This is a genomic window from Pseudomonas sp. ABFPK, assembly GCF_001586765.1.
GTDB classification, from domain to species: domain Bacteria; phylum Pseudomonadota; class Gammaproteobacteria; order Pseudomonadales; family Pseudomonadaceae; genus Aquipseudomonas; species Aquipseudomonas asiatica.
Window position 1 is genome coordinate 57672 of the sequence record NZ_LQXW01000067.1, and the last position, 57671, is coordinate 115342.

The 57671-nt window shown below is 62.5% G+C and carries 55 protein-coding genes and 1 other RNA gene (2 of these 56 cut by a window edge); 19 read left to right on the plus strand and 37 right to left on the minus strand.

All coding sequences use genetic code 11. The features are described 5' to 3' along the window. The 14 genes from WM94_RS25845 to rsmI all read right to left on the minus strand — a co-directional run. Positions 1-310, minus strand: partial view of a D-alanine--D-alanine ligase gene (locus WM94_RS25845; protein WP_015271707.1) — the 5' portion only. It extends 647 nt beyond the left edge of the window; the window shows 310 of its 957 coding nt (coding positions 1-310); the start codon lies at positions 308-310; its stop codon lies beyond the left edge, outside the window. Continuing rightward, positions 307-1755 (minus strand): UDP-N-acetylmuramate--L-alanine ligase, encoded by a 1449-nt coding sequence (murC, locus tag WM94_RS25850; RefSeq protein WP_003260781.1) that lies wholly within the window; start codon positions 1753-1755, stop codon positions 307-309. Before murC ends, WM94_RS25845 begins: the two co-directional genes overlap by 4 nt. Continuing rightward, positions 1748-2827, minus strand: a complete 1080-nt coding sequence (gene murG / locus WM94_RS25855; protein ID WP_061552442.1) for an undecaprenyldiphospho-muramoylpentapeptide beta-N-acetylglucosaminyltransferase — start codon at positions 2825-2827, stop codon at positions 1748-1750. The genes murC and murG overlap by 8 nt, the downstream gene beginning before the upstream one ends. Further along, positions 2817-4031 carry a putative lipid II flippase FtsW gene (gene ftsW / locus WM94_RS25860; protein ID WP_061552443.1) on the minus strand — a complete coding sequence of 405 codons (1215 nt, stop codon included), beginning with the start codon at positions 4029-4031 and terminating at the stop codon, positions 2817-2819. Before ftsW ends, murG begins: the two co-directional genes overlap by 11 nt. Beyond that, positions 4028-5374: a UDP-N-acetylmuramoyl-L-alanine--D-glutamate ligase gene (gene murD / locus WM94_RS25865; protein ID WP_061552506.1), complete on the minus strand. Its 1347-nt coding sequence runs from the start codon at positions 5372-5374 to the stop codon at positions 4028-4030. The genes ftsW and murD overlap by 4 nt, the downstream gene beginning before the upstream one ends. A gap of 6 nt (positions 5375-5380) precedes the next feature. Then, complete coding sequence (gene mraY / locus WM94_RS25870) at positions 5381-6463, minus strand: phospho-N-acetylmuramoyl-pentapeptide-transferase (RefSeq protein ID WP_023661969.1); 1083 nt, start codon at positions 6461-6463, stop codon at positions 5381-5383. After that, positions 6463-7830 (minus strand): UDP-N-acetylmuramoyl-tripeptide--D-alanyl-D-alanine ligase, encoded by a 1368-nt coding sequence (murF, locus tag WM94_RS25875; RefSeq protein WP_061552444.1) that lies wholly within the window; start codon positions 7828-7830, stop codon positions 6463-6465. The genes mraY and murF overlap by 1 nt, the downstream gene beginning before the upstream one ends. Then, entirely contained in the window at positions 7823-9313 is a 1491-nt protein-coding gene (locus tag WM94_RS25880; protein ID WP_371264049.1) for a UDP-N-acetylmuramoyl-L-alanyl-D-glutamate--2,6-diaminopimelate ligase, read from the minus strand. The genes murF and WM94_RS25880 overlap by 8 nt, the downstream gene beginning before the upstream one ends. Next, positions 9310-11052, minus strand: a complete 1743-nt coding sequence (locus tag WM94_RS25885) for a penicillin-binding protein 2 (RefSeq protein WP_161551483.1) — start codon at positions 11050-11052, stop codon at positions 9310-9312. Before WM94_RS25885 ends, WM94_RS25880 begins: the two co-directional genes overlap by 4 nt. Next, positions 11052-11345 carry a cell division protein FtsL gene (ftsL, locus tag WM94_RS25890; protein ID WP_003260787.1) on the minus strand — a complete coding sequence of 98 codons (294 nt, stop codon included), beginning with the start codon at positions 11343-11345 and terminating at the stop codon, positions 11052-11054. The genes WM94_RS25885 and ftsL overlap by 1 nt, the downstream gene beginning before the upstream one ends. Continuing rightward, positions 11342-12289 carry a 16S rRNA (cytosine(1402)-N(4))-methyltransferase RsmH gene (rsmH, locus tag WM94_RS25895; RefSeq protein WP_013974118.1) on the minus strand — a complete coding sequence of 316 codons (948 nt, stop codon included), beginning with the start codon at positions 12287-12289 and terminating at the stop codon, positions 11342-11344. The genes ftsL and rsmH overlap by 4 nt, the downstream gene beginning before the upstream one ends. Further along, a complete protein-coding gene (gene mraZ / locus WM94_RS25900) occupies positions 12286-12741 on the minus strand; it encodes a division/cell wall cluster transcriptional repressor MraZ (protein WP_004575120.1) in 456 nt (151 codons plus the stop codon). Before mraZ ends, rsmH begins: the two co-directional genes overlap by 4 nt. Positions 12742-13049: 308 nt before the next feature. Next, positions 13050-13409: RNase P RNA component class A (gene rnpB, locus WM94_RS25905), an RNA gene on the minus strand. A gap of 67 nt (positions 13410-13476) precedes the next feature. Then, positions 13477-14352: a 16S rRNA (cytidine(1402)-2'-O)-methyltransferase gene (gene rsmI / locus WM94_RS25910; protein WP_043935900.1), complete on the minus strand. Its 876-nt coding sequence runs from the start codon at positions 14350-14352 to the stop codon at positions 13477-13479. Between the two features lie 186 nt (positions 14353-14538). Between rsmI and WM94_RS25915 the strand changes: the two genes are divergently transcribed. From WM94_RS25915 to WM94_RS25935, 5 genes are all read left to right on the plus strand, one after another. After that, entirely contained in the window at positions 14539-16356 is a 1818-nt protein-coding gene (locus WM94_RS25915) for a penicillin-binding protein activator (protein ID WP_061552445.1), read from the plus strand. Next, a complete protein-coding gene (locus WM94_RS25920; protein WP_039613002.1) occupies positions 16356-16727 on the plus strand; it encodes a YraN family protein in 372 nt (123 codons plus the stop codon). Before WM94_RS25915 ends, WM94_RS25920 begins: the two co-directional genes overlap by 1 nt. Before the next feature lie 86 nt (positions 16728-16813). Beyond that, a complete protein-coding gene (locus tag WM94_RS25925) occupies positions 16814-17407 on the plus strand; it encodes a phosphoheptose isomerase (protein WP_012274070.1) in 594 nt (197 codons plus the stop codon). Beyond that, positions 17404-17982, plus strand: a complete 579-nt coding sequence (locus tag WM94_RS25930) for a BON domain-containing protein (protein ID WP_015271720.1) — start codon at positions 17404-17406, stop codon at positions 17980-17982. The genes WM94_RS25925 and WM94_RS25930 overlap by 4 nt, the downstream gene beginning before the upstream one ends. Before the next feature lie 99 nt (positions 17983-18081). After that, positions 18082-18300, plus strand: a complete 219-nt coding sequence (locus WM94_RS25935; RefSeq protein WP_003260792.1) for a YgdI/YgdR family lipoprotein — start codon at positions 18082-18084, stop codon at positions 18298-18300. A 51-nt stretch (positions 18301-18351) separates the two neighbouring features. Here WM94_RS25935 and WM94_RS25940 read toward each other — a convergent pair whose 3' ends face one another. The 7 genes from WM94_RS25940 to rplM form a co-directional block, all read right to left on the minus strand. Further along, entirely contained in the window at positions 18352-18783 is a 432-nt protein-coding gene (locus WM94_RS25940) for a ClpXP protease specificity-enhancing factor (protein WP_061552446.1), read from the minus strand. A gap of 10 nt (positions 18784-18793) precedes the next feature. Next, positions 18794-19417, minus strand: a complete 624-nt coding sequence (locus tag WM94_RS25945; protein WP_015271722.1) for a glutathione S-transferase N-terminal domain-containing protein — start codon at positions 19415-19417, stop codon at positions 18794-18796. A 117-nt stretch (positions 19418-19534) separates the two neighbouring features. Beyond that, positions 19535-20314 (minus strand): cytochrome c1, encoded by a 780-nt coding sequence (locus WM94_RS25950; protein ID WP_013974125.1) that lies wholly within the window; start codon positions 20312-20314, stop codon positions 19535-19537. Beyond that, the gene (locus WM94_RS25955; protein ID WP_061552447.1) at positions 20314-21525 is read right to left on the minus strand and encodes a cytochrome bc complex cytochrome b subunit; all 1212 of its coding nucleotides are present in this window, start codon (positions 21523-21525) and stop codon (positions 20314-20316) included. The genes WM94_RS25950 and WM94_RS25955 overlap by 1 nt, the downstream gene beginning before the upstream one ends. Continuing rightward, complete coding sequence (petA, locus tag WM94_RS25960) at positions 21525-22118, minus strand: ubiquinol-cytochrome c reductase iron-sulfur subunit (protein WP_015271723.1); 594 nt, start codon at positions 22116-22118, stop codon at positions 21525-21527. Before petA ends, WM94_RS25955 begins: the two co-directional genes overlap by 1 nt. A gap of 263 nt (positions 22119-22381) precedes the next feature. Then, positions 22382-22774 (minus strand): 30S ribosomal protein S9, encoded by a 393-nt coding sequence (gene rpsI, locus WM94_RS25965; RefSeq protein ID WP_003260797.1) that lies wholly within the window; start codon positions 22772-22774, stop codon positions 22382-22384. Between the two features lie 14 nt (positions 22775-22788). After that, complete coding sequence (gene rplM / locus WM94_RS25970) at positions 22789-23217, minus strand: 50S ribosomal protein L13 (RefSeq protein ID WP_003260798.1); 429 nt, start codon at positions 23215-23217, stop codon at positions 22789-22791. Positions 23218-23474: 257 nt separating this feature from the next. Between rplM and WM94_RS25975 the strand changes: the two genes are divergently transcribed. After that, positions 23475-24515, plus strand: coding sequence for an NADP(H)-dependent aldo-keto reductase (locus WM94_RS25975; protein WP_061552448.1), 1041 nt, complete (start codon positions 23475-23477; stop codon positions 24513-24515). 309 nt (positions 24516-24824) lie between these two features. After that, the gene (locus tag WM94_RS25980; RefSeq protein ID WP_169774643.1) at positions 24825-25745 is read left to right on the plus strand and encodes a GlxA family transcriptional regulator; all 921 of its coding nucleotides are present in this window, start codon (positions 24825-24827) and stop codon (positions 25743-25745) included. Between the two features lie 117 nt (positions 25746-25862). Here the strand turns inward: WM94_RS25980 and zapE are convergent, their stop codons facing one another. From zapE to WM94_RS25995, 3 genes are all read right to left on the minus strand, one after another. Then, on the minus strand, positions 25863-26957 hold the full coding sequence (zapE, locus tag WM94_RS25985) for a cell division protein ZapE (RefSeq protein WP_013974130.1): 1095 nt from the start codon (positions 26955-26957) through the stop codon (positions 25863-25865). 164 nt (positions 26958-27121) lie between these two features. Then, positions 27122-28471: a tryptophan--tRNA ligase gene (locus WM94_RS25990; RefSeq protein WP_025340563.1), complete on the minus strand. Its 1350-nt coding sequence runs from the start codon at positions 28469-28471 to the stop codon at positions 27122-27124. Between the two features lie 25 nt (positions 28472-28496). Next, positions 28497-29132 (minus strand): alpha/beta hydrolase, encoded by a 636-nt coding sequence (locus WM94_RS25995; RefSeq protein WP_061552449.1) that lies wholly within the window; start codon positions 29130-29132, stop codon positions 28497-28499. Positions 29133-29267: 135 nt separating this feature from the next. On the opposite strand from WM94_RS25995, the gene WM94_RS26000 reads away from it, so the two are divergent. Then, on the plus strand, positions 29268-29702 hold the full coding sequence (locus WM94_RS26000) for a YhcB family protein (RefSeq protein WP_003257164.1): 435 nt from the start codon (positions 29268-29270) through the stop codon (positions 29700-29702). A 162-nt stretch (positions 29703-29864) separates the two neighbouring features. Here WM94_RS26000 and WM94_RS26005 read toward each other — a convergent pair whose 3' ends face one another. Further along, a complete protein-coding gene (locus tag WM94_RS26005; protein WP_061552450.1) occupies positions 29865-31061 on the minus strand; it encodes a methionine gamma-lyase in 1197 nt (398 codons plus the stop codon). A 127-nt stretch (positions 31062-31188) separates the two neighbouring features. Here WM94_RS26005 and WM94_RS26010 point away from each other — a divergent pair, with 127 nt between their 5' ends. Further along, complete coding sequence (locus tag WM94_RS26010; protein WP_013974134.1) at positions 31189-31668, plus strand: Lrp/AsnC family transcriptional regulator; 480 nt, start codon at positions 31189-31191, stop codon at positions 31666-31668. Positions 31669-31924: 256 nt separating this feature from the next. On the opposite strand, the gene cysN is transcribed toward WM94_RS26010, so the two are convergent. The 3 genes from cysN to WM94_RS26025 all read right to left on the minus strand — a co-directional run bounded on the left by cysN (position 31925) and on the right by WM94_RS26025 (position 35832). Continuing rightward, positions 31925-33826: a sulfate adenylyltransferase subunit CysN gene (cysN, locus tag WM94_RS26015; protein ID WP_054573306.1), complete on the minus strand. Its 1902-nt coding sequence runs from the start codon at positions 33824-33826 to the stop codon at positions 31925-31927. A gap of 16 nt (positions 33827-33842) precedes the next feature. Continuing rightward, a complete protein-coding gene (gene cysD, locus WM94_RS26020; RefSeq protein WP_013974136.1) occupies positions 33843-34760 on the minus strand; it encodes a sulfate adenylyltransferase subunit CysD in 918 nt (305 codons plus the stop codon). 313 nt (positions 34761-35073) lie between these two features. Beyond that, positions 35074-35832, minus strand: coding sequence for a Nif3-like dinuclear metal center hexameric protein (locus WM94_RS26025; protein ID WP_015271733.1), 759 nt, complete (start codon positions 35830-35832; stop codon positions 35074-35076). A 167-nt stretch (positions 35833-35999) separates the two neighbouring features. Between WM94_RS26025 and algW the strand changes: the two genes are divergently transcribed. Beyond that, positions 36000-37160, plus strand: a complete 1161-nt coding sequence (gene algW, locus WM94_RS26030; RefSeq protein ID WP_015271734.1) for a Do family serine endopeptidase AlgW — start codon at positions 36000-36002, stop codon at positions 37158-37160. A gap of 133 nt (positions 37161-37293) precedes the next feature. On the opposite strand, the gene WM94_RS26035 is transcribed toward algW, so the two are convergent. The 4 genes from WM94_RS26035 to WM94_RS26050 all read right to left on the minus strand — a co-directional run bounded on the left by WM94_RS26035 (position 37294) and on the right by WM94_RS26050 (position 41451). Continuing rightward, positions 37294-38058 (minus strand): amino acid ABC transporter ATP-binding protein, encoded by a 765-nt coding sequence (locus WM94_RS26035; RefSeq protein WP_003251792.1) that lies wholly within the window; start codon positions 38056-38058, stop codon positions 37294-37296. 10 nt (positions 38059-38068) lie between these two features. Beyond that, a complete protein-coding gene (locus WM94_RS26040; protein ID WP_013974139.1) occupies positions 38069-39166 on the minus strand; it encodes an amino acid ABC transporter permease in 1098 nt (365 codons plus the stop codon). Between the two features lie 10 nt (positions 39167-39176). Then, on the minus strand, positions 39177-40355 hold the full coding sequence (locus WM94_RS26045; protein WP_015271735.1) for an amino acid ABC transporter permease: 1179 nt from the start codon (positions 40353-40355) through the stop codon (positions 39177-39179). Between the two features lie 67 nt (positions 40356-40422). After that, complete coding sequence (locus tag WM94_RS26050; protein ID WP_015271736.1) at positions 40423-41451, minus strand: amino acid ABC transporter substrate-binding protein; 1029 nt, start codon at positions 41449-41451, stop codon at positions 40423-40425. A gap of 331 nt (positions 41452-41782) precedes the next feature. Between WM94_RS26050 and WM94_RS26055 the strand changes: the two genes are divergently transcribed. Further along, complete coding sequence (locus WM94_RS26055) at positions 41783-42439, plus strand: alpha/beta hydrolase (protein WP_013974142.1); 657 nt, start codon at positions 41783-41785, stop codon at positions 42437-42439. A gap of 101 nt (positions 42440-42540) precedes the next feature. Continuing rightward, the gene (rhlB, locus tag WM94_RS26060; protein ID WP_039613012.1) at positions 42541-44004 is read left to right on the plus strand and encodes an ATP-dependent RNA helicase RhlB; all 1464 of its coding nucleotides are present in this window, start codon (positions 42541-42543) and stop codon (positions 44002-44004) included. A gap of 128 nt (positions 44005-44132) precedes the next feature. On the opposite strand, the gene moaE is transcribed toward rhlB, so the two are convergent. From moaE to WM94_RS26085, 5 genes are all read right to left on the minus strand, one after another. Continuing rightward, entirely contained in the window at positions 44133-44579 is a 447-nt protein-coding gene (moaE, locus tag WM94_RS26065) for a molybdopterin synthase catalytic subunit MoaE (RefSeq protein WP_013974144.1), read from the minus strand. 2 nt (positions 44580-44581) lie between these two features. Beyond that, the gene (gene moaD / locus WM94_RS26070) at positions 44582-44827 is read right to left on the minus strand and encodes a molybdopterin converting factor subunit 1 (protein ID WP_061552451.1); all 246 of its coding nucleotides are present in this window, start codon (positions 44825-44827) and stop codon (positions 44582-44584) included. After that, the gene (gene moaC, locus WM94_RS26075; RefSeq protein ID WP_013974145.1) at positions 44827-45297 is read right to left on the minus strand and encodes a cyclic pyranopterin monophosphate synthase MoaC; all 471 of its coding nucleotides are present in this window, start codon (positions 45295-45297) and stop codon (positions 44827-44829) included. The genes moaD and moaC overlap by 1 nt, the downstream gene beginning before the upstream one ends. A 116-nt stretch (positions 45298-45413) precedes the next feature. Next, complete coding sequence (locus tag WM94_RS26080) at positions 45414-46808, minus strand: PhoH family protein (RefSeq protein WP_013974146.1); 1395 nt, start codon at positions 46806-46808, stop codon at positions 45414-45416. Positions 46809-47173: 365 nt separating this feature from the next. After that, positions 47174-48301 (minus strand): polysaccharide deacetylase family protein, encoded by a 1128-nt coding sequence (locus WM94_RS26085; RefSeq protein ID WP_061552452.1) that lies wholly within the window; start codon positions 48299-48301, stop codon positions 47174-47176. Positions 48302-48438: 137 nt separating this feature from the next. Between WM94_RS26085 and yaaA the strand changes: the two genes are divergently transcribed. The 7 genes from yaaA to algG form a co-directional block, all read left to right on the plus strand. Next, positions 48439-49218, plus strand: coding sequence for a peroxide stress protein YaaA (gene yaaA / locus WM94_RS26090; protein WP_061552453.1), 780 nt, complete (start codon positions 48439-48441; stop codon positions 49216-49218). Between the two features lie 904 nt (positions 49219-50122). Then, positions 50123-51439: a nucleotide sugar dehydrogenase gene (locus tag WM94_RS26095; RefSeq protein ID WP_061552454.1), complete on the plus strand. Its 1317-nt coding sequence runs from the start codon at positions 50123-50125 to the stop codon at positions 51437-51439. A 73-nt stretch (positions 51440-51512) separates the two neighbouring features. Beyond that, positions 51513-52994: a glycosyltransferase family 2 protein gene (locus WM94_RS26100; RefSeq protein WP_031324250.1), complete on the plus strand. Its 1482-nt coding sequence runs from the start codon at positions 51513-51515 to the stop codon at positions 52992-52994. Between the two features lie 36 nt (positions 52995-53030). Next, entirely contained in the window at positions 53031-54197 is a 1167-nt protein-coding gene (locus WM94_RS26105; protein WP_013974151.1) for an alginate biosynthesis protein Alg44, read from the plus strand. Between the two features lie 12 nt (positions 54198-54209). After that, positions 54210-55637, plus strand: a complete 1428-nt coding sequence (gene algK / locus WM94_RS26110) for an alginate biosynthesis TPR repeat lipoprotein AlgK (RefSeq protein ID WP_039613016.1) — start codon at positions 54210-54212, stop codon at positions 55635-55637. Continuing rightward, positions 55634-57112, plus strand: coding sequence for an alginate export family protein (locus WM94_RS26115; protein WP_003257139.1), 1479 nt, complete (start codon positions 55634-55636; stop codon positions 57110-57112). The genes algK and WM94_RS26115 overlap by 4 nt, the downstream gene beginning before the upstream one ends. 15 nt (positions 57113-57127) lie before the next feature. Further along, positions 57128-57671, plus strand: the beginning of a protein-coding gene (gene algG / locus WM94_RS26120; RefSeq protein WP_061552455.1) for a mannuronan 5-epimerase AlgG. The gene runs 1016 nt beyond the window's last position; the window shows 544 of its 1560 coding nt (coding positions 1-544); the start codon lies at positions 57128-57130; its stop codon lies beyond the right edge, outside the window.

A 57671-nucleotide genomic window follows, 5' to 3' on the forward strand; every position in this document is an offset into this window, starting at 1 on the left:
GGATGCCACTGCCGGTATAGGGAATGCCCAGGCACTCGAGCAGGCCTTGCATGCTGCCGTCTTCACCGCCACGGCCGTGGAGGATGATGAAGGCGCGGTCGATCTTCTCGCTTTGCAGGCGGTCCAGCAGGTCGTCACCCACGTCGATGGCGACCACGTCGACACCGGCGGTGGTCAGCGCGTCGATCACTGCGGCGCCGGACTTGAGCGACACTTCGCGCTCGGCGCTCTTGCCGCCGTACAGCACCGCGACGCGGCCGAACGCCTTGACGTCCAGGGTCGAGTGCAGTTTGTCGTAGGCGCTGGTCATTTCGACTTCTCCTGCTTGGCGCCAGCGAACAGCGGGCTTTTCATCAATTGAGGGGCCAGGCCGCCGACATCACCGGCACCTTGGCAGATCAGGATGTCGCCAGCGCGCAGCAGTGGCTTGACCAGTGGCGCAAGGTCGACACCACGTTCGATGTAGATCGGGTCCAGCTTGCCGCGCTGGCGGATGCTGTGGCACAGCTGGCGGCTGTCGGCGCCGGGGATCGGCTCTTCGCCAGCCGGGTAGACTTCCATCAGCAGCAGCACGTTGGCATCGCCCAGCACCTGGACGAAATCGTCGTACAGGTCGCGGGTACGGCTGTAGCGGTGCGGCTGGTAGACGATCACCAGGCGGCGGCTTGGCCAACCGCCGCGCACGGCCTGGATCACCGCAGCCACTTCGGTCGGGTGGTGGCCGTAGTCGTCGACCAGCATCACGCTGCCGCCTTCGACCGGCAGTTCGCCGTACACCTGGAAGCGGCGGCCGACGCCCTGGAACCCGGACAGGCCCTGGACGATGGCTTCGTCAGTGATGCCTTCGTCGGTGGCGATGGCGATGGTGGCCAAGGCGTTGAGCACGTTGTGGTTACCGGGCATGTTCACCGACACCTCCAGCGGCTCGCGATCACGACGCAGCACGGTGAAGTGGGTCTGCATGCCCATCTGGCGAACGTTGATGGCGCGGACGTCAGCCTCGTCGCTGAAGCCATAGGTCACGGTCGGGCGCTTGACCTGTGGCAGGATCTCGCGCACCACCGGGTCGTCCAGGCACATAACGGCCAGGCCGTAGAACGGCAGGTTGTGCAGGAATTCGACAAAGGTTTTCTTCAACTTGTTGAAGTCACCTTCGTAGGTCGCCATGTGGTCGGCGTCGATGTTGGTGACCACGGCCACCATCGGCTGCAGGTGCAGGAAGCTGGCATCGCTCTCGTCTGCTTCGGCAATCAGGTAGCGGCTGGTACCCAGCTGGGCATTGGTGCCGGCAGCGGTCAGGCGGCCACCGATGACGAAGGTCGGGTCCAGGCCACCGGCGGCGAACACCGAGGCCAGCAGGCTGGTGGTGGTGGTCTTGCCATGAGTGCCGGCAACGGCCACGCCATGCCGATAGCGCATCAGCTCGGCGAGCATCTCGGCACGCGGCACCACCGGAATGCGCCGCTCGAGGGCGGTGGCGACTTCCGGGTTGGCTGGGTTGATAGCGCTGGAAACCACCAGCACATCGGCAGTGGCGGCGTTCTCGGCGCGGTGGCCGACGAAAATCTCGGCACCGAACGACTCCAGACGCTCGGTGACCGGCGAAGCCTTCAGGTCGGAACCGGACACTTCATAGCCCAGGTTCAGCAACACTTCGGCAATGCCGCACATGCCCACGCCGCCGATACCGACGAAGTGGATACGGCGGATACGGCCCATCTTTGGCTGGGGCATGGCTTTCTGGCTTTCAACCATGGGCCACCTCCAGGCAGATATCGACCACGGTGCTGGTTGCGGCAGGTTTGGCCAGGCGCCGTGCGGTGCCTGCCATGACGTTGAGTTTCTCGGGTTGCATCAGCACCTCGTTCAGGCGTTCAGCGAGCTGCGCTGCGCCAGTTGTCGCTTGTGGCATCAGGAAGGCAGCGCCTTCCCGGGCCAGATATTGGGCGTTGTGGGTCTGGTGGTCGTCGATCGCATGGGGCAATGGCACCAGCATCGAAGGCAGGCCCGCTGCCGCCAGCTCACTGACGGTCAAGGCGCCGGCCCGGCACACCACAATGTCGGCCCAGCCATAGGCTTGGGCCATGTCCTTGATGAAGGGCTCTACCTGAGCCTCGACGCCCGCCTCGCGATAACGCTCGGCGGTGGCTGGCGCGTGTTGCTTGCCGGCCTGGTGGAATACCTCTGGCCGCAGCGCGGGGGGCACTTCGGACAGGGCCTTAGGCAACAATTTGTTCAATGGTTCCGCCCCCAGGCTGCCGCCCATCACCAGCAGGCGCGCACGGCGCTCGGCCAGCGGCGCGCGCAGGGCGTCCATGAACAGCTCCGGGCGCACCGGGTTGCCGGTGGTGCGCAGTTTGTCGCTGGCGGCGAAGGTGGCCGGGAAGGCTTCGCAAACACGCGCAGCCAGCGGCAGCAGCAGGCGGTTGGTAGTACCGGCGCGAGCGTTCTGCTCGTGGATCACCAGCGGTACGCCGCACAGGCGTGCGGCCACGCCGCCTGGGCCGGTCACATAGCCACCGAAGCCGACCACGCATACCGGCTTGAGCTCTTGCACGATACGCCGCGCCTGCAGCACGGCCTTGACCAGGGTGAACGGCGCCTTGAGCAACGACAGCTTGCCCTTGCCGCGAAGGCCGCTGACCTGGATCAGATGCAACGGCAGGCCGGCCTGGGGCACCAGTTCGTTCTCGATGCCACGCGGGGTGCCCAGCCAGTGCACGCTGTAACCGCGCGCCTGGAATTCACGGGCGCAGGCCAGGGCCGGGAACACGTGGCCCCCGGTGCCGCCCGCCATGATCAGTACGTTCCTGCCGTCAGCGGCCATGATTGGTCTCCTCGGCAAAATCGCTTTCGCTGAATTCGTGCTCCTCACTGCCCAGGTGCGTACGGCTTTCCCACTCGATACGCAGCAACAGACCCACGCAGGCACAGCAGATCACCAGCGAGCTGCCCCCGTAGCTGAGGAACGGCAGGGTCAGGCCCTTGGTCGGCAGCAGGCCGACGTTCACACCGATGTTGATCAGGAACTGGCCGATCCACAGGAAGGCCAGGCCGAACGCAACATAAGCGGCAAAGAACTGTTTGGCTTTTTCAGCCCACAGGCCGATATACAAGGCACGCACAGTCACGAATACGAATAGCGCGATAGTCAGCAGCGAGCCGACCACGCCAAGTTCTTCGGCCAGTACCGAGAACACGAAGTCGGTGTGCGCTTCAGGCAGGTAGAACTGCTTCTGCACGCTGTTGCCCAGACCAACGCCGAACCACTCGCCACGGCCGAAGGCAATCAGCGCCTGGGTCAGCTGGTAGCCCGAGCCGAACTGGTCGGACCACGGGTCGGTAAAGGTAATCAGGCGAGCCATACGGTAAGGCTGCGCCTGTACCAGGACGAACACCGCAACCACCGCCAATACCACCATCAGGCTGAAGCGGAACAGCCCCACCCCGCCGAGGAACAGCATGGCCGCCGCCGCGCCCATCATCACCACGGTGGCACCGAAGTCCGGCTCCATCAGCAGCAGGGCAGCCATGGGCAGCAGCACGATGAATGGCTTGAAGAAGCCCATCCAGGTTTCGCGTACCTCGGTCTGCCGGCGCACCAGGTAGCCGGCCAGGTAGATGACCACGAACACCTTGGCTATTTCCGAAGGCTGCACGTTGAAGAAGCTGAAGCCGATCCAGCGCATGGAACCGTTCACTTCGCGGCCGATACCCGGCACCAGCACCAGCACCAGCAGGCCGAAGGCCCCCAGCAGCATCAGGAAGCCCATACGCTGCCAGGTGGCGATCGGCACCATCATGGTGGCGCCACAGGCGACCAGCCCAAGGAACACGTACACCAAGTGGCGGAACATGTGGTAAAGCGGGTTGCCAGACTGCACCGCAGCCACTTCCGAGGACGCCGAGGTGATCATCACCAGGCCCAGGCCCAGCAAAGCCAGGCAGCCGGCGAGCATCGCAAAGTCCAGGTCGATGCCACGGCCGCTGATCAGCGGCGACGGATAGGGCTTGAGGATGCCAAAGATCATGCAAGGCCTCCCGCTGCCTGGGCGAACAGGCGCCCGCGTTCTTCGAAGTTCTTGAACATGTCGAGGCTGGCGCACGCCGGCGACAGCAGCACGGCATCACCCGCCTGGGCCAGTTCGGCGCATTGCTGCACGGCGTCGTCAAGGGTCTTGACGCGGACCAGTTGCACGCCATCACCCAGGGCTTCGGCCAGGCGCTCGGCATCACGGCCAAGCAGCACCACGGCGCGGCAGAAGCGCTTGACCGGCTCGCGCAACGCGGCGAAGTCGGCGCCCTTGCCGTCGCCACCGGCGATCAGCACCAGTTTGCCTTCGATGTCGGAACCCAGGCCTTCGATCGCGGCCAGGGCAGCACCGACGTTGGTGGCCTTGGAATCGTCGTACCAGTTCACGCCGTTGCGCTCGCGCACCCACTGGCAACGGTGGGCCAGGCCGCCGAACTCGCGCAGTGCCTCGAGCATTGGTTCGAACGGCAGGCCGGCAGCGTGCCCCAGAGCCAGAGCCGCCAGGGCGTTGCTCTGATTGTGGGCGCCACGAATCTTCAGCTCACGTGCCGGCATCAGCGCCTGGAACTCGAACGCCAGGTATTTTTCGCCGTCCACTTCACGCAGGCCGAAGGCCTTGAAATCCGGTTGGTTGAGACCGAAGGTCCAGCATGGGCGGCCTTCCACCGGCAGCGGCCGGGACAGGGCATCCTGGCGGTTGACCACGACCTGGCGGGCACCACGGAAGATCCGGTGCTTGGCCAGGTGGTAGGCCGGCAGGCCGCTGTAGCGGTCCATGTGGTCTTCGCTGATGTTCAGCACGGTGGCCACTTCGGCGTTGAGCTGGTCGGTGGTTTCCAGCTGGAAGCTGGACAGTTCCAGCACGTACAGCTCGACGTCATCGGCCAGCAGGTCCAGCGCCGGGGTACCGAGGTTGCCGCCCACCGCCACGCGCTTGCCTGCCTTGGCGGCCATTTCGCCCACCAGGGTGGTGACGGTGCTCTTGGCGTTGGAGCCGCTGATGGCAATGATCGGGGCCTTGGCGTGGCGGGCGAACAGTTCGATGTCACCGGACAACTTCACCCCACGCGCGGCCGCCTGCTGCAGGGCCGGGGTGGCCAGGGCCAGGCCGGGGCTGACATACAGCTCGTTGGCGCGGCACAGGAAGTCCACGTCCAGTTCACCACAGCGCACTTCCACCTGCGGGTAATCACGGCGCAGGGTGTCCAGTTCCGGCGGTTGCTCGCGGGTGTCGGCGACCGCAAAGGCAATGCCCCGGCTCGCCAGGAAGCGAACCAGGGACATGCCGCTCTTGCCGAGGCCGACAACGATGCGGAATTGGTCGGAAGCGATCAAGGACACGCTCATCTACCTCAGTTTCAGGGTTGCAAGGCCGATCAGCACCAGGATCACGGTGATGATCCAGAAGCGGACGATCACCCGTGGCTCTGGCCAGCCCTTGAGTTCAAAGTGGTGGTGGATCGGCGCCATGCGGAACACGCGCTTGCCGGTCAGCTTGAAGGAGGCAACCTGGATCACCACCGACAGGGTTTCCATGACGAACACGCCGCCCATGATGAACAGCACGATTTCCTGGCGGACGATCACGGCGATGGTGCCCAGCGCGGCGCCCAGCGCCAGCGCGCCGACGTCACCCATGAATACCTGCGCCGGGTAGGTGTTGAACCACAGGAAGCCCAGGCCGGCACCGATCAGCGCGCCGCAGAACACGATCAGCTCGCCCGAGCCCGGCACATAGGGGATCAGCAGGTATTCGGCGAACTTAACGTTGCCCGACAGGTAACAGAAGATGCCCAGGGCGCCGCCGACCATCACCGTCGGCATGATCGCCAGGCCGTCGAGGCCGTCAGTGAGGTTGACCGCGTTGCTCGAACCGACAATGACGAAGTAGGTCAGCACGACGAAGCCGATGCCCAGCGGAATGGTGACATCCTTGATGAACGGCAGGATCAGCGTGGTTTCGACGCTGGTCGGCGCGGTCTTGTACAGGAAGATGGCTGCAGCCAGGCCGAACACCGACTGCCAGAAGTACTTCCAGCGGCTCGGCAGGCCACGCGAGTTCTTTTCGATCACCTTGCGGTAGTCATCGACCCAGCCGATGGCACCGAATGCCAGGGTAACGATCAGCACCACCCACACATAGCGGTTGGTCAGGTCGGCCCACAGCAGCGTGCTGACGGCGATGGCGGACAGGATCAACGCCCCACCCATGGTCGGGGTGCCGGACTTGGACAGGTGCGATTGCGGGCCGTCGTTACGCACGGCCTGGCCGATCTGGCGGATTTGCAGGGTACGGATCATCCACGGCCCCAGCCACAGCGCCAGGGACAACGCGGTCAGCACACCCAGAATCCCGCGCAGGGACAGGTACTGGAAGACCGCGAAGCCTTTGTGGAACTGTTGCAGATACTCGGCCAACAGCAGCAGCATTAATGTTTCTCCCCGCTGGCACCGCACAATGCCGCCACGACGTTTTCCATCGCAGCGCTGCGCGAGCCCTTGATCAAGATAGTGGTGTCGCTGGCATTCTCGGCGCCAACCGCGTCGATCAGCTCAGCTTGAGTAGCGAAATGGCGGCCATTGGCTCCGAACGCCTTGACCGCGTGTGTCATGTTGAAACCCACTGCGTACAGGGCGTCGACCTTGCCACGCGCGTAGTCACCCACCTGACGGTGGCCTTCTTCCGCCCATTGCCCCAGTTCGCCGATATCCCCAAGCACCAAGACGGTGCGCCCGGAAAAGCCGGCGAGTATATCAATGGCCGCGCACATGGAGGTGGGATTTGCGTTGTAACTGTCGTCGATCACCCGCACGCCGTTCGGCGCAATCTGCGCCACGGTACGGCCCTTGACCGGTTGCACGGCAGCCAGGCCTGCGGCGATGCCGCTCAGGCTCAGACCAACGGCATGGGCAGCCGCAGCGGCAGCCAGGGCATTGCTGACGTTGTGCTCACCGAGCACATTGAGTTGCACGTCTACCGTGTCGCCAGCGCCATGGAGCTTGAACGACGGGCAACCACGGGCATCGCGGCCGATGTCAGAGGCATGGAAGTCGGCCATTGGATTGTTGCGGGCAAAGCTGAAGACCTTGTGCGCGCCGGCACGTGCCTTCCATATATCAAAGGCCTTGTCGTCCAGGTTGAGGATGGCGATACCGCCCTCGCCCAGGCCTTCGAGAATCTCGCCCTTGGCTTCGACGATCTTTTCCGGGCCGCCGAACTCGCCAACGTGGGCGGTGCCGGCGTTGTTGATGATGACCACCTGGGGCCGGGTCAGGCCCACGGTGTAGCGGATCTCGCCAATGCGCGAGGCGCCCAGTTCGATCACCGCGGCACTGTGCTCGGGGGCGATCTCCAGCAGGGTCAGCGGCGCGCCGAGGTCGTTGTTCAGGTTGCCGCGGGTGGCGTGCACCAGGCCACGGGTGCGCAGGATGCTGGCGAGCATCTCCTTGACCGTGGTCTTGCCGCTGGAACCGGTGATGGCCACCACCGGCTTGTCGAAGGCAGCACGGTTCAGCGCGCCAAGCTGGCCGAGGGCCAGGCGGCAATCGGCGACCAGCAGCTGCGGCAAGTCGACATCGGCTACTTCACGCTCGACCAGGGCCGCGACAGCGCCCTTGGCCTTCACATCGGCCAGGTAGTCGTGGCCATCGAAGCGCGGGCCGGCCAGGGCGACGAACAGTTGCCCGGCGCCAACACTGCGGCTGTCGATGCTGACGCCGGTGAAGGTGGCGTCAGCACCGATTTGTTGACCACTCAGTGCTGTGGTCAGCTGGCTGAGTGACATCGGCTTAAGCATGTGGAGCCTCCCAGGCTGCAAGTGCCTTTTCGGCCTCGGTCAAATCGGAGAAATCATGACGCTCGCCATTGATCTCCTGGTAATCCTCGTGCCCCTTGCCGGCCAGCACGATCACATCGTCGGCAGCGGCGGTGGCAATCAGGTGCGCTATGGCTTCGCCACGACCGGCAACGAACTCGACCTCGGCAGGCTTGGCGAAACCCGGGCGGATGTCGTCAAAGATGCGCAGCGGGTCCTCAGTACGCGGGTTGTCGTCGGTTACCAGCACGCGGTCGGCCAGGCGCTCGGCCACTTCGGCCATCAGCGGGCGCTTGCCGCGGTCTCGGTCGCCGCCGCAGCCGAACAGGCACAGCAGCTTGCCGTGCGCATGCGGGCGCAGGGCTTCGAGCACTTTCTCCAGGGCGTCCGGGGTGTGCGCATAGTCGACCACCACCAGCGGTTTGTCGCCCCCACCCAGGCGCTGCATACGGCCGATAGGCCCCTGCAGTTTCGGGGTGACCTCGAGGATTTCGTCCAGCGCATAGTCCAGCGCCAACAGGGTCGCCACGGCGGCGAGCATGTTGCTCAGGTTGAAGCGGCCCAGCAACTGGCTGCGCAGGGTACGTTCGCCCTGGGCGGTGACCAGGGTGGCGCGCACGCCATCGTCATTGAACACGGCTTCGCGGCAGAACAGCGAGGCCTCCGGGTTCTCCAGGCTGTAGCTGAGCAACCGGGTCTCGATATGGTCAACACTCGGGCGGCGGGCAAAATCGGCGGCCAGGCGACGGCCGAAATCGTCATCCAGGTTGACCACCTGGCAACGCAGGCTCGGCCAGGTGAACAGCTTGGCCTTGGCGGCCTCATAGGCCTCCATGCTGCCGTGGTAGTCCAGGTGGTCGCGGGACAGGTTGGTCATGACCGCGATGTCGAATTCCAGCGCGGCGACCCGGCCCTGCTCCAGGGCGTGGGAGGAAACCTCCATGGCCACGGCCTTGGCGCCACCTTTCTTGAGGTCGTTGAGGGTCGACTGTACGGCGATCGGGTCGGGCGTGGTCAGGCGGCCACTCTGCAGCTCACCATAGAAGCCGGTACCCAGGGTGCCGATCAGGCCGCAACGCTGGCCAAGCAAGTCCAGCGCCTGGGCCACCAACTGGGTGACGCTGGTCTTGCCGTTGGTACCGGTCACGCCCACCAGGTTCAGCTGGCGGCTCGGTTCGCCATAGAAGCGACCTGCGATATCCGAAAGCTGGGCGATCAGGCCCTTGACCGGGATGAGCGGCACATCGGTGATTGGCAGGACGCTCGTGCCCTGCTCTTCATAGGCTACGGCGGCAGCGCCACGCGCCAGGGCATCGGCGATATGCTCGCGGCCATCGACCTTGGCGCCCGGAACAGCCAGGAACAGATCACCCGGACGCACATTGCTGCTGTCCAGCGTCAGTTCACGGATCAACGGGTCACGGCTGGCGTGAGCGAAAAGCTTGCTCAATGGCATTGTCATCATCCACGCCCTCCCTTGGCGGTTGCAGCAGCATTGACTTGCGATTGTTCTACGGGTGCCGGTGGAGGCAGGTTGTCTGGCGGAACGTTCATCAGGCGCAGAGTGCCGGACATGACCTTGCTGAACACCGGTGCCGAAACCAGGCCACCGAAGTAACCGCCCTTGCCAGGCTCATCGATAACCACGACGATGGCGTAGCGCGGGTCGCTCATCGGCCCGAAGCCGGCGAACAGCGAGCGGTAGGCGTTTTCGGTGTAGCCCTTGGAACCGACGGTGGCCTTACGGGCGGTACCTGACTTGCCGGCCACGTGGTAGAACGGAACCTGGGCACGGAACACCCCGCGCGGCGCTTCGATCACCTGCTGCAGCATGCCCTGAATGGTTTCGGCGGTTTCCTTCGGAATGGCCTGCACCGCTTCCGGGGCCTTGTCGACCTTGAGGATCGACAGCGGCACCATCTTGCCGTCGTTGGCCAGCGCCGCGTATGCATGCACCAGCTGCAGGGCGGTCACCGACACGCCATAGCCATAGGACAGGGTCGCAGTTTCGGCCTTGCGCCACTCGCGATGGTTAGGCAGGTTGCCGACGCGCTCGCCGGGGAAGCCAAGGCCGGTGTACTGACCCAGGCCGACCTGGGACATGACCCGGTAGATGGCCTCGCCGCCGATGTCGAAGGCGATCTTGCTCATGCCGACGTTACTGGAGTTGATCAGGATACCGGTCAGGTCGAGGATCGGGCCTTCGCTCCTGGACACGTCCTTGATGGTGTAGCGACCAATTTGCAGGCTGCCCGGGTACACCTCGACCTTGTCGGTCGGCTTCCAGCGGCCACTTTCCAGTGCCGCACTCATGGAGATCGGCTTGACCGTGGAGCCCGGCTCGAACACGTCGATGATCGCGCGGTTACGCATGGCGGCCGGGAACATGCTGCGGCGGTTGTTGGGGTTGTAGGTCGGCTGGTTGACCATGGCCAGGACCTCACCGGTCTTGACGTCCATGATCACCAGGCTGCCGGCCTTGGCATCCTGTTCGGCAATGGCGTTGCGCAGCTCGCGGGTGGCCAGGTACTGCAGGCGCAGGTCTATCGACAACGCCAAGGTCTTCCCGGCCTTGGCGTTCTTGGTTACCTGGATGTCCTTGATCAGCCGGCCGCGCCGGTCCTTGATCACCTGCCGCTTGCCGGGTACGCCAGCCAGCCATTCGTCATAGGCCAGCTCCACCCCTTCGCGACCGTGGTCGTCAAGGTCGGTGAAGCCAACCATGTGCGCGGTGACATCACCGGCCGGGTAGAAGCGGCGGAATTCTTCCAGGCCATACACGCCCGGCACTTTCAGGTCGAGCACATGCTGGCCCTGCTCCGGGGTCAGGCCGCGGACAAGGTAGATGAACTCTTTGCTGGCCTGCTGGGTCAGGCGCTCGGTCAGCTGTTGCGGGTTCTGCCCCAGTGCTGCTGCCAGCTGCGGCCAGCGGTCCTTGGAGGCCTGCATTTCCTTGGGGTTGGCCCACAGGGTGGTGACCGGGGTACTGACCGCCAACGGTTCACCGTTACGGTCGGTGATCAGGCCGCGGTGAGCCGGGATAGGGATGTGACGCAGGCTGCGCGCATCGCCCTGCCCCTTGAGGAAATCACGGTCGACTACCTGCAGGTCGATGATGCGCCAGCAGATGGCACCGACCATCAGCGCCAGCAAGCCGATCACCACGCGGAAGCGCCAGGGGTAGAGTGCGCCTTCGAGCTTCATCATGGCGCCACCATCCGTACTTCGTCAGCCGAAGGTACGCGCATCTTCAGTTGCTCGGAAGCCAGGTTCTCGATGCGACTGGCGGCGGTCCAGGTGCTTTGTTCGAGAATCAGCCGGCCCCATTCGGCCTGGGCCTTGTCACGTTCGTTCAATTCGCCGTACAGCGTGTTGAGCAACTGACGGTTCCAGTGCGCGCTGTAGGACACGGCGATGGCCGAAACCAGCACGGCAACGAACAGCAGAAGCATCAGGAAGCTTCCGCCTGGCAAAGGTTTGGCAAACAGCCTGCTCACCGCAGCTTCTCCGCCACCCGCATAACGGCGCTGCGCGCCCGCGGGTTGGCCTTGAGCTCGGCGTCGGAAGCGAACTGAGCCTTGCCGATGAGCTTGATTTTCGGCTCGAAGACCTTGTGCTGTACCGGCAGGTTGCGCGGCAGGTTGTCAGCCTCGCCCTTGGCCAGCTTGCGCATGAACAGCTTGACGATGCGGTCTTCCAGCGAATGGAAGCTGATCACTGCCAGGCGGCCGCCCACTTCCAGCGCATCGATCGCGGCCTCCAGGCCTGCCTCGAGATCACCCAGTTCGTTGTTGACGTGAATACGCAGGCCCTGGAAGGCGCGGGTCGCCGGATTCTTGCCCTTCTCCCAGGCCGGGTTGGCCACCTTCAGCACCTCGGCGAGGTCGCCGGTGCGGGTGAACGGTTGCTGTTCGCGGCGCTGCACCACGGCGCGAGCCATGCGCTTGGCGAAACGCTCTTCGCCGTACTCCTTGAACACACGGGCTATTTCTTCTTCAGGTGCAGTGGCGATGAACTCGGCGGCGCTGATGCCCTGGTCCGGGTTCATGCGCATGTCCAGCGGGCCATCATTGAGGAAGCTGAAGCCCCGCTCGGGGTCATCCAGCTGCGGCGAGGAAACGCCCAGGTCCAGCAATACGCCGCTGACCTTGCCATCCAGGCCACGCTCCGCCACTTCCGCGCCCAGCTCGGCAAAGCTGCGCTGCACAATGACAAAGCGGCCGTCTTCGGCCGCCAGCGCTTGCCCCGTGGCAATCGCCTGTGGATCTTTGTCGAAACCCAGCAGCCGCCCTTGCGGCCCGAGCTTGCTGAGAATCAGCCGGCTGTGCCCGCCACGGCCAAAGGTGCCGTCCAGATAGCAACCGTCGGCGCGCAGGGCCAATGCCTCGACAGCTTCGTCGAGCAGGACGGTAATGTGGTTGAAGCCGCTATCTATGGTCACAGGATCAGGTCACGCAATTCGTCGGGCATGGCGCCCGGTTGTTGAATAGCTGCAAGGTCTGCTGCCGAAACCGCGTTCCAGGCATCTTCATCCCACAGCTGGAATTTGTTCAGTTGCCCTACCAGCATCGCCTTCTTGTCGAGCTTGGCGTACTCACGCAGACGGGGCGGTACCAGGAAACGCCCACTGCCATCGAGCTCCAGGTCAACCGCGTTACCGATCAGCAAACGCTGAAGGCGGCGGTTTTCCTCACGCAACGATGGCAAGGCACGCAACTTGGCTTCTATCTGTTCCCACTCATCGAGGGGATAAACACACAAGCAGGGGTCAACGGCGTCGATGGTCACGATCAGCTGACCATTGCAACGCGAATCGAGCTCGTCACGGTACCGGCTCGGCATGGCGAGACGGCCCTTGGCATCGAGGCTGACGGCGTTGGCTCCGCGGAACACGGCTGCGATTCCCCACAATGTTAGCTTTTTTGTGCCAGAAAACCCACTTCATCCCACTTTCTGCCACTTGCGCACACTATAGGAATCCGCCCGCAGCACCGTCAAGGCACGTTCGGAAGGAAAAGCCTTACAGGACCGAGATTTAGCGCAATAAAGGAATGCGGAAGGACTACCGAGCAGAAAAAAACACGAGAAAAATCAAACCCACGCAGGCGAATGGAGTTCGAAGTTAAAGTGATTTATTAAGAGTAAGATTTTTTCGGTATTACCAGAGGGCATCTGCTATCGAATAAAGCAGGGAGGGAAAGGTGGAGAGTCGATCTGTAAGCCGGGTTTTGTCGAGGACAGTCATTCCTCTACGACGGCCATCACTGGACGCCTCTAGCAACCTACCCGGTTCCGACGCGGGCCACGCCTGATGGAACCCTATTTGGTCTTGCTCCGAGTGGGGTTTACCTAGCCACGAACTGTTGCCAGCCGTGCGGTGCGCTCTTACCGCACCTTTTCACCCTTACCGGCACCGAAGTGCTTAGGCGGTTATTTTCTGTGGCACTTTCCGTAGGCTCGCGCCTCCCAGGCGTTACCTGGCACTCTGCCCTATGGAGCCCGGACTTTCCTCCCCCTGCTTTTGCGGAACAAAAGCAGGCAGCGACTGTCCGATCGACTCTCCGCCGCCAAGATTAACGGCACGTGCGCCCAAGAACAAGCAATACCGGCATTTATATCAATATGCCACTATTCGGCTTTCTGCTTTTCCAGTGCAAGTTGATACAGCAGGTTCTTGCGCACCCCGGTAATTTCCGCAGCCAGCGCCGCCGCCCGCTTGAGTGGCAGCTCGGCCAGCAGCAGGTCGAGCACCCGTTGCGCTTCGGCACTGATCGCCTGTTCGCCCTCCGGCGCACTCCAGCCACCAACTAGTACCACGCACTCTCCGCGCTGCTGGTTGCTGTCACCAGCAACGAAGGCGCGAAGCTCGGCCAGGGGCAGGCCCTTGAGGGTCTCGAAGGTCTTGGTCAGTTCACGCGCCAACAGCGCCGGGCGCTCGCCACCGAATACCGCTTCCATGTCTTCAAGGCATTCCAGGATACGGTGCGGGGCCTCGTAGAAGATCAGCGTGCGCGGTTCTTCCTTTACCTGCTCCAGGCGCGCCCGCCGTCCCGCCGCCTTGGCCGGCAGGAAGCCTTCGAAGATGAAACGGTCCGACGGCAGGCCGGCTGCCGACAGCGCGGCGATCAGAGCGCAGGCGCCCGGCACCGGGACCACATTTACCCCCGCAGCACGCGCCTGGCGCACCAGGTGGTACCCCGGATCGGAAATCAGCGGCGTGCCGGCATCGGAAACCAACGCCACATTCTCGCCCGCCAGCAGCTTGGTGAGAAAACGCCCGCCCTCGTCACGCTCATTGTGTTCATGGCAGGCCGCCAGCGGCGTGTCGATGCCGAAGTGCTGCAGCAGACGGATCGAATGACGGGTATCTTCCGCCGCGATCAGGGCCACGTCCGCCAGCACCTTCAGCGCCCGGGCACTCATGTCGTCGAGGTTGCCGATAGGGGTTGCGACCACATACAGCGTCCCCACCGTGGATTTCGAAGCCCCTGCCACATCAGTCACTGCGCACACCTGTCGTTCGGATCAAAGGCGCCATTGTAGCCCGAGCGCCTGCAACAGGGCGCAAAGAACTTCGCCGACGACCGATGGCAGGCCTCCTATAGTGAAGGATCGACACGGCAACATCGCGCCCCGGCCAGCGCTTGGGTACAATTGCCGGCCACCTTGATCGAGTAACAGGACCTTTACATGATCGCTTGCCTGCGGCTGTTCACAGCCCTCTGCCTTGCTGCCTTGCTGGCAGCCTGCGCCAGCTCGCCCTCATCCAGCCTGGGCGAACTGCCACGCACCCCGGACGCCAGCATCGAGCAACTGCTCGAAAAGGCTGCTTCCAGCAAGTCCGCGGAAGACGCCGCCCTGCTGCGCCTGAGCGCAGCCGACCTGGCCTACAGGCAGAAGGACTTCCCACGCGCCGCACGCATCCTCGAGCAGGTGCCGCTGGACACGCTCAAGCCGGCCCAGCAAGTGTTCGCCAGCACCCTCGGTGCCGAGCTGGCCATGAGCCGCAACCAGCCCAAGGCTGCCCTCGCCGCCCTGGCCCACCCCAGCCTGCAGCGCGTCGCCGAACTGCCGGAAGAACAGCAAGCGCGCACCTACAGCGTGCACGCGGCCGCCCTCGAAGCCGATGGCCAGGCCCTCGCCGCCGCGCAACAGCGCGTGCTGCTGGGCCCGCTGCTCAGCGGTCAGGCCGCCAACGCCAACAATGACGCCATCTGGGCACTGGTCGCCTCGCTGCCGGCAGAGCAACTGCAGCAGCCAGGCAACGACCAGACCCTTGCCGGCTGGACCAGCCTGGCCTTCGCGGTAAAAAGCGCCGGCACCCTGGAACAGCAGCAAGCGGCGATCGACGCCTGGGTCAAACAGCACCCGGACCACCCGGCCGCCCAGCAACTGCCGCTGGCTCTGACCAAGCTCAAGGAGCTGGCCAGCCAACCGCTGACCAAGATTGCCCTGCTGCTGCCTCAGGAAGGCCCGCTTGCCGGTGTTGCCCGCGCCCTGCGTGACGGTTTCATGGCTGCACACTTCCAGGCCCAGCAAGCCGGCCAGCAGGCGCCAGCCGTGCAGGTATTCGACAGCTCGCGCATCGGCTCGCTCGACGACTTCTATCGCCAGGCCCAGGCCGCAGGCGTACAGCTGGTCATCGGCCCGCTGGAAAAACCGCTGGTCAAGCAACTGGCTGCCAAGCCACAACTGCCGATCACCACCCTGGCCCTGAACTACGCCGACGCCGGCCAGAAGGCTCCACCGCAGCTGTTCCAGTTCGGCCTCGCTGCCGAAGACGAAGCCCGTGAAGTGGCCCGTCGCGCCCGCGCCGATGGCATGGTCCGCGCAGTTGCCCTGGTGCCGAGCGGCGAATGGGGCGATCGTGTGCTTGCCGCCTTCCGCCAGGACTGGGAAGGCAACGGTGGCACTCTGCTCGCCGCCGAACGCATCGCCCAGCCGGTCGCATTGGCCCAGCAGATTGCCGACCTGTTCCAGCTGCGCCAGAGCGAAGGCCGCGCCAAGAGCCTGCAGAGCACGGTAGGTGGCAGCATCGCCGCGCAGCCGTCGCGCCGCCAGGACATCGACTTCATCTTCCTCGCCTCGACCCCGCAACAGGCCCAGCAGATCAAGCCGACCCTGAACTTCCAGTACGCCGGTGACGTACCGGTCTACGCCACTTCGAACCTGTATAGCGCCAGTGGTGACGTCAACCAGTACAACGACATGAACGGTATCCGCTTCTGCGAAACCCCGTGGCTGCTCGATACCAGCAACAGCCTGCGCCAGCAGGTCGTGCAGCAATGGCCGCAAGCGGCAGGCAGCCTGGGCCGCCTGTATGCCATGGGCGTCGACGCCTACAGCCTGGCGCCGCGCCTGGGCCAGCTGAAAGCGCTACCGGACAACCGCGTACTGGGCCTTTCGGGCAGCCTGAGCATGAACGCCAACCAGCGTGTCGAGCGCCAGCTACCTTGGGCCGAGTTCGTCGGTGGCCAGGTCCAGCGCCTGCCTGACACTCCTCGCTGATGGCAGCAGCGTCGCCCACCAGCGCCGGGCAGGCAGCGGAAAGCCAGGCCCTTGAATATCTTCAAGGGCAGGGCCTGCAACTGCTGGCGCGCAACTGGCGATGCAAAGGCGGTGAGCTTGATCTGGTCATGCTCGACGCCGATACAGTAGTATTCGTCGAAGTCCGCTACCGGTTGCACGCGGGCTTCGGTGGCGCCCTCGGCAGTATCGACGGGCGCAAGCAGAAACGGTTGGTGCTCGCCGCCAGCCTGTTCCTGCAGAAGGAGCCCCACTGGGGCAACCACCCCTGCCGCTTCGACGTAGTCGCCCTACAGGGCAGCCACCATGCAGGCAGACCGCTTCAATGGCTGAAAAACGCCTTCGAATGCTGAACCCATTCCGATTTTTTTGCTCTATGTTTCGCGGGCTGGTCGTTGTTGCGCGTAGCAAAGGCCACCGCCCCACTTAAGGTCACCAGATGGACATGCAATCCCGAATTCGCCGGCTATTCCAGGCCAGCATCGATACCAAGCAACAGGCAATGGACATCCTGGCACCGCACATCGAGCAGGCCAGCCTGGTCATGGTCAACGCGCTGCTCAACGAGGGCAAGATGCTCGCCTGTGGCAACGGCGGCTCGGCCGGCGATGCCCAGCACTTTTCCTCCGAGCTGCTCAACCGCTTCGAGCGCGAACGCCCGAGCCTGCCGGCCATCGCGCTGACCACCGACAGCTCGACCTTGACCTCGATCGCCAACGACTACAGCTACAACGAAGTCTTTTCCAAGCAGATCCGCGCGCTGGGCCAGCCCGGTGACGTTCTGCTGGCGATCTCCACCAGCGGCAACTCGGCCAACGTGATCCAGGCGATCCAGGCCGCACATGACCGCGAAATGATTGTCGTAGCATTGACTGGTCGCGATGGCGGCGGCATGGCTTCGCTGCTGCTGCCTGAAGACGTGGAAATCCGCGTACCTTCGACGGTTACCGCGCGTATCCAGGAAGTCCACCTGCTGGCGATCCACTGCCTGTGTGATCTGATCGACAGCCAACTGTTCGGGAGTGAAGAATGACCCCTATGCGCCTCGGCCTTATGGCCCTGACCCTGTGCCTGAGCGTCACTGGTTGCAGCTCGGTACTGACCTCTACCCGCAATTCGCCGATCGAGGACGATCGCGGAACGCGCACCATTGGCAGCAAGATCGACGACTCGCTGATCGAAACCAAGGCTTCGGTCAACATCGCCAAGGCCAGCCCTGACCTGGACAAAGGTTCGCACATCGTTGTCAGCAGCTACAACGGCATCGTCCTGCTGGCCGGCCAGACACCGCGCGCCGACCTCAAGAGCCTCGCCGAGCAGACTGCCAGCCAGGTACAGCGCGTCAAGAAAGTGCACAACGAGCTGCAGGTGATGCAACCCTCCTCCATCCTGGCGCGCAACAACGACGCCTGGCTGACCACCAAGATCAAGACCCAGATGCTGACCGACAATGCCGTGCCCAGCTCGCGCATCAAGGTGATTACCGAGAATGGCATCGTTTACCTGCTCGGCCTGGTGACCCAGCAAGAGGCCAACTCGGCCACTGCCGTGGTACAGGGCGTGTCGGGTGTGCAGAAGATCGTCAAGCTGTTCGAGTACATCGACTGATTCATCAGCCTGTGCTGGCCTCTTCGCGGGCTTGCCCGCGAAGAGGCCAGCACAGGCAAGCACAACACCTTGTCTTTTCAGAAATCCAGGAAACACCGCATGAAAAAGCTTCTGCTGCCTGCCCTGCTGTTCGGCACTTTCGCCACCCTGGCCGGCTGCTCTACACCAAGCCTGATCACCCTCAACGATGGCCGTGAAATCCAGGCCGTCGACGTACCGAAGTTCGACCGTGACGCCGGCTTCTATGAGTTCCAGCAACTCGACGGCAAGCGTACCCGCATCAACAAGGACCAGGTACGTACCATCAGCGACCTGTAAGCAGGGCTGGCGTAATTAAAAAAAGGCGATCCGGTTGGATCGCCTTTTTTATTACTTGACCACTTTCAGACTTGGCCGACCAGTCGGGCGTGGCGGCTGGCCACCACCCTCTGGCGGGCCATCGTCATCCGGCTGCACATCATCATCTTCCTGCTCATCGCCATCCATCATGGACGACTCCAGCTCGAAGACCATACCCTGGCCATTCTCGCGGGCGTAAATACCCAGGATGGCGCCAACCGGCACGTACAGCGAGTGAGCCACGCCACCGAAGCGGCCCTCGAAGCTGACCGCGTCGTTGTCCATGTGCAGGCTGCGCACGGCACTTGGCGAGATGTTCAAGACGATCTGGCCATCACTGGCGAAACCGTCCGGCACCTGGACCTTCGGGAATTCGGCATTGACCAGCATATGGGGCGTGCAATCGTTGTCGACGATCCACTCGTACAGTGCTCGAACCAGATAGGGGCGACTGGAGTTCATCAACGGCTCCTTAAAGCTTGCGCATTTCACGTTCTACAGAGGACAGGCTCGCCTGGAAAGGCTCGCGGGCGAACTGCCGCTCCATGTAATCCAGCAGCGGCTTGGCTTGCCGCGGCAACTCGATACCCAACACCGGCAGACGCCAGAGGATGGGCAGTAGACAACAATCGACCAGGCTTTGCTCCTCACTCATGAAGCAGGCGTACTCGCCGAACAACGGCGAGACCCCGGTCAGGCTCTCACGCAATGCCTTGCGCGCTTCGGTTCGGGCAGCCTCGCTACTGCGCGGATCGAGCACGGTATCGGCCAGGGAGCACCAGTCGCGCTGGATGCGGTGCATCAGCAAGCGACTGTTCCCCCGCGCAACCGGGTACACCGGCATTAGCGGCGGATGTGGATAACGCTCCTCGAGGTACTCCATCACCACGGTCGATTCATACAGCGCCAGGTCACGATCGACCAGGGTCGGCACGCTGCCGTAAGGATTCACCTCGACCAGCTTGGGCGGCAGTCGACCGGGATCGACATCGATGACCTGCACGCTGATGCCCTTCTCGGCCAGCACGAGGCGTACCCGATGAGAATAGTGATCAGCGGGGTCGGAATAGCAGGCTAACCTGTTGGTTGCGCCCATGTAGCGCCTCCTCGTACGGGATGCTTGTAAAACTGTAAATGAAAACGCGCCCGTGGGGACCTGGCAGATCTGCCAGGCCACCACGGGCGCGTTCAACAACCAGAAACTACTGCGTGATCAGTGCACGTCCTTCCAGTATTCACGCTTGAGCAAATAGGCGAATACGAAGAAGAAAGCCAGGTACAGCAACACGTAGGTACCGATGCGCTGGCTTTCCAGTTTGACCGGGTTGGCCGAATAGGCCAGGAAGGTCACCAGGTTCTTGACCTTCTCGTCGAACTGCTCGGTCGTCAGGGTACCGGAATTCGGCGTAATGGTCAGCTGGTCGCAGGCTTCATGGGTCAGCGGGCTACCAGTCAGTGGGTCGAATTGCTTCTTGCCATCGGTCACGGTCTGCACCTGCTTGCAGCCAACCACCTGGTTGCCCTGCAAGCCGACCAGCACGTTAGGCATGCCGACGTTCGGGAACACCTTGTTGTTCACCCCATAAGGCCGCGACGGGTCCTCATAGAAGCTGCGCAGGTAGGTGTACAACCAGTCGGTACCACGCACTCGGGCCACCAGGGTCAGGTCGGGCGGTGCGGCGCCGAACCAGGTCTTGGCGTCACTGGGCTTCATGCCGATCTGCATGTGGTCACCGATCTTGGCACCGGTGAACACCAGCTTCTCGAGCATCAGCTCGTGGGGAATGCCCAGGTCATCGGCAACCCGCTCGTAACGCTGGAACTTCGCACTGTGGCAACCCATGCAATAGTTGGCAAAGGTACGCGCACCGTCCTGCATGGCGGCCTTGTCGCTCAGGTCGATGTCGACCTTGTCCAGCTCCAGGCCCGTTTCGGCCGCGAAGGAAAAGGCAGGCATCACTGCCAGCAAAAATACTGCAATCAACTTTTTCATCAGCCAGTCACCCTTTCCGGAACCGGTTTGGTCTTCTCGAGCCTTGTGTAGAACGGCATCAGCAGGAAGTAGGCGAAGTACAACACCGTGCACACCTGCGACAGCAAGGTACGCCCAGGTGTCGGCGCCAGCACGCCCAGTATGCCGAGGATGACGAAGGCCACGCAGAACACCAGCAGGAAGAGCTTGCTGATCCAGCCCTTGTAGCGCATGGAGCGGACCGGGCTGCGGTCGAGCCAGGGCAAGACGAACAACACGGCAATGGCCGCACCCATGGCAATGACGCCCATCAGCTTGTCAGGCACCGCACGCAGGATCGCGTAGAACGGCGTGAAGTACCACACAGGCGCAATGTGCTCGGGGGTCTTGAAGGCGTTCGCCTGCTCGAAGTTAGGTTTCTCCAGGAAATAACCGCCCATTTCCGGGAAGAAGAACACCACGGCGCAGAACACGAACAGGAACACCACCACGCCGACAATATCCTTGACGGTGTAGTACGGGTGGAACGGGATACCGTCCAGCGGGATACCGTTTTCGTCCTTTTTCTTCTTGATGTCGACGCCATCGGGGTTGTTCGAACCCACTTCGTGAAGGGCGAGGATGTGCAGGACCACCAGGCCGAGAATCACGATCGGCAAGGCAACCACGTGCAGGGCGAAGAAGCGGTTCAGAGTGATACCCGAGATCAGGTAGTCACCACGGATCCACTGGGTGAGGTCGCCACCGATCACCGGAATGGCACCGAACAGCGAGATGATCACCTGGGCACCCCAGTACGACATCTGGCCCCACGGCAGCAGGTAGCCCATGAAAGCTTCGGCCATCAGCACCAGGTAGATCAGCATGCCGAACAGCCACACCAGTTCACGCGGCTTCTGGTAGGAACCGTAGAGCAGGCCGCGGAACATGTGCAGGTAGACGACGATGAAGAACGCCGATGCACCTGTGGAGTGCAGGTAGCGCAGGATCCAGCCGTATTCCACATCCCGCATGATGTACTCGACCGAGGCGAACGCCTCTTCTGCCGAGGGTGTGAAGCTCATGGTCAGCCACACACCGGTGACGATCTGGTTGACCAGCACCAGCAACGCCAGCGAGCCGAAGAAGTACAGGAAGTTGAAGTTCTTGGGTGCGTAATACTTGCTCAGGTGGTCTTCCCACATCTTGGTCGCGGGGAAGCGAGCATCAATCCAGTCCATGAACTTGCTCATCATGCGTTCTCCTGGTCAACGCCGATGACGACGATCTCGTCCGACTCGTAAGAGTGCGGTGGCACGGGCAGGTTGAGTGGCGCCGGCTGCGACTTGTAGACACGGCCGGCCAGGTCGTAGTGGGAACCGTGGCATGGGCAGAAATAGCCACCGACCCATTTCGGGCCAAGGTCAGCGGGTGCGACTTCCGGGCGGAAGGTGGGCGAGCAGCCCAGGTGTGTGCACAGGCCAACAAGGATGAGGATTTCCGGCTTGATCGAACGAACCTGCGGATCGACGTAGGTGGGCTGCACCGAGGCCTTGGACTCGGGGTCAGCCAGATCACCTACGACCTTTTTCAGGTTACCGAGGATCTCGTCCGTTCGCCGCACGATGAACACTGGCTGGCCGCGCCACTCGGCCACCATCTGCTGCCCGGCCTCGACCTTGGCGATATTGACCTTCACCGGTGCACCCGCGGCTTTCGCCTTGGCACTGGGAAACCATGACCCCACGAACGGTACCGCAGCCCCCACTGCCCCCGCCGCCCCGACTACGGATGTCGCGGCTACGAGGAAGCGGCGCCGGCCTGCGTTGACGCCGTCATTGCTCATTCAGTCCTCTCCCATCAGCTTGCTTGACCAGTTGGACCTGGCCTGTACTTAGGTAATGTCTGTGGCACTAAAAATTGGCCGCCATGGTAAGAAACAAATCCACACACTGACAAGGTGATTAGCCGGGGAACGGGCTACAACCCTCGCTTTGCTTGATCTGCGTCTATGCGGCAAGTCGTCACGGACATGCTGACAGGTTAGTTCAAGACATAAAAAAAGCCCGGTTCCAAAGAACCGGGCTTTTTTCGACTGCCGAAGCGGTATTAACGCTTGGAGTACTGAGGACGCTTACGCGCTTTACGCAGACCCACTTTCTTACGCTCGACTTCACGAGCGTCGCGGGTGACGTAGCCAGCACGACGCAGAGCGCCACGCAGGGTTTCGTCGTATTCCATCAGAGCGCGGGTGATACCGTGACGGATCGCACCGGCTTGACCGCTGACACCACCACCGGAAACGGTGACGTAGATGTCGAACTTCTCAACGGTTTCGGTCAGCTCGAGCGGCTGACGAACAACCATGCGAGCGGTTTCGCGACCGAAGAACACGTCCAGAGAACGGTTGTTGATGGAAATGTTACCAGTACCCGGACGCAGGAATACGCGAGCGGTTGCGGTCTTGCGACGGCCAGTGCCGTAGTTTTGAGTCGCCGACATAATGAACTATCCCGTTAGATCTTCAGTTCTTGAGGCTGCTGAGCAGTGTGTGGGTGAGCAGCACCCGCGTACACTTTCAGCTTGCGGTACATGTCGCGACCCAGCGGGTTCTTCGGCAGCATGCCTTTGACCGCAGTTTCGATAACACGCTCAGGGGCCTTGGCGATCAACTTCTCGAAGTTGATTTCCTTGATACCGCCCGGGAAACCGGAGTGGGAGTAGTACATCTTGTCGGAAGACTTGGCACCAGTCACACGAACCTGCTCGGCGTTGATAACGACGATGTAGTCGCCGGTGTCAACGTGAGGGGTGTATTCTGGCTTGTGTTTGCCACGCAGACGGCTAGCGATTTCGGTAGCCAGACGACCCAGGGTCTGGCCAGCGGCGTCGACTACGAACCACTCGCGCTTTACTGTTTCCGGTTTAGCAGTAAAAGTTTTCATTCTCTAAAGCCTCAGAGGCCGCCCAGCGAAAAATAGACGGCGAATCTTACTGGATAGTGCACAGCTTGCCAAGGGCAAGCGCGCAGCCGAACGCTGACGCTTTTGGGGGCTCGGGTCAGGCACGCCAATGTTCGACGGGGTTCTTCCTGCGTGGTGGTGCATCACTTCCGCCACACGGAGAGGTGCCGAATTATCCAGATTGCGCGAAAAATTTCAACCTGCTTTGATGGGCTTCTTTGCCAAGGAGTGTCTATCCGATGGAATACCGCCAGCTTGGCCGTACCGACCTCAATGTCAGCGCCCTGTGCCTTGGAACCATGACCTGGGGCGAACAGAACAGTCAGGCCGAGGCCTTCGAGCAGATTGCCCGGGCCAAGGCCGCCGGGGTCAACTTCATCGACACCGCCGAAATGTACCCGGTGCCGCCGCGCCCCGAAACCTACGCCGCCACCGAGCGCATCATAGGCAACTGGTTCCGTGACAATGGCGATCGCGATGACTGGGTGCTGGCCAGCAAGGTCGCCGGCCCCGGCAACGGCATCAGCCATATTCGCGACGGCCAGCTCAAGCACAACCGCCAGCATATCGTCGCGGCGCTGGACGAGAGTCTCAAGCGCCTGCAGACCGACCGCATCGACCTGTACCAGCTGCACTGGCCCGAGCGCAGCACCAACTTCTTTGGCAAGCTGGGCTACCAGCATTTGCCACAGGACCACTTCACCCCGCTGGAAGAAACCCTCGAAGTGCTCGACGAGCAGGTACGCGCGGGCAAGATCCGTCACATCGGCCTGTCCAACGAAACGCCGTGGGGCACCATGAAGTTCCTGCAACTGGCTGAAAGCCGCGGCTGGCCGCGAGCGGTATCGATCCAGAACCCTTACAACCTGCTCAACCGCAGCTTCGAGGTGGGCCTTGCGGAAGTGGCCATCCGCGAGCAATGCGGCCTGCTGGCCTATTCGCCGCTGGCTTTCGGCATGCTCTCCGGCAAATACGAGAACGGCGCACGCCCGGAAAACGCACGCCTGACCCTGTTCAGCCGCTTTGCCCGTTATTCCAACCCACAGACCGTGGCGGCCTGCAGCCGCTATGTGCAGCTGGCCCTCGAGCACGGCCTGGACCCGGCGCAGATGGCCCTGGCGTTCGTTACCCGGCAGCCGTTCGTGACCAGCAATATCATTGGCGCGACCAGCCTCGAACAGCTGGACAGCAACCTTGCCAGCCTCGAGCTGAGCCTGAGTGATGAACTGCTGGCGGCGATCGAGGCGATTCACCAGGAGCAACCGAACCCGGCGCCTTGAGCCGGACCCCGTGCCCACTTCGAGGCCTGTGGGACACCTGTAGGAGCAGCCTTGTGCTGCGAAGAGGCCTGTATGGCCGAAGGTTGCCTGTGGCAGCAATGGCCTCTTCGCAGCACAAGGCTGCTCCTACCGGTTGGCTCTGCCCCTCTGCTGCACAGGCTAGACACAATCGCCAAAAAATAAGACGATCCAGCCGGTGATTGACCACTCTACCCTATAAGAACAATGACAATGATGTTTACCCAACCCTCCGCGTCGCTGCGGCGCGTCAGCATCCTGGCCATTGACAAGGTGTTCGCTTCGACCTTGATGCAGGCCAAGGATTTCTTCCACCTCGCCAGCTTGCGCTACAGCAAGCAACTGGGCCTGGGCCTGCAGCCCATGTTCGAGATTCGCCTGGTAAGCCCGGACGGCCAGCCCGTGGACAGCTTCAGCAATGTGCAGTTGCCGGTCGAAGGCGGCCTTGACGACGCCGACGTGATCATCCTCCCGGCCTTCTGGGATGACTTCGACAACCTGCTGCAACGTTATCCACAGGTACTGCCGTGGCTGCGTGAACAGCATGCCCGCGGCTCGGTGCTGTGCGCCGAGGCCAGTGGCGTATTCTGGCTGGCCGAGTCCGGCCTGCTCGATGGCAAGGAAGCGACCACCTACTGGCGCTTCTTCAACAGCTTTGCCGAACGCTTCCCGAAGATCCGGCTGAACCAGGACAAGCATCTGACTGATGCAGACAACCTCTATTGCGCCGGCGGGACCACTTCAGCCTGCGACCTGTACATCTATCTGATCGAACGCTTCTGCGGCGCCAACGTGGCCCGCGCCGTGTCCCGCGACATCCTCTACGAAGTGCAGCGCAACTACACCCCGGGACGCATGGGCTTTGGCGGGCAGAAGCTGCATCAGGACCTGATCATCCTGCAGATACAGCACTGGCTGGAAGAACACTTCGCCGACAAGTTCCGCTTCGAGGACGTGGCTCGCAACCACGGCATGAGCATTCGCAATTTCATGCGGCGTTTCCAGAGCGCTACGGGTGACAAGCCGCTGCACTACCTGCAACGGTTGAGGATCGAGACGGCCAAGGGCTTGTTGTCGAGCACGCGCAAGAGCATCAAGACCATCAGTTATGAGGTGGGCTATGACGATGCCAGTTTCTTTGCGCGGCTGTTCCGCCAGCATACCGAGTTGTCGCCGAACCAGTATCGGCAACAGTTCATGCAAGAGGCTTGAGGCCAATGGGGCTGCCCTGCAGCCCATCGCGACACAAGGCCGCTCCTACAGGGAATCGCGTAATCCTGTAGGAGCGGCCTTGTGTCGCGAAAGGGCCGCAAAGCGGCCCCGGCAATTTCAAGGCTTGTGCGCCCGCGCCAGGAACTCGTGCGACTGCATCTCCAGCAAGCGGCTCAGGGTGCGCTGGAACTCGAAGGCCAAGCGCCCACCGGTATACAGGTCCTTCAGCTCCACCTCGGCCGAGATGATCAGCTTGACGTTGCGGTCGTAGAACTCGTCCACCATGTTGATGAAGCGGCGGGCGATGTCGTCGGTGGTGACCCCCATCTGTTCCACGTTGCTCAACAGCACGGCATGGAAGATCTTGCCCAGTTCGATGTAGTCGTTCTGGCTGCGGGGGCCGTCGCACAGGGCGCGGAAGTCGAACCAGGCCACGTCGTCACAGGTAAGCAGGGCATTGATCGGGCGATTCTCGATCATCAGCACGTCGTTCTGGACCGCCTGGGTGCACTCGGGGGTCAGTGCCTTGAAGCTTGCGCGCAGGCTCTGGTGAGCCGCTTCATCGAGCGGGTAATGGTAAAGCTCGGCCTGCTCCAGGTGACGCAGGCGGTAGTCGACCCCGCTGTCGACGTTCACCACCTCGGTGTACTGCTTGATCATGGCGATGGCCGGCAGGAAGCGCGCGCGCTGCAGGCCGTCCTTGTACAGACCGTCCGGCACGATGTTGGAGGTAGCCACCAGCGATACGCCGTTCTTGAACAACTCTTCCATCAGGGTACCGAGGATCATCGCGTCGGTAATGTCCGATACGAAGAATTCGTCGAAACAGATGACCTTGGCTTCTTCGCTGAAGCGCTTGGCAATGATGGTCAGCGGGTTCTTCTCGCCCTTGAGGGTTTTCATTTCCTCGTGCACACGCTTCATGAAGCGGTGGAAGTGCGTGCGCATCTTCTGCTTGAACGGCAGCGCCTCGAAGAAGGTATCGACCAGGTAGGTCTTGCCGCGCCCTACCCCACCCCAGAAGTACAGGCCCTTGACCGGGGTCTGCTCCTTTTTGCCGAACAGCTTGCCGAACACGCCCGGCTTGTTGTTCTGCGCGTGTACCAGGTCATCGTACAGGCGCTGCAGGTGACGCACCGCAGTTTCCTGCGCCGCGTCATGGAAGAAGTCGGGACGTTTCAGATCTGCTTGATATCGTTCTAGGGGCGTCATGATTCGTTAGCGAGGCAACAAAAAACGGGCCGTCACTGTAGCGACAGGCCCGCTTAATGGCAATCAGACTTGCGTCAATATGCCTCATCCACACCAACTAAGTGCTGGATGGCACCGGCTTTGCCGGTGTTCGCGGGTAAACCCGCTCCTACAGGCGAAATGCCTCAGTCCGGTTGTGGCGCAAGCGCTGCACGCAGGCTTTCGATGGCCGAATCACGGGCTTCGGCGCTGTCGAACTGCGGCCCGTCGGCAACCTGTTCACCGTTCAGCCACAGACCGAAACCTAGGCCTTCGACGCGTACATCCGCCTCGCCACCTTGCTGCAGCTGCTTGCTCACGGCGCCGGCGCTCTTGCCGTCGGCGAAGCTGCGCGACAGCAGCAGTTGCTCGCCATCAGCGGCAAGCAGGCGGAAGCGGAAGCTGCCGTCTTCATCGCGGAAGCTGACGAAACGCGCACTCTTGGCGGCCTTCTTCTTCACTTCGGTGCTGGCCTGCACGCTGCTACGGAACGAACGCAGGCCAACGGCCTCGCGCAGCTGCTCGAGGAATGGCGTGGCGATCTTGCGAGCCTTGGCAGCGCCGGCCAGCAGGATGTCTTCCAGGTCCGCCGGACGGGCGATCAGCTGGTGGTAGTACTCGCGCTTCTCGGCCAGCTGGCCGTCCAGCAGCTGGAACAGCCGCTGCTTGGCCTCGCCCCAGCCCAGGCCCTGCAGCAGCTCTTCACGGAACTCGGCGCACTGCGCCGGCGTCGAGAAGGCCTGGAACAGGGTGAACAGGTGAGCGTTGTCCGGGTCTTTCGCCTCGCCAGGCGCACGCGAGTCGGTGACGATGCGCGAGATGGCGTCTTTCATCTCCTTGGCGCTGGTGAATAGCGGGATGGTGTTGTCGTAGCTCTTGGACATCTTGCGCCCGTCCAGGCCCGGCAGGGTCGCCACGCTCTCCTCGATCACCGCTTCCGGCAGGGCGAAGAAGTCCTTGCCCTGGCCGAACAGGTGGTTGAAGCGCTGACCGATGTCGCGGGCCATTTCCACGTGCTGGATCTGGTCACGACCGACCGGCACCTTGTTGGCGTTGAACATCAGGATGTCCGCAGCCATCAGCACCGGGTAGCTGTACAGGCCCATGGTCACGCCGGCATCCGGGTCCTCGCCATTTTCCAGGTTCTTGTCCACCGAGGCCTTGTAGGCGTGTGCACGGTTGAGCAGGCCCTTGGCGCTGACGCAGGTCAGCAGCCAGGTCAGCTCGGGGATTTCCGGGATATCGGACTGGCGGTAGAAGGTCACCTTGTCCGGATCGAGACCGCCAGCCAGCCAGGTGGCGGCAATTTCCAGACGCGAACGCTGGATACGCAGCGGGTCGTCGCACTTGATCAGGGCGTGGTAGTCGGCCAGGAAGTAGAACGAGTCGACACCGGGCTGCTGGCTGGCACGGATCGCCGGGCGGATGGCGCCGGCGTAGTTGCCCAGGTGCGGAGTGCCGGTGGTGGTGATACCGGTGAGAATGCGCGTGGTCATGGGTGTTCGCTTATTCAGGCTTGGCTCAGTTCGAAAGGCGCGGCAGCAGCAGATCCTTCAGATCGGTCAGCTTGCCATGGAAGAAGTGTCCGCATTCTGCCACTTTCAGCAGCTCATGGGGGCGCGACAGGCTGTCGGACCATTCGTAAACCAGCTGCGGCGCGACGACTTCGTCGGCGTCAGGCTGCACCACGGTGATCGGGCAGCGCTGCGGCAGCGGGAAATCCGCCGTCAGGCGCATGACCGCAGGGGCGATCATGAACAGCTGCTGCAGCTCTACTCCAGTGGCCTCCAGGCGGCCGGCCAGGCTGGTGGCGACGAAGCCGCCGAACGAGAAACCCATCAGCACCAGCGGCAGGCCCAGGTGCTTTTCGCGCAGCCAGGCCGCAGCGGCCTCGGCATCGGCCACTTCGCCAGCGCCCATGTCATGACTGCCGGCGCTCTGCCCGACGCCACGGTAGTTGAAACGCAGGGTCACATAGCCGGCGTCACGGGCGGTGCGCTGCAGGGTCGAGACCACCTTGTTGAGCATGGTGCCGCCCTGGACCGGGTTGGGGTGGCAGATCAGCACCACGCCACGGGCATTGGCCACGTCCAGGTACAAGGCTTCCAGCTGGCCGCAGGGGCCATCGATGAACAAGGGGGTTTCGCGGACAAGCAAGGCACTACTCCGTGACCTCGGAAGGGGTCGATTCGTCTAGATGAGGAATTCTGTTCTGATTTGCGATCGCTCGCGGTATACAGCGCAGGTCTGAGCCGTTAACGTAAAGCAAAGCCGTTTATAGAGGAAGGACTCGTGGAACTCTCGCTCCTTGTTTGGTTGTTGCCGACCCTGGCCCTGGTCATCGGCGTGGTGGTTGGGTTCGTCGTCGCTCGCCTGCTGCCCAATGCCGCGCCGAGCAGCACCCAGCGTCAACTGGATGATATCCAGAAGCGCTTCGACAGCTATCAGAACGAAGTGGTTACTCATTTCAACAGCACTGCCGTGCTGGTCAAGAAACTGACCCAAAGCTATCAGGACGTGCAGGACCACCTGGCCGAAGGCGCCAACAGCCTGGCCCTGGACGACGTCACTCGCCAACGCTTGCTGGCAGCCCTGCACTCCGAGGCAGCGCAAGGCCCACGCGACCGCTTGACCCCGCCGAAGGATGCCGAAGTGCCGCGTGACTACGCACCGAAGGCGCCGAACTCGCCGGGCATGCTCGACGAGAGCTACGGGCTCAAGCGCTGATCTGCAGAAAATGACAAAGGCCTCGCAAGAGGCCTTTTTCATGGGCTGGATTCACTGGCCTCTTCGCGGGTGAACCCGCTCCCACAGGGGCGGCGCAGGTTTCAAATACTGCGCCTGACCTGTAGGAGCGGGTTTACCCGCGAAGAGGTCGGCTCAGGCAACCTAGCTGCAGGCCTGCAATGCCTGCTCGACATCCGCCAGCAGGTCCTCCTCGTCCTCCAGCCCCACCGACAGGCGCACCAGCCCCTCCGATATCCCGTGATGCGCCCGCTCCTTCGCGGTATAGCTGGAGTGCGTCATGCTCGCCGGATGCTGCGCCAGCGACTCGGCATCGCCCAGGCTCACCGCCCGCGCAAACAGTTGCAAGGCATTCATGAACCTGCGCCCGGCCTCGATACCCCCCTTTAACTCGAAGGCGATCATCCCGCCCGGCAAACGCATCTGCCGCTGCGCCAGCTCGTACTGTGCAAACGACGGCAAACCCGGGTAGTGAATCAGCTCCACCTGCGGCTGCCGCGCCAAAACTTCGGCCACCTGCTGGGCATTTGCGCAATGGCGGTCCATGCGCAGGGCCAAGGTCTTGATACCGCGCATCAGCAGCGCCGCATCGTGGGTTGACAGCACCGCCCCGGTCATGTCCTTCAGCCCTTCCAGGCGAATGCGGTCGACCAGCGCCTTACGCCCCACCACCAGCCCGGCAGTGATATCACCGTGGCCACTGAGGTACTTGGTCGCCGAATGCACCACCAGGTCCGCCCCCAGCTCCAGCGGCCGCTGCAGGTAGGGCGTGCAGTAGGTGTTGTCGACCACGACATGCACATCATGCCCGCGTACCGCCTCGGCCACCGCGGCGATATCCACCAGCTGCATGTTGGGGTTGGCCGGCGTTTCGAAGTAGATCATCCGTGTTTTGCTGTTGATCGCCCCTTTCAGGGCCTTGGCATCGTTCAGGTCGACATGGCGGATCTTCACCCCGAATTCGCCAATGCCATGGTGCAGGAAAGCAAAAGTGCAGCCGTACAAAGTTCGCCCGACGATCAGCTCATCACCAGGGCGCAACAGGGTCCAGATCGTCGAGGTGATGGCCCCCATGCCCGACGCCAATGCCAGCCCTGCCTCGCCACCCTCCAGCGAGGCCATGCGCTGTTCCAGCAGGGCCAAGGTAGGGTTGGAAATGCGGCTGTAGAAATGCCCCGGCTCCTCCCCGGCGAAGCAAGCAGCACCGTATTCGACTGTGGGGAAGGCATAAGTAGCGGTCTGGTACACCGGCGGCACCAAGGCGCCACCGTGGGACAGCGGATCGTAGCCATGGTGAATGGCCCGCGTGGAAAAACCGGTGTTGTTATGGGAGTCGCGCATGGCAACAGCCTCTTGTGGTTTGCTATAAGCTTATGCCACCGAGCTGCCCGATTTTTTCCAAAATGGCCCACGCATACGCGTGCTTGTTGGAACAAAAATAATAATTACCGGACCAGGAGGGCAAAACATGCCTTCACGCCTCGACCGCACCGACCGCGCCCTGCTCGCTGCCCTGCAGGACAACGCCCGCCTCACCGTTGCCGAACTTGCCGACCAGGTAGCGTTGACCACCTCGCCATGCTGGCGGCGGGTCAAGTTGCTGGAGGACAACGGCTACATCACCGGCTACCAGGCCATCCTCTCGCCCAAGTCACTGGGGTTTGGCGTCACCGCGTTCGTCAGCATCATGATGGACTCGCACACCAAGGACATGGCACTGGCATTCGAACAGCGGCTGATGGAAATTCCCGAGATTGTCGCCTGCCACAACATCTCCGGGCGCTACGACTTCTTGCTGGAGATCCTGGCGCGGGATTTGGAGTCGTTTGGCGAGTTCACCCGGGAAGTGCTGCAACGGTTGCCGGGGGTGAAGGAGATTTACTCGAGTTTTTCCTACAAGGCAGTGAAGGAACGGCGGGTGATACCGGTGTCGGAAAAACACATCTGAACGACATGCACAGTCCATGCGGGAACAACTGCCTTGCTCAAAATCCAAAGCTCACGCAATCCTTTGTGGGAGCGGCCTTGTGTCGCGAAAGGGCTGCGCAGCAGCCCCAGCAATTTGTGCGTCAGTGCTGAGACCCGGGGGCTGCTGTGCAGCCCTTTCGCGACACAAGGCCGCTCCCACAAGAGACCCGCGCATGTATGCCGGGCATAGAAACAAAAAACCCCGCCGAGGCGGGGTTTTCCTTGCAGGCTAGCGCTTAGATCGCGCCACGCTGACGCAGCACGTCCAGCACCTGCTTCACGCCCTCATCCACGCTCGTGGCCTGGGTATCGATCACAAGGTCGGCATCCAGCGGCACATCGTACGGGAAGCTTTCGCCCGGGATGTTGTCGCCACCAGCAGCGTACAAGCCTTGCGGGTCACGCTCACGGCAGGCCAGCGGCGAGGCCTGGACGTAAACGGTCACCAGGCGCTCCTTGCCGATCAATGCCTTGGCCTGTTCGCGGCCTTCTGCATCCGGGGCCACGAACGCGGCCAGAGTCAGCAGACCGGCTTCGTTGAACTGGCGCGCCACATGGGCAGCGCGGCGCCAGTTCTCGGTGCGGCCTGCGCGGTCCTGCGGCAAGCCCTTGTTCAGGTCATGGCGCAGGTTCTGGCCGTCGAGCACGTACACTGCACGGCCCATGTCGAACAGCTTGCGCTCCACGGCGTAGGCCAGGGTGCTCTTGCCAGCGCCGGACAGGCCACTGAACAGCACGGTGGCAGGCTGCTGGCCGAAGCGCAGGGCGCGCTCTTCGGTGGCCACATGGCACAGCTTGCCATGATGGCCGGTGCTGCCGTGCGGCAGGACTGGCGGGGCGATGATCATGCCGGCGCCGACCGTGCCGTTGGTCAGCCGGTCGATGACGATGAACGCACCGGTGGTGCGGTTGCTTTCGTAACCGTCCAGGGCGATCGAGGCGTCCAGGGACACCTTGACGCGGCCGATCTCGTTCAGCTGCAGCGCGCTGGCAGCGCCCTGCTCCAGGGTGTTCACATCGACCTTGTGGGTGATGCTGGCAATCGAGCCCGGCACGTAGCTGGTGGCGCGCTTGATGTCGTATTTCTTGCCCGGGAGCATCGGCTCCTCGGCCATCCACACCAGCATGGCGTCGAACTGGTCGGTGACCGGCGGGACGTTGTCGGCATGCACCAGCAGGTCGCCACGGGAGATGTCGATCTCGTCTTCCATGGTCAGGGTCACGGCCTGGCCAGGGCCTGCGTTTTCCAGCTCGCCTTCGTAGGTGACGATGGACTTGACGCGGCTGCTCTTGCCCGACGGCAGCACGACGATTTCGTCGCCCTTGTGCACCACGCCGCTGGCGATGGTGCCGGCGAAGCCACGGAAGTTCAGGTTCGGACGGTTGACGTACTGCACCGGGAAGCGCAGGTCGGTGAAGTTGCGGTCGGCCGACACTTCGACGGTTTCGAGGATTTCCATCAGCGTCGGGCCGGCGTACCACGGCGAACGCTCGCTGTGGTTGACCACGTTGTCGCCCTTGAGCGCCGACATCGGCACGAAGTGCAGGCTGCTCGGCACCAGGTTAATGGCTTCGGCGAACTTCAGGTAGTCGGCCTTGATCGACTCGAACACGCCCTGGTCGAAGCCTTTGAGGTCCATCTTGTTGACCGCGACGACGATGTGCTTGATGCCCAGCAGCGAGGCAATGTAGCTGTGGCGGCGAGTCTGGGTCTGCACGCCGTAGCGGGCATCGACCAGGATGATCGCCAGGTCGCAGGTGGACGCGCCGGTAGCCATGTTGCGGGTGTACTGCTCGTGGCCCGGGGTGTCGGCAATGATGAACTTGCGCTTGGCGGTGGAGAAATAGCGGTAGGCGACATCGATGGTGATGCCCTGCTCGCGCTCGGCCTGCAGACCGTCGACCAGCAGCGCCAGGTCGACTTCCTCGCCGGTGGTGCCGACCTTTTTCGAATCGCGAGTGATGGCCTCGAGGTGGTCCTCGTAGATCATCTTCGAGTCATGCAGCAAGCGCCCGATCAGGGTGCTCTTGCCGTCATCCACGTTGCCGCAGGTGAGAAAACGCAGCAGTTCTTTGCGCTCGTGCTGAGCCAGATAAGCGAGGATGTCTTCGCTGATCAAATCGGATTGGTGCGACATGGAGTAACCCTGAAAATTAGAAGTAGCCCTGACGTTTCTTGTCTTCCATGGAACCGGCGCCATCGTGGTCGATGACTCGGCCCTGGCGCTCGGAAGTGCGCGTCAGGAGCATTTCCTGAATGATGTCGGTGAGCGTCTCGGCTTCCGACTCGACAGCACCCGTCAACGGGTAGCAGCCAAGGGTACGGAAACGCACCTTTTTCTTGACGATGCGCGCTTTCTCTTCATCGGTAAGATGTTCGAGGATGCGCTCGTCGTCGATCATGATCAGGGTGCCGTTCTTCTCGATGACTTCACGCTCGGCGGCGAAGTACAGCGGCACGATCGGGATGCCTTCGAGGTAGATGTACTGCCAGATGTCCAGCTCGGTCCAGTTCGACAGCGGGAAGACGCGGATCGACTCGCCCTTGTTGACCTTGCCGTTGTACACGTTCCACAGTTCCGGGCGCTGGTTCTTCGGGTCCCAGCGGTGCTTGCTGTCACGGAACGAGTACACGCGCTCCTTGGCCCGCGACTTCTCTTCGTCGCGGCGCGCACCACCGAAGGCGGCATCGAAACCATGCTTGTCCAGCGCCTGCTTCAGGCCCTGGGTCTTCATGATGTCGGTGTGCTTGGAGCTGCCATGGGTGAACGGGTTGATGCCCTGCGCCACACCCTCGGGGTTGACGTGGGTGATCAGCTCCAGGCCCATTTCCTCGACCATCTTGTCGCGGAAGCTGTACATCTCCTGGAATTTCCACTGGGTGTCGACGTGCATCACCGGGAACGGCAACTTGCCTGGGAAAAAGGCCTTGCGCGCCAGGTGCAGCATCACGGCGGAGTCCTTGCCGATCGAGTACAGCATCACCGGGTTGTCGAACTCGGCGGCCACCTCGCGGATGATGTGGATGCTCTCCGCCTCCAGCTGTTTCAAGTGCGTCAGTTTGTCGACCATGGCTACTCACGAAAAACGATCTTATGGACGGCCTGCGGGCCGTGTTCGAGCGAGCCACTTTATCACAGCGGCTGCTTCTATTTAGGAGGCTGGCTAGATCGAAAAAGTCTAACGATATGACTGGGGGTTTGGGCTGGCAGGCCCGGTATTGGTCTCTGGACATGCACAGGATCTGTAGGAGCAGCCTTGTGCTGCGAAGAGGCCGTTACTGCCCAAAAAGCTCTTTTGCCTCACTGGCCTCTTCGCAGCACAAGGCTGCTCCTACAGGGACCGCGCCATCAACACTGTATCCGCGAAGAAGGCGACGCCGATGTCAGATCGGGTTCGGGCAATCGATGAACAGGTGCTCCACGGCAAAGCGCCGCGCCAGGTAATCACCCAGCGCCTGCACCCCATACCGCTCGGTGGCATGGTGCCCGGCGGCAATGAAGCTGACGCCATTCTCGCGGGCACTATGGTAGGTCTGCTCCGACGCCTCGCCGGTCAGGTACAGGTCCACCCCGGCCGCGATCGCCGTGTCGATGTAGCCCTGCCCGCCTCCGGTGCACCAGCCGACCCGCCGGATCATCTGCTCACCCTCTACCAGCAAAGGCTCACGCCCCAGAACCTCCCGCACTCGCCGGGCGAAGTCGAGCGCAGTCATCGGCTCGGCCAGCGAGCCGACCAGGCCGACCACCTTGGGGTTCTCCGGGTCCAGCGGCCCTTCGACGGTGATGTCCAGTTGCCGCGCCAGTTGCACGTTGTTGCCCACGTCCGGGTGCACGTCCAGCGGCAGGTGGAACGCCAGCAGACTGATGTCGTTGTTCAACAGGGTTTTCAGCCGGCGCTGCCGGATGCCGGTGACGCAAGGGTTCTCTCCCTTCCAGAAGTAGCCATGGTGCACCAGCACCAGGTCGGCCTCGGCTTCGACTGCCGCATCCAGCAACGCCTGGCTGGCGGTAACGCCGCTGACGATGCGGCTGACCTGCGGCCGGCCTTCGACCTGCAGGCCGTTGGGGCAATAATCCTGGATCTTCGCGCTGCCCAGGTAACGCTCGGCTTCCTCGACCAGGGTGTTCAGAGCGACGGCCATGAAAATCTCCTCGAAATCTGCGTTTTTCTCGGGCACAACGCCCATGCAACGCCCGTATAATGCCGGCCATTATGGGCCGTCGCCGGCACTGGGGGAACCGGTGTATGATCGCGCGCGCTCATGCCCACCGCACGGTCATCGTCCCCGGCTATTTCCAGGATTCATTCATGTTCAAGGCTTTGCGTTATTTTGGCTGGCCCCTGCTTACCGGCGTACTGATCGCCATGCTGATCATCCAGCGCTTCCCGGAGTGGGTCGGCCTGCCCAGCCAGGACGTCAACCTGCAGCAGGCACCGCAGACCACGCGGATCATGCAGGGCCCGGTATCCTACGCCGACGCCGTGACCCTGGCCGCCCCGGCGGTGGTCAACCTGTACACCACCAAGGTGGTGAACAAGAGCGCCCACCCGCTGTTCGAAGACCCGCAGTTCCGCCGTTTCTTCGGCGACAACCTGCCCAAGCAGCGCCGCTGGGAGTCGAGCCTGGGCTCGGCGGTGATCATGAGCCCCGAAGGCTACCTGCTGACCAACAACCATGTCACCAGCGGCGCCGACCAGATCGTCGTGGCCCTGAAGGATGGCCGCGAGACATTGGCCCGGGTCATCGGCAGCGACCCGGAAACCGACCTGGCGGTGCTGAAGATAGACCTGAAGAGCCTGCCGGCAATCACCATCGGCCGCTCCGACAACATTCACATCGGCGACGTGTCGCTGGCCATCGGCAACCCGTTCGGGGTCGGCCAGACCGTGACCATGGGCATCATCAGCGCCACTGGCCGCAACCAGCTGGGCCTGAACAACTACGAAGATTTCATCCAGACCGACGCGGCGATCAACCCGGGTAACTCCGGCGGTGCGCTTGTGGATGCCAACGGCAACCTGATCGGCATCAACACGGCGATCTTCTCCAAGTCCGGCGGTTCGCAAGGTATCGGCTTCGCCATCCCGGTGAAACTGGCACTGGAGGTGATGAAGTCGATCATCGAGCACGGCCAGGTGATCCGTGGCTGGCTGGGCATCGAAGTACAGCCACTGAGCCAGGAACTGGCCGAATCGTTCGGCATGAAGGACCGCCCGGGCATCGTGGTGGCGGGCATCTTCCGCGAAGGGCCGGCGGCAAAGGCCGGGCTGCAGCTGGGTGACGTGATCCTGAGCATCAACGGCGAGCCGGCCGGTGACGGGCGCAAGTCGATGAACCAGGTGGCGCGGATCAAGCCCAACGAGAAGATCACCATCGAGGTGATGCGCAATGGGCAGCAGTTGAAGCTGATCGCCGAGGTGGGCCTGCGGCCACCACCGGCGCCGGCAGTCGCAAAGGAAGAGAAGTAAGGCTGCGATCTGGTCTCTGGGGGGCTGCTTCGCAGCCCATTCGCAGCACAAGGCTGCTCCTACAGGAGATCGCATTTCCCTTGTAGGAGCAGCCTTGTGCTGCGAATGGGCCGCAAAGCGGCCCCCGGCTACATCAATGCAGGATCTGGCTCAGGAACAACTTGGTCCGGTCACTGCGTGGCCGGTCGAAGAAGTCATCCGGCGCCGCCTGCTCGACGATCTCGCCCTTGTCCATGAAGATCACCCGGTTCGCCACGGTCCGGGCAAAGCCCATCTCGTGGGTCACGCAGAGCATGGTCATGCCGTCCTCGGCCAGGCCCACCATGGTATCGAGCACTTCCTTGACCATTTCCGGGTCCAGCGCCGAGGTCGGTTCGTCGAACAGCATGATCTTCGGTTTCATGCACAACGCGCGGGCAATCGCCACACGCTGCTGCTGACCACCGGACAACTGCCCCGGGTACTTGTGCGCCTGCTCCGGAATACGCACCCGCTCCAGGTAGTGCATGGCGATTTCCTCGGCCTTGCGCCGCGGCATCTTGCGCACCCACATCGGCGCCAGGGTGCAGTTTTCCAGGATGCTCAGGTGCGGGAACAGGTTGAAGTGCTGGAACACCATGCCCACTTCGCGGCGGATGGCCTCGATCTGCTTGAGGTCGTTGGTCAGCTCCACACCATCGACCACGATGCGCCCCTGCTGGTGCTCTTCAAGGCGGTTGAGGCAACGGATGGTGGTGGACTTGCCAGAGCCGGACGGCCCGCACAGCACGATGCGCTCGCCCTGGCGCACGTTCAGGTTGATGTCCTTGAGCACATGGAACTGGCCGTACCACTTGTTCACGCCCTGCATCTGGATGATGCCTTCGGGGCCGGCAGGCTGCTTGATCGCTTCACTCATTTCGAAACTCCTAACGCTTGTGGCCAGTGTCCAGCTTGCGCTCCAGATGCATGGAGTAGCGGGACATACCGAAACAGAAAATCCAGAACACCAGGGCGGCGAACACGTAGCCCTCGGTAGCCATACCCAGCCAGGCCGGGTCGGCAGCAGCTTGCTTGACGCTGTTCAGCAGGTCGAACAGGCCGATGATGATCACCAGGCTGGTGTCCTTGAACAGGGCAATGAAGGTGTTGACGATGCCGGGAATTACCAGCTTGAGCGCCTGCGGCAGAATCACCAGGCCCATCGCCCGCCAGTAGCCAAGGCCCATGGCCGCGGCAGCTTCGTACTGGCCCTTGGGGATGGCCTGGAGGCCGCCACGCACCACCTCGGCGATATACGCCGACTGGAACAGGATCACGCCGATCATCGCCCGCAGCAGCTTGTCGAAGCTCATGCCCTCAGGCAGGAACAACGGCAGCATCACCGATGACATGAACAGCACGGTGATCAGCGGCACGCCGCGCCAGAACTCGATGAAGGTCACGCACACCACCTTCACCGCAGGCATTTTCGAGCGCCGCCCCAGGGCCAGCAGGATTCCCAGCGGCAATGCGCCGACAATGCCCACGGTGGCAATCACCAGGGTCAGCATCAGCCCGCCCCACTGGCTGGTAGGTACGCTTTCCAGGCCCAGCATGCCCCCGTGCAGCAGGGTGTAGGCCAGCAGCGGGTACACCACCAGGAAGCCAAGGCCGTAGAAGGCCTTGCGTGGGAAGCGTTTGATGAACAGCGGGGCGGCGCCAAGCACGGCAAGCCACACGGTCAGGTCCACGCGCCAGCGCAACTCGGCCGGGTAGTAGCCGTACATGAACTGGCCGAAACGCTGCTGCACGAACACCCAGCAGGCGCCCTCCTTGGTGCAGTCGGCGCGGGTGGTGCCGACCCAGTTGGCATCAAGCAACGCCCACTGCAGCAGCGGCGGCACGATCAGCCAGACCAGGTAGATGGCAAACAGGGTCAGCAGCGTATTGAGCCAGCTGGAGAACAGATTGGCACGCATCCATGCGAGCACGCCGACGGTTTTCACCGGTGGCGGCATGTCGGGTTTGAAAACATGGGCATTCACTGGCGTATCCTCACCGCTCGATCAGCGCAATGCGCTTGTTGTACCAGTTCATCAGCAGCGAAATGCTGATGCTGATGGCGAGATAGACACTCATGGTGATGGCGATCACCTCGATGGCCTGGCCGGTCTGGTTGAGCACGGTACCGGCGAACAGCGAGACCATCTCCGGGTAGCCGATACCGGCCGCCAGCGACGAGTTCTTCGCCAGGTTCAGGTACTGGCTGGTCAGCGGCGGAATGATCACCCGCAGTGCCTGGGGGATGATCACCTTGCGCAGGGTCGGCCCCTCGCGCAGGCCCAGTGAGCGCGCGGCCTCGGTCTGGCCATGGCTGACCGAACGGATACCGGAGCGCACGATCTCGGCGATGAACGCAGCGGTGTAGATGGTCAACGCCAGGGTCAGCGCCAGCAGCTCGGGGATCAGTACCCAGCCACCGACGAAGTTGAATCCTTTCAATTGCGGCACTTCCCAGTGCACCGGGCTGCCGAACAGCAGTGCGCAAACGCCTGGGATGGCGATGAACAGCGCCAGCCCCACCCAGAACTTGTGGAATGGCTCGCCCGTCTCGTCGAAGCGCTTGTTGGCATAACGCACCATCACCACGATGGCCAGCAGCGCCAGGACCAGGGCCACGACGAACGGCCAGAAGCCTTCGGCCATGGACGCGCCGGGCATGTTCAGGCCACGGTTGCTGATGAAGAAGGTGTCGTCGATATTGATGCTGCCCCGCGGTCCCGGCAGGGTCAGGAACACGGCGAAGTACCAGAACAGGATCTGCAACAACGGCGGGATGTTGCGGAAGGTTTCCACATACACGGTCGCCAGCTTGTTGATCATCCAGTTCGGCGACAACCGCGCCACACCGATGATGAAGCCAAGGATGGTCGCCAGCACCACGCCGATGAACGTCACCAGCAAGGTGTTGAGCAGGCCGATGACGAACACCCGCGCATAGCTGTCTGATTCCACGTAGGGGATCAGGTGCTGGGCGATGCCGAAGCCGGCACTGCGGTCGAGAAAGTCGAAGCCCGAGGTGATACCCCGGTGTTGCAGGTTGGTTTGCGTGTTGTGGAACAGATACCAGCCCAGACCGACCACGAAGACTATCGTGAGAATCTGGAACAGCCACGCGCGCACACGTGGATCGCTCAGGGATAAACCCTTTTGTGCGCCGATTCGATTTTGCATGAAGTGCCCCGGAAAGTAGGGTTCCGAACAGCCTGCGGCGGCGGGATGCCGCCGCAGGGTGCAGCCATCAGCGCACAGGTGGCGCGTACTGGATGCCGCCGTTGTTCCACAGGGCGTTCATGCCACGGTCGATCTTCAGGTCGGTGCCCTGGCCCAGGTTCTTCTCGAACACTTCGCCATAGTTGCCGACTTGCTTGACGATCTGCACTACCCAGTCCTTGGGCAGCTTGAGGTCCTTGCCATACTCGCCGTCCGCACCCAGCAGGCGAGCAACGTCCGGGTTCTTGGTGCCTTTGGCCTCGGCCTCGACGTTCTTCGAGGTGATGCCTGCCTCTTCGGCGTTGAGCATGGCGAACAGGGTCCACTTGACGATGCTGAACCACTCCTCATCGCCTTTGCGCACTACCGGGCCCAGCGGCTCCTTGGAGATGGTTTCCGGCAGTACCACGTATTCGGTCGGCGCGGCCAGCTTGGAGCGTTGGGCGAACAGCTGCGACTTGTCCGAGGTCAGCACGTCGCAACGGCCGGACTCAAGCGACTTGGCGCTTTCGTCGGAGGTATCGAAAGTGATCGGCGTGTACTTCAGACCATTGGCGCGGAAGAAGTCCGAGACATTCAGCTCGGTGGTGGTACCGGCCTGGATGCAGATGGTCGCGCCATCAAGCTCCTTGGCGCTGGAAACACCGAGTTTCTTGTTGACCAGGAAGCCGACGCCGTCATAGTAGGTAACACCGGCGAACACCAGGCCCATTCCGGCATCACGCGAGCTGGTCCAGGTGGTGTTGCGCGACAGTACGTCGACTTCGCCCGACTGCAGTGCGGTGAAGCGTTCCTTGGCGTTGAGCTGGCTGAACTTGACCTTGGTCGCGTCGCCGAATACAGCGGCGGCTACGGCGCGGCACACGTCGGCGTCGATACCAACGATCTTGCCCTGCGCATCAGGTACCGAGAAGCCTGGAAGACCGTCGCTCACGCCACACTGGACGAAGCCCTTCTTCTTTACCGCATCCAGGGTGGCGCCGGCCTGGGCGTTGCTCACGGCGCCCAGCGCGGCGGCAGCGGTCAGGACTGCCAGGGTGGTTTTCAACATCTTCATTCACAACCTCCAAATCGCTCTTGTTGTATCGAGCCGGAATTGCACCGCACCCTTTTGAGGCGTATCCGACCCGTATTGGCTTGTTATTGGGTCAATGGCGCAATGGACTGTTCTGTGACAGCCTTCGCGTGCAAAGGGTGTTACCGTCACGGCCTGCCCTTTGCATCATTGGGTGAATTGCAAAGCGCGTACCAAAATTTGCGGCTGTAGCGTTTAAGCGCTCGTCAAGTAGGGAAAGTTGTATCGTTGCGACATTCTTTTTCCGACAATCATTTCCAGCGCCTTCTTTTCACGCACGCCATAACAAGACCCGCACACTTTCGGAGCAGTCATGACCAACCCGCTGATTCTCGAACCGCAGAAAACCGCAGACGCTTGTGTGATCTGGTTGCACGGCCTGGGTGCCGACCGTTACGACTTCCTACCAGTGGCCGAATTCATGCAGGAACGCCTGCTCAGCACCCGTTTCGTCATGCCCCAGGCTCCCACCCGCCCGGTAACCATCAACGGCGGCTACGCCATGCCCAGCTGGTACGACATCAAGGCCATGACCCCGGCTCGCGCCATCGACGAGGCGCAGCTGGAGGAATCGGCCGAACAGGTCATTAGCCTGATCAAGGCCGAGCAGGCCAAAGGCATCAGCCTGTCGCGGATTTTCCTGGCTGGCTTCTCCCAGGGTGGCGCGGTGGTACTGCACACTGCCTATATAAAGTGGCAAGAAGCGCTGGGTGGCGTGATCGCCTTGTCCACCTACGCCCCCACCTTCAACGACCAGCACCAGTTGAGCGCCTGCCAGCAACGCACCCCGGCCCTGTGCCTGCATGGTGTGCACGACCCGGTGGTGATCCCTTCCATGGGCCGCACCGCCTTCGAGTACCTCAATACCTGGGGCGTTGCCGCCCGCTGGCACGAATACCCGATGGAACACGAAGTGGTGGTGGAAGAGTTGAGCGACATCCACGACTGGCTGAGCAAGCAATTGCAATAAGCCAGGGCTGTCTGTAGTTGTAAGGCTATTCCACTACGCCGCGCCTGAATCTTGCATTACACTGCCCGGCGTACATTCCTTAACCAGTTGATGAGACGATCGTGCTCAAGGCACTCAAGAAAATTTTCGGCAAGGGAGACGCCGCGCCACAGGCCGTCGCTCCTGCTGCCAGCGTGACGCCGCCTGCGCCCGCACCCGCCAGCGAGGCCCGGCCTGCGGAAAAACCGGCCGCACCACGCGCCACCCCCACTCCCCGGGCCGAACAGCCTGCCGCCGTTACGCCAGCCGCCGACAAGCCGGCCAAGGACAAACCGCGTCGCGAGCGCAAGCCCAAGCCGCAGGCCAGCCTGTGGAAACCGGAAGACTTCGTGGTCGAGCCACAGGAAGGCAAGACCCGCTTCCACGACTTCAAGCTGTCCAACGAACTGATGCATGCCATCCACGACCTGGGCTTCCCGTACTGCACGCCGATCCAGGCACAGGTGCTGGGTTACACCCTGCGCGGTCAGGACGCCATCGGCCGGGCCCAGACCGGTACCGGCAAGACTGCGGCGTTCCTGATCTCGATCATTTCCCAGCTGCAGCAGACGCCGCCGCCGAAGGAACGCTACATGGGCGAGCCACGTGCGCTGATCATCGCGCCCACCCGAGAGCTGGTGGTACAGATCGCCAAGGACGCCATCGCCCTGACCAAGTACACCGGCCTGAACGTGATGAGCTTCGTCGGCGGAATGGACTTCGACAAGCAGCTCAAGGCCCTGGAAGCGCGCCATTGCGACATCCTGGTGGCCACTCCGGGGCGCCTGCTGGACTTCAACCAACGCGGTGAGGTGCACCTGGACATGGTCGAAGTGATGGTGCTGGACGAAGCCGACCGCATGCTCGACATGGGCTTCATCCCCCAGGTGCGCCAGATCATTCGCCAGACGCCGCCGAAAAGCGAGCGCCAGACCCTGCTGTTCTCCGCCACCTTCACCGACGACGTGATGAACCTGGCCAAGCAGTGGACCACCAACCCGGCCATCGTCGAGATCGAGCCGGAGAACGTTGCCAGCGAAACGGTGGAGCAGCACGTCTATGCGGTGGCCGGCAGCGACAAGTACAAGCTGCTGTACAACCTGGTGACCCAGAACAAGTGGGAACGGGTGATGGTGTTCGCCAACCGCAAGGACGAAGTGCGGCGCATCGAGGAAAAACTGGTGCGCGACGGCATCAATGCCGCGCAGTTGTCGGGTGACGTGCCGCAGCACAAGCGTATCCGTACCCTGGAGAACTTCCGCGAAGGGCGCATCACCGTGCTGGTGGCCACCGACGTGGCGGGGCGTGGCATTCACATCGATGGCATCAGCCACGTGATCAACTTCACCCTGCCGGAAGACCCGGACGACTACGTGCACCGCATTGGCCGGACAGGCCGTGCTGGCACCAGTGGTGTGTCGATCAGCTTTGCCGGTGAGGATGACTCGTACCAGCTGCCAGCGATCGAAGAGCTGCTGGGGCGCAAGATCAAGTGTGAAATGCCGCCGGATGAGCTGCTGAAGCCGGTGCCGCGCAAGCATCATTGACCTGTGCCGGCCTCTTCGCGGGTAAACCCGCTCCCACAGGTACTGCACAGCTTTCAAAACCTGTGATGCACCTGTGGGAGCGGGTTCACCCGCGAACCGGGGCTTCGCCCCGGCCATCAAACAAGGATCTACCAGCGCTCCGCCGCATCCTGATCACTCTGCTTCCCTTCCACCCACCGTGCCCCTTCCTGGGTATTTTCCTTCTTCCAGAACGGCGCCCGCGTCTTCAGATAGTCCATGATGAAGTTGCAGGCATCGAACGCCGCCTGCCGATGGGCACTGGCCACGCCGACGAACACGATCGGCTCACCCGGCTCGAGCGCACCGATGCGGTGCAGCACCTCCACCTTGAGCAACGGCCAGCGCTGCTCTGCCTCCACCACGATCTTGGCCAAGGCCTTTTCGGTCATGCCCGGATAGTGCTCGAGGAACATCCCCGCCACCTCGCGGCCATCGTTGAAATCCCGCACGTAGCCGACAAAACCGACCACCGCGCCCACACCGACATTGGCCGCGTGCATGGCATTGGTCTCGGCTCCCGGGTCGAACGCACCTTCCTGGACTCGCACAGCCATGTTCAGCCTCCGGTCACCGGCGGGAAGAACGCCACTTCATCGCCCTCTTCCAGCGGCTCATCGAGCTTGCACAGTTCTTCGTTGCGCGCACACATCAGGTTCTGCTCGGCCAGCACTTCATAGTGCCCACCCTTGGCCACCAAGGCCTGGCGCACATCGTCGAGCACCTTGAACGCACCCTCCACCCGCTCGGCATCCACGCCCAACAATTCGCGGTAACGGGCGAAGTACATCACCTTGACCTTCATCACGCCTCCACCTTGTAGTGGCCACTTTTGCCGCCAAGTTTTTCCAGCAGGCGCACCTGCTCGATGACCATACCTTTATCCACAGCCTTGCACATGTCATAGATCGTCAGCGCAGCCACGCTGGCGGCAGTCAGCGCCTCCATCTCCACACCGGTCTGCCCGGCCAGCTTGCAGCGGGCGACGATACGCACGGCGTCCTGCCCCTCGGCACTCAGTTCGACCTTGACGCTGGTCAGCATCAGCGGGTGGCACAGCGGGATCAGTTCGCTGGTCTTCTTCGCCGCCTGGATCCCGGCAATGCGCGCCACGGCGAACACGTCGCCCTTGGGGTGTTCACCGTCGACGATCATCTGCAAGGTCTGCGGCAACATGCGCACCCGCGCCTCGGCGGTGGCCTCACGCTCGGTCACGGCCTTTTCAGTGACGTCGACCATGTTGGCCCGCCCCTGGGAATCAAGATGTGTCAGCACTGCTCTGCTCCTGTGAAGGGAACTCGCAGTGTAAACCTGTGAGTCAGGTTTGAGCAGAGGGGTGCGTCAACCGTGCCCGCGAAAGAGCCGGGCGGCGAACCGCCCGGCGGAGAGGGTTACAGATGCGACTCGGCATACTCGGCCAGCACCGAGCGTGGCACGCCCTGCAAGGTGATGTGCACGCCATGGGGGAAGTCCTTGAAGCGCTCGGTCAGGTAGGTCAGGCCCGAGCTGGTCGCGGACAGGTAGGGGGTATCGATCTGCGCCAGGTTGCCCAGGCAGACCACCTTGGACCCGGAGCCGGCACGGGTGATGATGGTTTTCATCTGGTGCGGCGTCAGGTTCTGGCACTCGTCGATCAGGATCAGGCTCTGCTGGAAGCTACGCCCACGGATGTAGTTCAGCGACTTGAACTGCAACGGCACGCGCTCGAGGATGTACTCGACGCTGCCATGGGTGCTTTCGTCATCCATGTGCAAGGCCTCGAGGTTGTCGGTGATGGCGCCCAGCCAAGGTTCCATCTTCTCGGCCTCGGTGCCCGGCAGGAAGCCGATCTCCTGGTCCAGCCCCTGCACACTGCGGGTGGCGATGATGCGCCGGTAGCGCTTGCTAACCATGGTCTGTTCGATGGCTGCGGCCAGGGCCAGGATGGTCTTGCCGGAACCGGCGGCGCCGGTCAGGTTGACCAGGTGGATATCCGGGTCAAGCAGGGCGAACAACGCCAGGCTCTGGTGGATGTCCCGCGGTTTCAAGCCCCAGGCTTCCTGGTGCAGCAGCGGTTCCTGATGCAGGTCCAGCAACAGCAGTTCGTCGTTGCGGATACCCTTGATCCAGCCTACGAAGCCCTGTTCATCGATGATGAACTCGTTGACGTGAACCGCCGGCAGGTTGTCGATCAACTGCACGCGGTGCCAGGTGCGGCCGCGCTCCTGGCGGGTATCGACCTTGCTCACCCGGTCCCAGAACGAGCCGGTGACCGAATGGTAGCCCTTGGACAGCAATGACACGTCATCGACCAGTTGGTCGGTGCTGTAGTCCTCGGCCGCGATGCCACAGGCACGTGCCTTCAGGCGCATGTTGATGTCTTTGGTGACCAGCACAACGTCCAGGTCGGTGCGCCGGGCCCGTACTTCGAGCAACTGGTTGATGATGATGTTGTCGTTGAGGTTTTCCGGCAGCAGCTTGTTCGGCTCGTTGCGCGGAGTCATCAGGATGGACAGGAAGCCCTTGGGTCCGCTCTTGCCACGCTGGATCGGCACGCCCTGCTCGACATCGCTGGGCGAGGCGTCACCAAGGGTCTGGTCGATCAGGCGAATGGCCTGGCGGCATTCGGCGGCGATGGTCTGTTTGCCGGTCTTGAGCTTGTCGAGTTCCTCCAGCACCGTCATCGGGATGGCGACATGGTGCTCCTCGAAGTTCAGTAACGCGTTGGGGTCGTGAATCAGGACGTTGGTATCGAGCACATACAGGATAGGCTTGCTGGAGGAAGGGTTGCGTCCTTGGTCATCCATACTCGGTCACCTTATGTCGAAGCCACACGGCGTGGTCTGTTACGCCGCAGAGTGACTGCCGCTGTCCCCGTATCCGCGTTGTTACGGGCGGGAAGCGAACCTGGCTAGGTGGGCCTGGATGACGCCACCTGTGCTGCAGGAATCGGCTGTCTGGTTTCTTCATACCGCAAAAATGATGACTAAAAAAAGTCTTTTTACGCGTAGGTGAAGTTTATTTTTCCAAATGACGAACAGGGGTTGGCGAGGGGGCGCGTGAGGACTACAGTCAAAAATCAGGCTGCCATTGCAGGGGCTATCGCCAGCAAGCCATGCACGGTACCTGTTGGAGCTGGCTTGCCGGCGATGGGCTGCGCAGCAGCCCCCTCTCACCCCCGGTTGGCATATCCCTGGCAATCTTCCCAACCAATCCCGCTCTGCGCCGTATTGCGCAACAACCACTCCACCGCCGGCTGCGCCCTGGGCAGGCTGTCATGGAACTGGATCACGCCCTTGCGCCACAGCAGCATCAAGGTCAGCACCCGCTGGGCAGAGGCCTCGGCGCTCAGTGCGCCATCATCCTGGGCATCAATGTCCCACAACGACACTTGCAACTGCTGGCTGGCCATGAACGCCTCGCCATCGGCCCGGCGCTGCCCGTAGGGCGGCCGAAACAACGGTACATACTGCTCCGGCAGGTCGGCCTGCACCCGAGCCTGGCTGCGCCGCAATGAATCCTGCCAGTCTGTCCACTGCGCATGGGAGCGGTACTCCCAACCCAAAATCCCCACGCAATGCCCACGATAGAGCTGGCGCAAGGCATCTGCCGCACCGGCGTCGCGGCGTTGCTGCAGGCGGTTGCCGAGCACGAAGAACGTGCCTTCAAGCTTTTGCCGGCGCAGATAATCAGCCAGCAGATCGGTACTGCCGCCATCCGGCCCGGGCCCGCCGACGAAGGTCAGCAGGAACATACGGTCGTTCAGTTCATCCCCATTGCGCTCGCGCGAGGACAACCGCTCCACCTCGCTGCTGGTCTGTGGCAACAACGCAGCCTTGCGCAGTTGTTCGTCCAGGTACCGCACATGGAACTGGTGGCTCGGCTCGATCCAGCCGGTGTAGAACGTGCCGACATCGGTAGCGAACGTCGCTGCCTGCGTGCGCAACTCCGCCATCGACGTAACCGGATAGCAGAACGACGCATCCTGCTCGCAACTGCGCTGCGCCTGTTGATAACCTTCCCACAACCGCTGCCACATGCGCGCCCGCACCAGGCGCACCTTCTGCAGGTTGACCTGCCGTAGCCCCAAGCGTGCCGCCAGCGCCGCGTCGTCCAGCAGTTCGCTTTCGTGCAGCACCTGGGCGAACGAGAGGATCTCGGCTCGCGAGGCCACATCGAACAACGCCGGGCTGTCCAGTTTTTCGGGCCACAGGCTGCGGTCCAGGCTTACCTGGGTTGAAGGGGCGGCTTGCACGGCCAGGCTCAGCAGAGCGGCCAGCAAGGCAAAGGCAATACGCACGGTTGAAGGCTCCGCAACGGCGAAACGCGCACTATAGCCTCTGCACCGGCCATGGTCTGTGACTATCGTCGCCATAGTTTGGACTTGCACCGCCCAGCCCGTAGAATTCCCGGCCAACGATGCCAGGAGCCGACCCGATGCTGACGGTGATTTCACCCGCCAAGACCCTCGACTACGACACCCCGCCGGTGACCGAGCGTTTCACCCTGCCCCAGTACCTGGACGACTCCCAGGAGCTGATCCAGCAGCTGCGCGACCTGTCGCCAGCGCAGATCAGCGAACTGATGCACCTGTCCGACAAGCTCGCCGGCCTGAATGCCGCGCGCTTCGGCAGCTGGACCCCGGACTTCACCCCGGCCAATGCCAAGCAAGCGCTGCTGGCGTTCAAGGGTGACGTGTATACCGGCCTCGACGCCGAAAGCCTGGGCGAGGACGATTTCAGCTACGCCCAGCAGCACTTGCGCATGCTTTCGGGCCTGTATGGCCTGCTGCGCCCGCTCGACCTGATGCAACCTTACCGCCTGGAAATGGGCACCAAGCTGGCAAACGCCCGGGGTAAGGACCTGTACGCTTTCTGGGGCACACGCATCAGCGAGTGGCTGAACCAGGCCTTGGCCGAACAGGGCGATGACGTGCTGCTGAACTTGGCCAGCAACGAGTATTTCAGCGCGGTGAAGCGCAGTGCGCTCAAGGCCCGGGTGATCAACGTCGACTTCAAGGACCTGAAGAACGGCCAGTACAAGATCATCAGCTTCTACGCCAAGAAAGCCCGCGGCATGATGAGCCGCTTCGTGATCCAGCAGCGCATCAGCGACCCGGAGCAGCTCAAGCAGTTCGATGTGCAGGGGTACTACTACAGTGCCGAACAGTCGAAGCCGGACCACCTGGTGTTCCTGCGGGATCATCCTTCCGAATAGTCAGGCAATACACAATCCCCTGTAGGAGCGGCCTTGTGTCGCGAAAGGGCCGCATAGCGGCCCCGGCAATTTCTGCTTTGATGTTGAAATCCTGGGGCCGCTGCGCGGCCCTTTCGCGACACAAGGCCGCTCCTACAAAAAGCGCCCCCCTCCTTACCCCCTCCGCCCCGCAACAGGGCACGACGCAAAGCGTCATCGCGCCATAAAACCAGCGCCAAAAAATCGACACACCATCACTTATAGCCAAACGCCATAAGACCGTTCGTAGCTTTTTTGACGAATTTTTCAAAATATTTTTCGATGCTGGCATAAAAATATCTCGCAACAGTTTCGCCCTTTATATATCGGGGCAAAACGCCCGAGTGCTATCAGATTGAAATTGTCCGCCACTGAAAAAATATTTAGAAATCTTTCATCCACGCCGAACCCACCCCGGAACTTCTGCTACGACGAATAGCTCATAGTGCCGTAACGCTTTTCCTGCCCCTGGGCTGTGAGAGATGACTTACAGATGACAACGGCAGGTATCTACTACCCGCCCCAACAACTTCGACAGGTATGACGGGAACCCCCGAAAACCCTGTCCATGCAGGAGAGACGCGTCCCTTTCAATTCGTCCTAGTGGTTGATTTCAAAGGATTTTTCCACTTGAAAAAACAAGCACAGCAAAGCGCCACGTAGCGCCTTGCAATAAAGACGGCTGCATTCCAGGGCACGTTTTTTAATTAATGGCTTTTTACTGCCACATTTGAGTGCATAACTTTTTGCGCTCCGGATTTATTTTGCCTGCGCTCGGCGAAGTGTGCATTTCGCCATGGATCCGTGCGCCCGAAAACTGTTGTTAATCAACCCAGTCCGGCTCTCTCCGGAGGTGCCGACGTGATAAACACATGAGGTGATAGCGATGCGTATCAGCATCTTTGGTTTGGGTTATGTAGGTGCGGTCTGTGCAGGCTGCCTGACGGCGCGAGGCCATGAAGTGATCGGTGTGGACGTGTCCAGCACCAAGATCGACCTGATCAATCAGGGCAAGTCGCCCATCGTCGAACCTGGCCTGGAAGCACTGCTGCAACAGGGCATCGCCAACGGCCGCCTGCGCGGTACTACCGATTTCGCCGAAGCCATCCGTGCCAGCGACGTATCGATGATCTGCGTGGGTACCCCAAGCAAGAAGAACGGCGACCTGGGCCTTGAGTACATCGAATCGGTGTGCCGCGAAATCGGCTACGTGCTGCGTGACAGCGAGCGCCGCCACACCATCGTGGTACGCAGCACCGTGCTGCCGGGCACCGTGAAGAACGTGGTGATCCCGATCCTCGAAGACTGCTCGGGCAAGAAAGCCGGCGTCGACTTCGGCGTTGCGGTCAACCCGGAATTCCTGCGTGAAAGCACCGCGATCAAGGACTACGACCAGCCACCGATGACCGTCATCGGCGAACTGGACAGCGCCAGCGGCGACATCCTGCAGGCCCTGTACGAAGAGCTCGACGCACCGATCATCCGCAAGCCGATCGAAGTGGCCGAGATGATCAAGTACACCTGCAACGTGTGGCACGCCACCAAGGTCACCTTCGCCAACGAGATCGGCAACATCGCCAAGGCCGTAGGCGTGGATGGCCGTGACGTGATGGACGTGGTCTGCCAGGACAAAGTGCTGAACCTGTCCCAGTACTACATGCGCCCTGGCTTCGCCTTCGGCGGCTCGTGCCTGCCCAAGGATGTGCGCGCCCTCACCTATCGCGCCGCCAGCCTCGATGTACGCGCACCGCTGCTCGACTCGCTGATGCGCAGCAACGAATCGCAGGTGCAGAACGCCTTCGAGCTGATCGAAGCCCACGACAAGCGCAAGGTCGCCCTGCTCGGTCTGAGCTTCAAGGCCGGCACCGACGACCTTCGTGAAAGCCCGCTGGTGGAACTGGCCGAACGCCTGATCGGCAAGGGCTACCAGCTGGATATCTACGACGAGAACGTCCAGTACGCCCGCGTACACGGCGCCAACAAGGACTACATCGAGTCGAAGATCCCGCACGTGTCGTCGCTGCTCAACGCCGACTTCCAGAAGGTGATCGACAACGCCGACGTCATCGTCCTGGGCAACCGTGACGAGCAGTTCCGTGCACTGGCCCAGCAAGCGCCGGCCGGCAAGCACGTGATCGACCTGGTCGGTTTCATGAGCAAACCGACCTGCGCTACCAGCCGCACCGAAGGCATCTGCTGGTAAGTGCTGGCCGGGCAGCGGGGGCCTCCCCACCCCCGCTGCCCACCTTTTCCCGAATTCTCGACGGATGCTGAACATGCAAAGGATCCAGACAGTGCTGTTGCAGTGCGCCGGTTGGCTGCTCTACGTGAGTCTGCTCATGCTGATCGCCCTGGCCCTGCCAGCCGATATCTTCGACTCGCAGTCGAAGCACTTCATCTTCCTGGTCGGCGCAGTCGGCATCTGGCGCTACTCCATGGGCGCCACCCATTTCATCCGCGGCATGATCTTCCTCTACGGCGTATACCCGTACCTGCGCCGCAAGGTTCAGAAAATGGGCAAGGACGCCGACCCGTCCCACGTGTACCTGATGGTGACCAGCTTCCGCATCGAAGCACTCACCACCGCCCAGGTGTACAGCTCGGTGATCCGCGAGGCGATCAACTGTGGCTTCCCCACCACCGTGGTCTGCTCGCTGGTGGAGATGTCGGACGAACTGCTGGTGAAAAGCCTGTGGGCCAAATACAACCCGCCAGCCCACGTGAAGCTGGACATCGTGCGCATCGCCGGTACCGGCAAGCGTGACGGCCTGGCCTACGGTTTCCGTGCGATCTCGCGCATGCTGCCGGACGAGAACGCCGTGGTGGCGGTAATCGACGGTGACACCGTGCTGGGCGATGGCGTGGTACGCAAGACCGTGCCGTGGTTCAAGCTGTTCCCCAACGTCGGCGGCCTGACCACCAACGAGTTCTGCGAAGTGCGTGGCGGCTACATCATGAGCGAGTGGCACAAGCTGCGCTTCGCCCAGCGCCACATCAACATGTGCTCGATGGCCCTGTCCAAGCGCGTGCTGACCATGACCGGACGCATGTCGATGTTCCGCGCCAGCGTGGTGACCAACCCCGAGTTCATCGCCGACGTCGAAAGCGACTCGCTGATGCACTGGCGCCTGGGCCGCTTCAAGTTCCTCACCGGTGACGACAAGTCCAGCTGGTTCAGCCTGATGCGCCTGGGCTACGACACCTTCTACGTGCCGGACGCCGCCATCAACACGGTCGAGCACCCGCCGGAGAAGAGCTTCCTCAAGGCCAGCCGCAAGCTGATGTACCGCTGGTACGGCAACAACCTGCGGCAGAACTCCCGCGCGCTTGGCCTGGGCCTGCGCCGCCTGGGGCTGTTCACCAGCATCGTGCTGTTCGACCAGCGCGTGTCGATGTGGACCAGCCTGCTGGGCCTGACCGTGGCGGTGATCGCCAGCCTCAAGTTCGGCCTGGGCTTCCTGCTGGTGTATCTGCTGTGGATCGGCATCACCCGCCTGATCCTCACCATCATGCTGCTGTGCTCCGGCCACAACGTAGGCCCGGCCTACCCGCTGATTCTCTATTACAACCAGATCATCGGCGCGCTGATGAAGATCTACGTGTTCTTCCGCCTCGACAAGCAGTCCTGGACGCGTCAGCCCACTGCCCTCAAGCGTGACCTCGCCAGTTTTCAACAATGGTTCAACACCTGGTCCTCGCGGACCATGACCTTCTCGGCTGCCAGCATCTTCGTTGCTGTGCTGTTCATGGTCGTGTGAGCCCAACCCGGATCGGAACTAACAGGAACAAACCACATGAATACCGCCGTGAACGTCAACGTCGTGCATGAGTCCGAAGCCCAGCGCCAGCATGCCCGGGTACGCATCCCCGCCAAGCTGCGGTTCCTCGACCCTCAGCGCCAGGCCCACGATGTGAAGGTCGACGACCTCTCCGCCGGTGGCCTGAGCTTCCACACCAAGCAACAACTGTCGGTTGGCGACGTGCTCCGCGGGCGGCTGCAGTTCACGGTCGACAACCTCGGCCTGTCGATGGACATCGAGTTCCAGGTGCGCTCCTACAACCCGGGCAGCGGCCGTACCGGCGCGCAGTTCCAGAACCTCGAGCTCCGCGACATCGCCACGCTGCGCCACATCATCACCTCGCACCTGTCGGGTGAGCTGATCACTGCCGGCGATGTGCTCAGTACCCTGCAGCGCGACAACTTCACCAAGGCGCGCAAGCAGAAGGACGGCGGTGCCGGCCTGAGCGCCTTCGGCCGCCTCAAGGCGGTCACCGTCACCCTCGGCGTGTTCGTGGTCGGTGTCGCCGCCTTCGGCTTCATCGCCAAGTCGCTGTACGGCATGTACTTCGTCAGCCATGCCGAAGCCGGCGTGGTCGCGGTACCCACCACCAACGTCACCATGCCGCGCGACGGCACCGTGAACAGCCTGGTCGAAAGCGGTGGGCAGATCGCCAAGGGCGCGCCACTGGCCAGTTTCACCACCAGCATGCTGGACATGCTCAAGGGCAACCTGGAAGACGCACAGCTGGAGCCGGCGAAGATCGAGGAACTGTTCGGCAAGCAGTTGTCCGGCACCCTCACCAGCCCGTGTGATTGCGTGGTTGCCCGCCAGCTGGTGGACAACGGCCAGTACGCCGCCAAGGGCCAGCCGATCTTCCAGCTGATCCCGCGCACCACCAACCCGATGGTCGAGGCGCGCTTCACCTACCGCCAGTTCGACGAGGTCAAGCCAGGCACCCGCGTCAACTTCCAGGTAGCCGGCGAAGACGAAGTGCGAACCGGCCAGATCGTCAGCAGCGCCAGCCTCAACAGCGAAGACCTGGCCGCCGACATCCGCGTGCAGATCAAGCCCGACAGCGCCCTGCCCGCCGAACTCGCCGGTCGCCCGGCTTCGGTCAACAGCGACCGTGGCCCATCGCTGAACTGGCTGATCGACAAAGCCATGGCCCGTGGGCTGTAAGAGGACCACAACATGATTCCCCACAAGAAAAGCGCCAGCCTGGGCCTGTGTGCCCTGGCTGCAGCCATCACCCTGGCCGGCTGTGCAGGCCTGCCCGACCAGCGCCTGGCCAACGAAGCCATGAAGCGCGGTGACACGGCACTGGCCGAGCGCAACTACAAGGCGCTGGCCGACCTGGGCTACAGCGAAGCGCAAGTGGGCCTGGCCGACATCAAGGTCGCCACCCGCGACCCGGCGAAAATCAAGGAAGCCGAGGCCACCTACCGCGCCGCGGCCGCCATCTCGCCGCGTGCCCAGGCGCGCCTTGGCCGCCTGCTGGTGGCCAAGCCCGACAGCACCCAGGCCGAGCGCGAAGAAGCCGAAACCCTGCTCAAGCAAGCCGCCAAGCAGGGCGAAAGCAACACCCTGATCCCGCTGGCGATGCTCTACCTGACCTACCCGCAGAGCTTCCCCAAGGTCAACGCGCAGCAGCAGATCGACCAGTGGCGCGCCGCCGGTAACCCGGAAGCGGGCCTGGCCCAGGTGCTGCTGTACCGCACCCAGGGCACCTACGACCAGCACCTGGGCGAAGTGGAGAAAATCTGCAAGGCCGCCCTGAACACCACCGACATCTGCTACGTCGAGCTGGCCACCGTGTACCAGAAGCGTGGCCAGGCCGACCAGCAGGCTGCCCTGCTCGGCCAGCTCAAGGCTGCCTACGCCCGTGGCGCAGTGCCGGCCACCCGGGTCGACAGCGTTGCCCGGGTACTGGCTGACCGCAGCCTCGGCCAGACCGACGAAAAAACCGCCAAGGACCTGCTCGAGCAGGTGGCCCCGGCCAACCCGGCGTCCTGGGTCAGCCTGGCGCAACTGGTGTACGACTTCCCCGAGCTGGGCGATACCGACCAGCTGATGGCCTACATCGACAAGGGCCGCGAAGCCGAACAGCCACGCGCCGAACTGTTGCTGGGCCGCCTGTACTACGAAGGCAAGACCGTGCCTGCGGACGCGGCCAAAGCCGAAGAACACCTGCAGGCTGCCGCCGACGCCGGCGAAGTCAGCGCCCATTACTACCTGGGCCAGCTGTACCGCCGCGGCTACCTGGGCAATGTCGAGCCGCAGAAGGCCGTCGACCACCTGCTGGCCGCCGCCCGTGGCGGACAGAACAGCGCCGACTACGCCTTGGCCCAGCTGTTCAGCGAAGGCCACGGCATTCGCCCGCAGCCGGGCAACGCCTGGGTATTCGCCCAGCTCGCCCAGGCCAACCCGTCGCCGCAATCCGCTGAACTGCTGCAGCAGCTCGACCAGCAACTTACGCCTGACCAGCGCAGCCAGGCCCAGCAACTGCTGGCACAAGAGAAGCAGGCGCGCGGCAGCATGGCGCAAGGTGCCAACAGCACCCTGGCCATCGAAGCCCTGCAAGACGACGAAAAAGAAGTAACCGGTGAGGACTCGCTATGACGCTCAATCCCTTCGTGAAAGCTGGCATCGGCCTGAGCTTCGCCCTGCTGTGGTCCTGCCCGACCCTGGCGGAAATGACCGCTGAAAAGAACTTCGGCCTGGATGTGAAGATCACCGGCCAGTCGGAAGACGACCGTGACCTGGGCACCCGCTCCGGCGGCGACGTCAACGGCCTCGGTCTTGATCTGCGCCCCTGGGTATATGGCGAGCGTGGCAACTGGAGCGCCTATGCCATGGGCCAGGCAGTCACCGCCACCGACACCATCGAAACCGACACCCTGCGCCAGAACGACGACGGCACCACCACCGACACCGCCGCCGACGGCCGCGAACAAGACAAGAGCTACCTGGCCATGCGCGAATTCTGGGTCGGCTACAGCGGCCTGACCGCCTACCCCGGCGAGCAGCTGCGTTTCGGCCGCCAGCGCCTGCGCAGCGACGATGGCATGTGGCGTGACACCAATATCGAGGCGCTGAACTGGACCTTCGACACCACCCTGCTCAAGGCCGACCTGGGCGTGGCCCAGCGCTTCAGCGAATACCGCACCGACCTCACCGAGCTGGCCCCGGAAGACAAGGACCGCACACACCTCTACGGCAACGTCGCCACGCAGTGGACCCCTGGCCACTGGGTCGGCGTACGCGCCCACCACACCCACGACGGCGGCAGCCTGAAGAACCCGGGCGAAACCGTCGATGCGCTGGACAAGACCCGCACCGGCGACCTCACCTGGCTGGGCCTGGAAGCGAACAGCGACGCCTACAACTGGCGCAACGACCACACCGTCAACTACTGGGGCAGCGTCACCTGGCTGACCGGTGACCGCGACACCCTCAGCAGCCAGGTCGTCGGTGACGAAACCGTGGCCACCGGCAAGCAGAGCGGTGACGTCAACGCCTGGGCCACCGACCTCGGCATCCGCCTGCGCCTCGACCCGCAATGGCAAGTCGGTGCGGCCTATGCCCGTGGCAGCGGCGGCGGTGGCGACGACGGTTCGAGCAACTACGAGCAGACCGGCCTCGAGAGCAACCGCTCCAACTACACCGGCACCCGTTCGCGCGTGCACCGCTTCGGTGAAGCCTTCCGTGGCGAGCTTGGCAACCTGCAGGCGGCCACCCTGTTCGCCTCCTGGCAGCTGCGCGACGACTACGACGCCAGCTTCATCTACCACAAGTTCTGGCGTGTCGATGGCAACCAGAACATCGGTTCCAGCGGCATCAACGCGGTGGTCAACGACAACGGCGTGAACCGCCCGCTGGTCGATGGTGAAAAAGACCTTGGCCAGGAAATGGACGTGGTCGTGACAAAGTACTTCAAGCAAGGCCTGCTGCCGGCTTCGATGAGCCAGGCCATCGACGAGCCATCTGCCCTGGTGCGCCTGCGCGCCGGTGTGTTCAAGCCGGGTGACGCCTACGGCAAGGAAGCGGACTCGTACATGCACCGCGCCTTCGTCGACGTGATCTGGCGCTTCTGAGGCCGGGAGACCCTGATGAACCTTCACCCGCACTTACGTCACAGCCTCCTGGCCAGCGCCCTGCTGCTGGCCAGTGGCCTGGTCGCTGCCGCAGAGCCCAAGGTGATTGCCAAGGAACTGCAGCAGGCCAAGACCTACACGGTCTCCAGTGCACCGGTCGAGCCGCTGCACATGGACCCGCCGAAGCTGCCTGACCTGACCGGCTACACCGCCGAGGCGGTGCAGAAGAAAATCGACCGTCGCCACAAGGGCAAGGTCAGCCTGCGCCGCATGTTCCAAGAGGACACCCTCAAGGAATTCGTCGGCGGCGACAACAAGGCGGCCGAGTGGGTCCAGCGCCAGCATGGCATTCCGCAGGCGATCTTCGTCGATGACGGCCATGTCGACCTGGTCGAGCTGAGCAAGAAGGTACCCAAGCAGTACCTCAGCGAAGTCGAGCCGGGCGTATTCCTGGCGCGCCTGCCGATCGTGGTCGGGCAGAAGGGCATCCTCGAGATCGACGGCAAGGTCAAGCAACTGCGCCTGTCCGAGGAAGGCGGTTCGTTCCTGGTCAACGACG

Coding starts and splice junctions, on each gene's coding strand:
- moaE (WP_013974144.1), bottom strand. CDS start 44,579: ATGGCTGTGCGAGTCCAGGAAGGTGCGTTCGACCCGGGAGCCGAGACC.
- cysD (WP_013974136.1), bottom strand. CDS start 34,760: ATGGTCGACAAACTGACGCACTTGAAACAGCTGGAGGCGGAGAGCATC.
- WM94_RS26050 (WP_015271736.1), bottom strand. CDS start 41,451: ATGAAGATGTTGAAAACCACCCTGGCAGTCCTGACCGCTGCCGCCGCG.
- rpsI (WP_003260797.1), bottom strand. CDS start 22,774: ATGTCGGCGACTCAAAACTACGGCACTGGCCGTCGCAAGACCGCAACC.
- WM94_RS25935 (WP_003260792.1), top strand. CDS start 18,082: ATGAAAAAGCTTCTGCTGCCTGCCCTGCTGTTCGGCACTTTCGCCACC.
- WM94_RS25925 (WP_012274070.1), top strand. CDS start 16,814: ATGGACATGCAATCCCGAATTCGCCGGCTATTCCAGGCCAGCATCGAT.
- algK (WP_039613016.1), top strand. CDS start 54,210: ATGATTCCCCACAAGAAAAGCGCCAGCCTGGGCCTGTGTGCCCTGGCT.
- WM94_RS26025 (WP_015271733.1), bottom strand. CDS start 35,832: ATGGCCGTCGCTCTGAACACCCTGGTCGAGGAAGCCGAGCGTTACCTG.
- moaD (WP_061552451.1), bottom strand. CDS start 44,827: ATGAAGGTCAAGGTGATGTACTTCGCCCGTTACCGCGAATTGTTGGGC.
- WM94_RS26035 (WP_003251792.1), bottom strand. CDS start 38,058: ATGAGTGAAGCGATCAAGCAGCCTGCCGGCCCCGAAGGCATCATCCAG.
- WM94_RS25955 (WP_061552447.1), bottom strand. CDS start 21,525: ATGAGCAAGTTCATGGACTGGATTGATGCTCGCTTCCCCGCGACCAAG.
- WM94_RS26055 (WP_013974142.1), top strand. CDS start 41,783: ATGACCAACCCGCTGATTCTCGAACCGCAGAAAACCGCAGACGCTTGT.
- WM94_RS25940 (WP_061552446.1), bottom strand. CDS start 18,783: ATGAACTCCAGTCGCCCCTATCTGGTTCGAGCACTGTACGAGTGGATC.
- rplM (WP_003260798.1), bottom strand. CDS start 23,217: ATGAAAACTTTTACTGCTAAACCGGAAACAGTAAAGCGCGAGTGGTTC.
- zapE (WP_013974130.1), bottom strand. CDS start 26,957: ATGACGCCCCTAGAACGATATCAAGCAGATCTGAAACGTCCCGACTTC.
- murG (WP_061552442.1), bottom strand. CDS start 2,827: ATGGCCGCTGACGGCAGGAACGTACTGATCATGGCGGGCGGCACCGGG.
- WM94_RS26080 (WP_013974146.1), bottom strand. CDS start 46,808: ATGGATGACCAAGGACGCAACCCTTCCTCCAGCAAGCCTATCCTGTAT.
- mraY (WP_023661969.1), bottom strand. CDS start 6,463: ATGCTGCTGCTGTTGGCCGAGTATCTGCAACAGTTCCACAAAGGCTTC.
- yaaA (WP_061552453.1), top strand. CDS start 48,439: ATGCTGACGGTGATTTCACCCGCCAAGACCCTCGACTACGACACCCCG.
- WM94_RS25975 (WP_061552448.1), top strand. CDS start 23,475: ATGGAATACCGCCAGCTTGGCCGTACCGACCTCAATGTCAGCGCCCTG.
- WM94_RS26100 (WP_031324250.1), top strand. CDS start 51,513: ATGCAAAGGATCCAGACAGTGCTGTTGCAGTGCGCCGGTTGGCTGCTC.
- WM94_RS26010 (WP_013974134.1), top strand. CDS start 31,189: ATGCCTTCACGCCTCGACCGCACCGACCGCGCCCTGCTCGCTGCCCTG.
- petA (WP_015271723.1), bottom strand. CDS start 22,118: ATGAGCAATGACGGCGTCAACGCAGGCCGGCGCCGCTTCCTCGTAGCC.
- WM94_RS25885 (WP_161551483.1), bottom strand. CDS start 11,052: ATGAAGCTCGAAGGCGCACTCTACCCCTGGCGCTTCCGCGTGGTGATC.
- WM94_RS25930 (WP_015271720.1), top strand. CDS start 17,404: ATGACCCCTATGCGCCTCGGCCTTATGGCCCTGACCCTGTGCCTGAGC.
- WM94_RS25915 (WP_061552445.1), top strand. CDS start 14,539: ATGATCGCTTGCCTGCGGCTGTTCACAGCCCTCTGCCTTGCTGCCTTG.
- WM94_RS26005 (WP_061552450.1), bottom strand. CDS start 31,061: ATGCGCGACTCCCATAACAACACCGGTTTTTCCACGCGGGCCATTCAC.
- murF (WP_061552444.1), bottom strand. CDS start 7,830: ATGCTTAAGCCGATGTCACTCAGCCAGCTGACCACAGCACTGAGTGGT.
- WM94_RS26045 (WP_015271735.1), bottom strand. CDS start 40,355: ATGCAAAATCGAATCGGCGCACAAAAGGGTTTATCCCTGAGCGATCCA.
- WM94_RS26095 (WP_061552454.1), top strand. CDS start 50,123: ATGCGTATCAGCATCTTTGGTTTGGGTTATGTAGGTGCGGTCTGTGCA.
- algW (WP_015271734.1), top strand. CDS start 36,000: ATGTTCAAGGCTTTGCGTTATTTTGGCTGGCCCCTGCTTACCGGCGTA.
- murC (WP_003260781.1), bottom strand. CDS start 1,755: ATGGTTGAAAGCCAGAAAGCCATGCCCCAGCCAAAGATGGGCCGTATC.
- WM94_RS25880 (WP_371264049.1), bottom strand. CDS start 9,313: ATGATGACAATGCCATTGAGCAAGCTTTTCGCTCACGCCAGCCGTGAC.
- WM94_RS25990 (WP_025340563.1), bottom strand. CDS start 28,471: ATGACCACGCGCATTCTCACCGGTATCACCACCACCGGCACTCCGCAC.
- cysN (WP_054573306.1), bottom strand. CDS start 33,826: ATGTCGCACCAATCCGATTTGATCAGCGAAGACATCCTCGCTTATCTG.
- WM94_RS25950 (WP_013974125.1), bottom strand. CDS start 20,314: ATGAAAAAGTTGATTGCAGTATTTTTGCTGGCAGTGATGCCTGCCTTT.
- WM94_RS25980 (WP_169774643.1), top strand. CDS start 24,825: ATGCAGGCCAAGGATTTCTTCCACCTCGCCAGCTTGCGCTACAGCAAG.
- WM94_RS26105 (WP_013974151.1), top strand. CDS start 53,031: ATGAATACCGCCGTGAACGTCAACGTCGTGCATGAGTCCGAAGCCCAG.
- WM94_RS26115 (WP_003257139.1), top strand. CDS start 55,634: ATGACGCTCAATCCCTTCGTGAAAGCTGGCATCGGCCTGAGCTTCGCC.
- ftsW (WP_061552443.1), bottom strand. CDS start 4,031: ATGATCTTTGGCATCCTCAAGCCCTATCCGTCGCCGCTGATCAGCGGC.
- WM94_RS25920 (WP_039613002.1), top strand. CDS start 16,356: ATGGCAGCAGCGTCGCCCACCAGCGCCGGGCAGGCAGCGGAAAGCCAG.
- WM94_RS25945 (WP_015271722.1), bottom strand. CDS start 19,417: ATGGGCGCAACCAACAGGTTAGCCTGCTATTCCGACCCCGCTGATCAC.